This window comes from Streptomyces sp. NPDC023723, from assembly GCF_040639815.1.
Lineage (GTDB): Bacteria > Actinomycetota > Actinomycetes > Streptomycetales > Streptomycetaceae > Streptomyces.
The window spans coordinates 1-47,908 of sequence record NZ_JBFAAP010000056.1 but is presented as its reverse complement, the minus strand read 5'-3'; the positions used below and the strand labels follow the sequence as shown (position 1 = coordinate 47,908).

Annotated in this window: 46 protein-coding genes and 1 pseudogene; 27 read left to right on the top strand and 20 right to left on the bottom strand. The window is 74.6% G+C overall.

The features are described from left to right. The 4 genes from AB0G32_RS34200 to AB0G32_RS34185 form a co-directional block, all read left to right on the top strand. Positions 1-761 (top strand): alpha/beta hydrolase (locus tag AB0G32_RS34200; protein ID WP_361172541.1); only part of this gene is annotated, 761 nt, incomplete at its 5' end. A 133-nt stretch (positions 762-894) separates the two neighbouring features. Further along, positions 895-1,734, top strand: coding sequence for a helix-turn-helix transcriptional regulator (locus AB0G32_RS34195; protein WP_361172538.1), 840 nt, complete (start codon positions 895-897; stop codon positions 1,732-1,734). 251 nt (positions 1,735-1,985) lie between these two features. Beyond that, a complete protein-coding gene (locus AB0G32_RS34190) occupies positions 1,986-3,179 on the top strand; it encodes a polysaccharide pyruvyl transferase family protein (RefSeq protein WP_361172535.1) in 1,194 nt (397 codons plus the stop codon). Next, positions 3,179-4,618 carry an FAD-dependent oxidoreductase gene (locus tag AB0G32_RS34185; RefSeq protein ID WP_361172532.1) on the top strand — a complete coding sequence of 480 codons (1,440 nt, stop codon included), beginning with the start codon at positions 3,179-3,181 and terminating at the stop codon, positions 4,616-4,618. Before AB0G32_RS34190 ends, AB0G32_RS34185 begins: the two co-directional genes overlap by 1 nt. Positions 4,619-4,791: 173 nt before the next feature. Here the strand turns inward: AB0G32_RS34185 and AB0G32_RS34180 are convergent, their stop codons facing one another. Continuing rightward, entirely contained in the window at positions 4,792-5,568 is a 777-nt protein-coding gene (locus tag AB0G32_RS34180; RefSeq protein ID WP_361172529.1) for an IclR family transcriptional regulator, read from the bottom strand. A 92-nt stretch (positions 5,569-5,660) separates the two neighbouring features. Here AB0G32_RS34180 and AB0G32_RS34175 point away from each other — a divergent pair, with 92 nt between their 5' ends. The 4 genes from AB0G32_RS34175 to AB0G32_RS34160 all read left to right on the top strand — a co-directional run bounded on the left by AB0G32_RS34175 (position 5,661) and on the right by AB0G32_RS34160 (position 9,734). Continuing rightward, entirely contained in the window at positions 5,661-6,833 is a 1,173-nt protein-coding gene (locus AB0G32_RS34175; RefSeq protein ID WP_361172527.1) for a cupin domain-containing protein, read from the top strand. Continuing rightward, complete coding sequence (locus tag AB0G32_RS34170; protein WP_361172524.1) at positions 6,830-7,669, top strand: fumarylacetoacetate hydrolase family protein; 840 nt, start codon at positions 6,830-6,832, stop codon at positions 7,667-7,669. Before AB0G32_RS34175 ends, AB0G32_RS34170 begins: the two co-directional genes overlap by 4 nt. Further along, on the top strand, positions 7,669-8,379 hold the full coding sequence (locus tag AB0G32_RS34165; protein ID WP_361172521.1) for a maleylpyruvate isomerase family mycothiol-dependent enzyme: 711 nt from the start codon (positions 7,669-7,671) through the stop codon (positions 8,377-8,379). Before AB0G32_RS34170 ends, AB0G32_RS34165 begins: the two co-directional genes overlap by 1 nt. Before the next feature lie 68 nt (positions 8,380-8,447). Beyond that, positions 8,448-9,734 carry an FAD-dependent oxidoreductase gene (locus AB0G32_RS34160; protein WP_361172518.1) on the top strand — a complete coding sequence of 429 codons (1,287 nt, stop codon included), beginning with the start codon at positions 8,448-8,450 and terminating at the stop codon, positions 9,732-9,734. Here the strand turns inward: AB0G32_RS34160 and AB0G32_RS34155 are convergent. Continuing rightward, positions 9,724-11,685 (bottom strand): BTAD domain-containing putative transcriptional regulator, encoded by a 1,962-nt coding sequence (locus tag AB0G32_RS34155; RefSeq protein ID WP_361172515.1) that lies wholly within the window; start codon positions 11,683-11,685, stop codon positions 9,724-9,726. The genes AB0G32_RS34160 and AB0G32_RS34155 overlap by 11 nt on opposite strands. Before the next feature lie 115 nt (positions 11,686-11,800). Between AB0G32_RS34155 and AB0G32_RS34150 the strand changes: the two genes are divergently transcribed. Next, positions 11,801-12,679 carry an alpha/beta hydrolase gene (locus AB0G32_RS34150; protein WP_361172512.1) on the top strand — a complete coding sequence of 293 codons (879 nt, stop codon included), beginning with the start codon at positions 11,801-11,803 and terminating at the stop codon, positions 12,677-12,679. 61 nt (positions 12,680-12,740) lie between these two features. On the opposite strand, the gene AB0G32_RS34145 is transcribed toward AB0G32_RS34150, so the two are convergent. From AB0G32_RS34145 to AB0G32_RS34130, 4 genes are all read right to left on the bottom strand, one after another. Then, a complete protein-coding gene (locus AB0G32_RS34145; RefSeq protein WP_361172509.1) occupies positions 12,741-13,652 on the bottom strand; it encodes a hypothetical protein in 912 nt (303 codons plus the stop codon). A 5-nt stretch (positions 13,653-13,657) separates the two neighbouring features. Further along, on the bottom strand, positions 13,658-14,758 hold the full coding sequence (locus tag AB0G32_RS34140; RefSeq protein ID WP_361172506.1) for an NlpC/P60 family protein: 1,101 nt from the start codon (positions 14,756-14,758) through the stop codon (positions 13,658-13,660). A gap of 174 nt (positions 14,759-14,932) precedes the next feature. Continuing rightward, on the bottom strand, positions 14,933-15,358 hold the full coding sequence (locus tag AB0G32_RS34135) for a PPOX class F420-dependent oxidoreductase (protein WP_361172503.1): 426 nt from the start codon (positions 15,356-15,358) through the stop codon (positions 14,933-14,935). A gap of 85 nt (positions 15,359-15,443) precedes the next feature. After that, on the bottom strand, positions 15,444-16,322 hold the full coding sequence (locus AB0G32_RS34130) for an NAD(P)-dependent oxidoreductase (RefSeq protein WP_361172500.1): 879 nt from the start codon (positions 16,320-16,322) through the stop codon (positions 15,444-15,446). A gap of 291 nt (positions 16,323-16,613) precedes the next feature. Between AB0G32_RS34130 and AB0G32_RS34125 the strand changes: the two genes are divergently transcribed. Further along, positions 16,614-17,087 (top strand): type II toxin-antitoxin system PemK/MazF family toxin, encoded by a 474-nt coding sequence (locus tag AB0G32_RS34125; protein WP_361172497.1) that lies wholly within the window; start codon positions 16,614-16,616, stop codon positions 17,085-17,087. Here AB0G32_RS34125 and AB0G32_RS34120 read toward each other — a convergent pair. Next, positions 17,072-17,896, bottom strand: coding sequence for a TIGR02452 family protein (locus AB0G32_RS34120; protein ID WP_361172494.1), 825 nt, complete (start codon positions 17,894-17,896; stop codon positions 17,072-17,074). The two genes, AB0G32_RS34125 and AB0G32_RS34120, sit on opposite strands and share 16 nt — an antisense overlap. A 212-nt stretch (positions 17,897-18,108) precedes the next feature. On the opposite strand from AB0G32_RS34120, the gene egtA reads away from it, so the two are divergent. From egtA to egtD, 4 genes are read left to right on the top strand one after another with little or no spacing between them, the layout of a single operon-like run. Continuing rightward, on the top strand, positions 18,109-19,386 hold the full coding sequence (gene egtA / locus AB0G32_RS34115) for an ergothioneine biosynthesis glutamate--cysteine ligase EgtA (protein WP_361172491.1): 1,278 nt from the start codon (positions 18,109-18,111) through the stop codon (positions 19,384-19,386). Further along, a complete protein-coding gene (gene egtB / locus AB0G32_RS34110) occupies positions 19,383-20,702 on the top strand; it encodes an ergothioneine biosynthesis protein EgtB (RefSeq protein WP_361172488.1) in 1,320 nt (439 codons plus the stop codon). The genes egtA and egtB overlap by 4 nt, the downstream gene beginning before the upstream one ends. Continuing rightward, positions 20,702-21,481, top strand: coding sequence for an ergothioneine biosynthesis protein EgtC (gene egtC / locus AB0G32_RS34105; protein ID WP_361172485.1), 780 nt, complete (start codon positions 20,702-20,704; stop codon positions 21,479-21,481). The genes egtB and egtC overlap by 1 nt, the downstream gene beginning before the upstream one ends. Beyond that, positions 21,478-22,440 (top strand): L-histidine N(alpha)-methyltransferase, encoded by a 963-nt coding sequence (gene egtD / locus AB0G32_RS34100; RefSeq protein WP_361172482.1) that lies wholly within the window; start codon positions 21,478-21,480, stop codon positions 22,438-22,440. The genes egtC and egtD overlap by 4 nt, the downstream gene beginning before the upstream one ends. 12 nt (positions 22,441-22,452) lie before the next feature. Here egtD and AB0G32_RS34095 read toward each other — a convergent pair whose 3' ends face one another. Then, on the bottom strand, positions 22,453-23,718 hold the full coding sequence (locus AB0G32_RS34095; protein WP_361172480.1) for an extracellular solute-binding protein: 1,266 nt from the start codon (positions 23,716-23,718) through the stop codon (positions 22,453-22,455). Positions 23,719-23,885: 167 nt separating this feature from the next. Here AB0G32_RS34095 and AB0G32_RS34090 point away from each other — a divergent pair, with 167 nt between their 5' ends. From AB0G32_RS34090 to AB0G32_RS34075, 4 genes are all read left to right on the top strand, one after another. Continuing rightward, complete coding sequence (locus AB0G32_RS34090) at positions 23,886-24,095, top strand: dodecin (protein WP_361172477.1); 210 nt, start codon at positions 23,886-23,888, stop codon at positions 24,093-24,095. 77 nt (positions 24,096-24,172) lie between these two features. Beyond that, the gene (gene rpmF / locus AB0G32_RS34085; RefSeq protein WP_361172474.1) at positions 24,173-24,343 is read left to right on the top strand and encodes a 50S ribosomal protein L32; all 171 of its coding nucleotides are present in this window, start codon (positions 24,173-24,175) and stop codon (positions 24,341-24,343) included. A gap of 42 nt (positions 24,344-24,385) precedes the next feature. Next, on the top strand, positions 24,386-25,393 hold the full coding sequence (locus AB0G32_RS34080; RefSeq protein ID WP_361172471.1) for an LLM class flavin-dependent oxidoreductase: 1,008 nt from the start codon (positions 24,386-24,388) through the stop codon (positions 25,391-25,393). A gap of 42 nt (positions 25,394-25,435) precedes the next feature. Beyond that, positions 25,436-27,781, top strand: a complete 2,346-nt coding sequence (locus AB0G32_RS34075; RefSeq protein ID WP_361172468.1) for an excinuclease ABC subunit UvrA — start codon at positions 25,436-25,438, stop codon at positions 27,779-27,781. Between the two features lie 24 nt (positions 27,782-27,805). Here the strand turns inward: AB0G32_RS34075 and AB0G32_RS34070 are convergent, their stop codons facing one another. From AB0G32_RS34070 to AB0G32_RS34045, 6 genes are all read right to left on the bottom strand, one after another. Beyond that, on the bottom strand, positions 27,806-28,675 hold the full coding sequence (locus tag AB0G32_RS34070) for a PRC and DUF2382 domain-containing protein (RefSeq protein ID WP_361172465.1): 870 nt from the start codon (positions 28,673-28,675) through the stop codon (positions 27,806-27,808). Between the two features lie 72 nt (positions 28,676-28,747). Continuing rightward, the gene (locus tag AB0G32_RS34065) at positions 28,748-29,575 is read right to left on the bottom strand and encodes a lysophospholipid acyltransferase family protein (RefSeq protein ID WP_361172462.1); all 828 of its coding nucleotides are present in this window, start codon (positions 29,573-29,575) and stop codon (positions 28,748-28,750) included. Then, positions 29,572-30,348: a GNAT family N-acyltransferase gene (locus tag AB0G32_RS34060; RefSeq protein WP_361172459.1), complete on the bottom strand. Its 777-nt coding sequence runs from the start codon at positions 30,346-30,348 to the stop codon at positions 29,572-29,574. The genes AB0G32_RS34065 and AB0G32_RS34060 overlap by 4 nt, the downstream gene beginning before the upstream one ends. Before the next feature lie 188 nt (positions 30,349-30,536). Further along, positions 30,537-31,286 carry a succinate dehydrogenase/fumarate reductase iron-sulfur subunit gene (locus tag AB0G32_RS34055; protein WP_361172456.1) on the bottom strand — a complete coding sequence of 250 codons (750 nt, stop codon included), beginning with the start codon at positions 31,284-31,286 and terminating at the stop codon, positions 30,537-30,539. Next, positions 31,283-33,232 carry a fumarate reductase/succinate dehydrogenase flavoprotein subunit gene (locus AB0G32_RS34050; RefSeq protein ID WP_361172453.1) on the bottom strand — a complete coding sequence of 650 codons (1,950 nt, stop codon included), beginning with the start codon at positions 33,230-33,232 and terminating at the stop codon, positions 31,283-31,285. The genes AB0G32_RS34055 and AB0G32_RS34050 overlap by 4 nt, the downstream gene beginning before the upstream one ends. Positions 33,233-33,234: 2 nt before the next feature. After that, a complete protein-coding gene (locus tag AB0G32_RS34045; RefSeq protein WP_361172450.1) occupies positions 33,235-33,906 on the bottom strand; it encodes a succinate dehydrogenase in 672 nt (223 codons plus the stop codon). Between the two features lie 78 nt (positions 33,907-33,984). Between AB0G32_RS34045 and AB0G32_RS34040 the strand changes: the two are divergent. Continuing rightward, a pseudogene (locus AB0G32_RS34040) lies at positions 33,985-34,922 on the top strand (LysR substrate-binding domain-containing protein). A gap of 169 nt (positions 34,923-35,091) precedes the next feature. On the opposite strand, the gene AB0G32_RS34035 reads toward AB0G32_RS34040, so the two are convergent. The 3 genes from AB0G32_RS34035 to AB0G32_RS34025 all read right to left on the bottom strand — a co-directional run bounded on the left by AB0G32_RS34035 (position 35,092) and on the right by AB0G32_RS34025 (position 39,149). Continuing rightward, entirely contained in the window at positions 35,092-37,233 is a 2,142-nt protein-coding gene (locus AB0G32_RS34035; protein WP_361172447.1) for an EAL domain-containing protein, read from the bottom strand. Next, positions 37,230-38,042 (bottom strand): SAM-dependent methyltransferase, encoded by an 813-nt coding sequence (locus AB0G32_RS34030; protein ID WP_361172445.1) that lies wholly within the window; start codon positions 38,040-38,042, stop codon positions 37,230-37,232. The genes AB0G32_RS34035 and AB0G32_RS34030 overlap by 4 nt, the downstream gene beginning before the upstream one ends. A 189-nt stretch (positions 38,043-38,231) precedes the next feature. Further along, on the bottom strand, positions 38,232-39,149 hold the full coding sequence (locus AB0G32_RS34025; protein WP_361172442.1) for an SCO0930 family lipoprotein: 918 nt from the start codon (positions 39,147-39,149) through the stop codon (positions 38,232-38,234). Between the two features lie 702 nt (positions 39,150-39,851). On the opposite strand from AB0G32_RS34025, the gene AB0G32_RS34020 reads away from it, so the two are divergent. From AB0G32_RS34020 to AB0G32_RS34010, 3 genes are all read left to right on the top strand, one after another. After that, the gene (locus AB0G32_RS34020) at positions 39,852-39,983 is read left to right on the top strand and encodes a hypothetical protein (RefSeq protein ID WP_361172439.1); all 132 of its coding nucleotides are present in this window, start codon (positions 39,852-39,854) and stop codon (positions 39,981-39,983) included. 16 nt (positions 39,984-39,999) lie between these two features. Beyond that, positions 40,000-40,764, top strand: coding sequence for a hypothetical protein (locus AB0G32_RS34015; RefSeq protein WP_361172436.1), 765 nt, complete (start codon positions 40,000-40,002; stop codon positions 40,762-40,764). 202 nt (positions 40,765-40,966) lie between these two features. Beyond that, positions 40,967-41,569, top strand: coding sequence for a hypothetical protein (locus AB0G32_RS34010; protein ID WP_361172433.1), 603 nt, complete (start codon positions 40,967-40,969; stop codon positions 41,567-41,569). Positions 41,570-41,719: 150 nt separating this feature from the next. Here AB0G32_RS34010 and AB0G32_RS34005 read toward each other — a convergent pair whose 3' ends face one another. Then, a complete protein-coding gene (locus AB0G32_RS34005) occupies positions 41,720-42,214 on the bottom strand; it encodes a hypothetical protein (RefSeq protein ID WP_361172430.1) in 495 nt (164 codons plus the stop codon). Between the two features lie 333 nt (positions 42,215-42,547). Between AB0G32_RS34005 and AB0G32_RS34000 the strand changes: the two genes are divergently transcribed. Then, complete coding sequence (locus AB0G32_RS34000) at positions 42,548-43,213, top strand: class F sortase (RefSeq protein WP_361172427.1); 666 nt, start codon at positions 42,548-42,550, stop codon at positions 43,211-43,213. Positions 43,214-43,240: 27 nt separating this feature from the next. On the opposite strand, the gene AB0G32_RS33995 is transcribed toward AB0G32_RS34000, so the two are convergent. Further along, on the bottom strand, positions 43,241-44,083 hold the full coding sequence (locus AB0G32_RS33995) for a polysaccharide deacetylase family protein (RefSeq protein WP_361172424.1): 843 nt from the start codon (positions 44,081-44,083) through the stop codon (positions 43,241-43,243). A gap of 105 nt (positions 44,084-44,188) precedes the next feature. Here AB0G32_RS33995 and AB0G32_RS33990 point away from each other — a divergent pair, with 105 nt between their 5' ends. Next, a complete protein-coding gene (locus AB0G32_RS33990) occupies positions 44,189-44,659 on the top strand; it encodes a universal stress protein (protein WP_361172421.1) in 471 nt (156 codons plus the stop codon). Positions 44,660-44,761: 102 nt separating this feature from the next. Here AB0G32_RS33990 and AB0G32_RS33985 read toward each other — a convergent pair whose 3' ends face one another. Then, complete coding sequence (locus tag AB0G32_RS33985; RefSeq protein ID WP_361172417.1) at positions 44,762-45,832, bottom strand: CapA family protein; 1,071 nt, start codon at positions 45,830-45,832, stop codon at positions 44,762-44,764. Positions 45,833-46,061: 229 nt separating this feature from the next. Between AB0G32_RS33985 and AB0G32_RS33980 the strand changes: the two genes are divergently transcribed. The 3 genes from AB0G32_RS33980 to AB0G32_RS33970 all read left to right on the top strand — a co-directional run. Next, positions 46,062-46,610 carry a sigma-70 family RNA polymerase sigma factor gene (locus tag AB0G32_RS33980; RefSeq protein ID WP_361172414.1) on the top strand — a complete coding sequence of 183 codons (549 nt, stop codon included), beginning with the start codon at positions 46,062-46,064 and terminating at the stop codon, positions 46,608-46,610. Positions 46,611-46,756: 146 nt separating this feature from the next. Further along, entirely contained in the window at positions 46,757-47,263 is a 507-nt protein-coding gene (locus tag AB0G32_RS33975; protein ID WP_361172411.1) for a hypothetical protein, read from the top strand. 370 nt (positions 47,264-47,633) lie between these two features. After that, a partial coding sequence (locus AB0G32_RS33970; protein ID WP_361172408.1) for a zf-HC2 domain-containing protein occupies positions 47,634-47,908 on the top strand: 275 nt, incomplete at its 3' end.

The window sequence follows — 47,908 nt, the reverse complement described above, 5'->3', positions numbered from 1 at the left end:
TGCTGGTCTGCCGCCCGGCCGGACCGGCCGCGGCGCCGCGGCCGGTCCTCTACCACGTGCACGGCGGCGGCATGGTCCTCGGCACCAACCGGGCCGGCCTGGCGGAACCCCTGAGCTGGGCGGCGGAGCTGGGCGCGGTGGTGGTCTCGGTGGAGTACCGGCTGGCGCCGGAGCATCCGCACCCGGCCCCGGTGCGGGACGCGTACGCCGGGCTGCGCTGGACCGCCGGGCAGGCGGCGGAGCTGGGCGCCGATCCGGAGCGGATCGTGCTGGTCGGCGCGAGCGCGGGCGGCGGGCTGTGCGCCGCGCTGGCCCTGCTCGCCCGGGACCGCGGCGGGCCGCGGCCGGCCGGCCAGCTGCTGATGTCGCCGATGCTCGACGACCGGGGCGACTCGCCCTCCGCCCGGCAGATGGCGGGCCTCGGCACCTGGGACCGCTCGGCCAACGAGACCGCCTGGACCGCGCTGCTGGGCGCGGCGCGGGGCGGCCCGGACGTGTCCCCGTACGCGGCGCCCGCCCGGGCCCGGGACCTGTCGGGGCTGCCGCCGGCCTTCCTGGACGTCGGTTCGGCGGAGACCTTCCGGGACGAGACGGTCGCCTACGCGGGCCGCCTGTGGCAGGCCGGCGGGGCCGCCGAACTGCACGTGTGGCCCGGCGGCTGCCACGGCTTCGACGCCCTCGTCCCGAACGCGGCCCTCTCCCACGCCGCCCGCACGACCCGCCCGGCCTGGCTGCGCCGCCTCCTGCGAACCGCGCCCTGAGCACCGCGCCCCGGCACCAGACCACCATCCGCCCGGCCCGGCCGCGCCGCCTCCTGGGCCTGTGTCCCGGGCGCCGTGTCCTGGGACCAGCGGTACCAGGTACGCGGGCGCCGGACGGTGTTCACTGGCAACCATGACGACGACCGAGTTCGGACGGACCGTACGCCGGTGGCGCGATCGCGTCTCCCCCGAGTCGGCCGGGCTGCCGGCCCGCGGTCCGCGGCGCGCGGCCGGACTACGCCGGGAGGAACTGGCCCTGCTGGCCGGCATCTCGGTCGACTACGTCACGCGGCTGGAACAGGGCCGGGCGTCCAACCCGTCGCCGGGGATCGTCGAGGCGCTGGCCCGGGCGCTGCGGCTGCCGCTCCAGGAGCGGGCCTATCTGTACCGGCAGGCCGGACTGGTGCCGCCGGGCCCGGACACCGTGCCGTCGTACATCCCGCCGAGCGTGCACCGACTGCTCGACCGGCTGGCCGGCACCCCGGTCGCCGTGTTCGACGCGGCGTGGACGCTGCTGCTGGCCAACCAGCCGTACACGGCGCTGATGGGCGACCCCTCCGGGTGGCGCGGCCACGAGCGCAACAGCGTGTGGCGCAACTTCGTCGGCCCGCGCGGCCGGGCCCGGCAGGACCCGCCGCGGCGGCGGGCGTTCGAGGAGGCGCTCGCCGCCGATCTGCGCGACACGGTCAGCCGGTATCCGGCCGACCGGCGGCTGCGGCAGCTCGTCGAGGACCTGCGCGCGCACAGCGAGCGGTTCGCCGAGCTGTGGGAGTCGGGGATCGTCGGCCGGCACGAGGTGGCCCGCAAGACCATCGAGCACCCGGCGGTGGGCCCGCTGGACCTGGACTGCGACGTACTCGCCGTGGCGGGCGCCGACCTGCGGGTCATGGTGTACTCCGCCGAGCCGGGCACCGCGGACGCCGAGCGGCTGGCCCTGGTCGCCGTGCTGGGCACCCAGGCGCTGGTCGACTAGTCGCCGCGGGCGGCGCGCGGGCCGGGACGGCGCGGCCGGCCGACGCCGAGCGGCGCTCGACGGTCCGCGGCAGCCGGTCCCGGCCCTCCCCGGCCTCCCCTGCCTCCCTGCCGACACGTCGTGCGGCTCGCGGCCGATGAGGGGTTTCCGGGTGGGCGCCGCAGGCAACCCGGGTCCCTGCGCAGGCACCGCCCGCCTGAGCACGACCCTGGCCGGCGGTCCGGCCGACCCGACGTGACGGGAGCACCCGGATGACCATCGCAGCTTCGCATCCGCCCTCCGCCCGGTCCGGTCCGCGCATCGGCGTGCTCGGCTCCTACGGCGGTTTCAACACCGGTGACGAGGCGATCCTGACCTGCGTCCTCGGCTGTCTGCGGGCCCACCGGCCGGACGCCCACCTGGTCGTCTTCAGCCGGAACGCCGAGCACACCCGCACCCACCACCACGAGGCCGACGAGGTGGTCGACTGGGAGGGTGTCCGGCGCAACCACGTGATCGACGTGCTGCCCGGCCTGGACCTGCTGGTGCTGGGCGGCGGCGGCCTCCTCTTCGACGGCGAGGCCCGGCGCTATCTGCGGCTGGTGCGCGCCGCCCAGGACCGGGACGTGCCGACCTTCGCCTACGCCGTCGGCGCCGGGCCGCTGCGGGAGGCCGAGGACCGGGAGATGGTGCGCACGGTGCTGGCCGACATGGACGACGTGGTGGTGCGGGACGAGGAGTCCCGGCTGGTCCTGGAGGAGGTCGGGCTGGAACGCGAGGTCACCGTGACCGCCGACCCGGCGCTGCTGCTGCGCCCGGAGCCCTTCACCCACGCCATGATGCGCGACGAGGGCGTGCCCATCGGCGCCCGGCTGGTGGGGATGTCGGTGCGGGAGCCGGGCCGGGCGGCCGAGGCGCTGGACGAGAGCGACTACCACGCGCTGCTCGCCACCGTCGCGGACTTCCTGGTGCGGCGGCTGGACGCGCACGTGGTGTTCCTGCCGATGGAGCGGCACGACGTACGGCACGCGCACGCGGTGCTGTCCCACATGACCGCGCCGGACAAGGGCCGCATCCTGCACGGTGACTACAGCCCGGGGCAGGTGCTCGGGCTGATGCGCCACCTGGACCTGGCGGTCGGCATGCGGCTGCACTTCGTGATCTTCGCGGCGCTGACCGGCGTACCGGTGCTGCCGCTGCCCTACTCGGGCAAGGTGTTCGACTTCGCGCGCCGGCTCGGCGCGCCCGCGCTGGTGGGGGTGGCCCGGGAGCAGGCCGGGCTGCTGCTGGCCGAGGTGGACCGGCTGTGGGACGAGTACCCGCGGCGCGAGGAGGACCTGCGGGCCCGGATGGCGGAGCTGACGGCGGCGGCCCGGGAGACCTGTGTGCGCTGCGGTTCGCTGCTGGCCGCGGTGGAGGGCGCGCGGGTGGCGGACGCGGCCGAGGCACGGCCCCTGGAGGTGTGATGCCGGTCCTGCGAGAACCCGGTGAGCCGCGCACGGTGACCCTGCCGCCGCGGGACGCCCGGCACGGGGGCCGCTGCGACGTGCTGGTGGTGGGCGGCGGCCCGGCCGGGTTCGCCGCCGCGCTGGCCGCCGCCGACGCCGGGGCCGACGTGGTGCTGGTGGAGCGGTACGGGTTCCTCGGCGGCAACGCGACGGCGGCGCTGGTGATGCCGCTGATGTCGTTCCACAACGAACACAAGCAGGCGGCGTTCACCGAGGCCGGGGACGCCTCCCGGCTGCTGCCCACCGATCACGGCGAGGGCGAGCCGGTGGTCGCGGGCGTGCTGTGGCGGCTGCTGGAGCGGCTGATGGAACGCGGCGGCTGTCTGCGGCCGTCCACGAAGACCGGGTACACCGTCCCCTTCGACCCCGAGCTGTTCAAACTGACCCTGCTGGAGATGATGGACGAGTCGGGCGTGCGGATGCTGTTCCACGCCTTCGCGTCGACCGCGATCGGGCTGGACGACGGCTGGCGGGTGGTGTTCGAGACCAAGTCGGGGCCGGTGGTGCTGGACGCCGGGGTGGTGGTGGACGGCACCGGGGACGGGGACGTGGCGGCGGCCTGCGGGGCGCCGTACGAGATCGGCCGGCCGGAGGACGGGCTGACCCAGCCGATGACGCTGATGTTCCGGGTGGCGGACTTCTCCCGGCCGGACTTCGCGGCGTACGTGCGCGACCACCCCGACCAGTGGCGCGGCGTGTACGGGCTGTGGGACCTGGTGGAGCAGGCGCGGGCCGACGGGGACCTGCGGCTGCCGCGCGAGGACATCCTGTTCTTCGCCACCCCGCACCCGAACGAGCTGAGCGTCAACTGCACCCGGGTCACCCGGGTGCTCGGCACCAGCGTGTGGGACCTGACCCGGGCCGAGCACACCGCGCGCCGGCAGCTCGCCCAGATCGACCGGTTCCTGCGCACCCGGGTCCCCGGGTTCGAGGCGGCGTACGTGGTGCAGAGCGGCACCCACGTCGGCGTCCGCGAGACCCGCCGGGTGCTCGGCGACTACCAGCTCACCGGACACGACATCCTGGCCGCGCGCCCCTTCCCGGACGTGATCGCGCACGGCGCGTACCCGGTCGACATCCACAACCCGCGCGGCACCGGCACGGTCCTGAAGCGGGTGCCCGCCGGCAGCTTCTACGACATTCCGCTGCGCTGTCTGCTGCCGCGCGGCACCGACCGGCTGCTGGTCGCCGGGCGCTGCATCTCCGGTACGCATGTGGCGCACTCCTCGTACCGGGTGATGCCGATCGCGATGGCCACCGGCCAGGCGGCCGGGGTGTGCGCCGCGCTGACCGTCCGGCACCGGCACGGGCCGCGCGGGCTGCCGTACCGGCTGGTCCAGCAGGAGCTGCTGCGGCAGGGGGCGCGGCTGCGGATCGGTCAGGCCGGGGAGGTCTGACCCGGCGCCCCGCCGACGCCGGCCGGGTCGCCGCCGCGGGTGGCGACCGGGACGCGGCACACGGCGTACCGGCGCGTCAGCCCGGCCGTCCGGGCGTTGGTGTCCTGCGGGGTGGGGGTGGTGACGGGCGCCGGTCGAACCGGTCGGCCGGGGCGCCCGGCGGCGGCCCCGGATCAGCGGTCGGCGGCCAGGTCCGCCTCCAGGGCGCGGGCCGCCGCCTCCAGGGCGGCGACCAGGGACCGCAGCCGGCGCGGCTCGTAGCGGACGCGCGGCATCGACACCGACAGGCCCGCCACGGCGCCGCCGCCCGGGTCGCGGACCGGCACGCCCACCGCGACCAGGCCCCGCTCCGACCGCTCCCGGTTGACGGCGAAGCCGCTGCGCCGGGCCCGGGCCAGCTCGGGGCGGAGCCGGTCCAGGTCGGGCCGGTCGTCGGGCCGGTCGCGGTAGCGCTCGGGGGCGTACACGTCGTCCAGTTCCGCCGGGTCCAGTTCGGCGAGCAGGAGCAGGCCGGCCGTGGTGCGGTGGGCCGGGAAGACCATGCCCTCGCGGGAGCCGACCCGCAGCGCCCGGGCGCACTCGACGCTGGCGATGAAGCGGGCGGTGTCGCGGGTGCGGATGGTCAGGTTGGCGGTCTCGTCCAGCAGGTCGACGAGCCGGTGCAGCGGGGGCAGGGCGGCGGCACGCAGCCGGGAGACCTGGGAGCGGGAGTGCGCGGCCAGTTCCAGCACCGGGCCCGCGTGGTAGACGCGCTGGTCGTCCTGGACGGCGAAGTCCCGGTAGACCAGCATCGCCAGCAGCCGGTGCGCGGTGGAGCGGGCGACGCCGAGGCGGTCGGCGAGCTGCGAGACGGTCAGCCCGCCCTCCAGCTGGAGCACGGTCGCGGCCCGCAGCGCGTGGTCGACGCTGGCGATCGCGTACGGCGGCGGTGTCTTCAGCGGTTTGTCCACGGGCCTCTCCCCGGCTGTTCCCGATTCTGCAACCGATTCTGCAACACAGAATTTACACGTCCGCCCTGCGGACCCGGGAGGACGCTGAGCGCGTGACTTCCTCCACTGCTTCAGACACTGTCGCGGGCTCCCCCGTCCGGCTCCGGGCCGTCGCGGCGCCGGACCAGCCCGAGGTCACCCCGGCGCTCGAAGAGCTGTACCGGGGCTTCGAGAAGGAGCTGCTCGTCCCGCTGTGGACCGAGATCGGCGACCTGATGCCCGCCCACCCGCGCTCGCGCGCCGTACCGCACGTGTGGCGCTGGCAGCGGCTGCGCGAACTGGCCGACCGGGCCGGGCGCATCGTGCCGGTCGGCCGGGGCGGCGAGCGGCGCGCCATCGCGCTGGCCAACCCGTCGCTGGGCGGGCGGCCGTTCGCCACGCCGACACTGTGGGCGGCGATCCAGTACCTGATGCCGGGCGAGGACGCGCCCGAGCACCGGCACACCCAGCACGCGTTCCGGTTCGTCGTCGAGGGCGAGGGCGTGTGGACGGTGGTCGGCCGGGACCCGGTGGCCATGCGGCGCGGCGACTTCCTGCCGCAGGCGGGCTGGAACATGCACGCCCACCACAACGCCACCGCCGAGCCGATGGCCTGGATCGACGGTCTGGACATCCCGTTCCAGTACACCTCCGAGGCGCAGTTCTTCGAGTTCGGCCGGGACCGGATCAGCGACGCGGAACGGATCACTCCGCAGCGGTCGCGGGCCGAGCGGCTGTGGGGCCACCCGGGGCTGCGGCCGGTCTCCGCCGCGCCCGGCTCCACCGGTCCCGGCTCCCCGCTGCTGGCCTACCGCTGGGAGCACACCGACCGGGCGCTGGCCGACCAGCTCGCGCTGGCGGCCGAGGGCTTCGCGGGCGCCGTCGAGCCCGGTCACGCCGCCGTCCGGTTCAGCGACCCGGCGACCGGCGGCGACGTGCTGCCGACCATCCGCGCCGAGATGCACCGGGTGACCCGCGGCACCGAGACCGCGCCGGTCAGGGAGACGGGTTCGTCCGTCTACCAGGTCTTCGACGGGGCCGGCACGGTCACCGTCGGTGACCGGTCCTGGTCGGTGACGCGCGGCGACCTGTTCGTGGTGCCGTCCTGGCAGCCGTTCTCGGTGCGCTCCGAGGCGGGCGCCGCCGACTCCGACTCCGGTGCGCTGGACCTGTTCCGGTTCAGCGACTCCCCGATCTTCGAGGCGCTGCGTCTCGACCGTACCCATGTGGAAGGAACCACCCGATGAAGCTCGCGACCCTCCGCGCCGACGGCGCCACCCGTGCCGTGCGGCTGGACGGCGACGTCCTGGTCGATCTCGGCGCCGCCGACCTCGGCGCCCTGCTGGCCGAGCCGGGCTGGGCCGGGCGGGCCGCCGCCGCGACCGGGGCCACGTACCCGGTGCGGGGCGCGGACTTCGCGCCGGTCGTGCCGCGGCCCTCCAAGGTGGTGTGCGTCGGCCTCAACTACCGCAACCACATCCAGGAGATGGGCCGGGACCTGCCTGAGCACCCCACCCTGTTCGCGAAGTTCGCCGACTCGCTGATCGGCGCGCACGACGACATCGCGCGGCCCGAGGAGACCGAGAAGTTCGACTGGGAGGTCGAGCTGGCCGTGGTCGTCGGCGCGCCGGTGCGCCGCGCGAAGGGCGCCGAGGCCGAGCGGGCGATCGCGGGCTTCACGGTGCTCAACGACATCACCTGCCGCGACTGGCAGTTCCGCACCCGGGAGTGGCTCCAGGGCAAGATGTGGGACTCCTCCACGCCGGTCGGCCCCTACCTGGTCACCCCGGACGAGCTGCCCGGCGGTGTCCGCCCCGCGCTCGACGTGACGCTGACGGTGGACGGCGAGGTCATGCAGTCCGACTCCACCGGCGACCTGCTGTTCGACCCGGTGGCCCTGGTGGAGTACGTCTCCACGGTGGTGCGGCTGAACCCCGGCGACATCATCGCCACCGGCACCCCCGGCGGCGTCGGCCACGCCCGCCGGCCGGAGCGCTACCTGCTCGGCGGCGAGACCGTCGTGACCGAGATCGCGGGCATCGGCCGCCTGGAGAACAAGGTCGTCAAGGAGAAGTCCGTCTGATGACCCGCACGTTCGAGGAGGCGCGCGACTGGGTGCGGCTCGGTACCGCCCTGCTGACCGGGGCGGCCGACGCCGGTGACGCGGTGCTGGACGCGCCCAGTGTGCTGCCCGGCTGGAGCCGCAAGCACGTGGTCGCGCACGTCGCGGCCAACGCGGACGCGCTCGGCAACCTGGTGCACTGGGCCGCCACCGGCGAGCAGACCCCGATGTACGCCTCCGCCGAGGAGCGCGCCGAGGGGATCGCGAAGGGCGCGGCGCTGCCCGCCGCCGAGCTGACCGGGTGGCTGCGCGGCTCGGCGGCGGAGCTGGAGACGGCGACGGCCGCGCTCGGCGCGGAGCAGTGGCGGGCCGAGGTCGTCACCGCCCAGGGCCGGACCGTGCCGGCCACCGAACTGCCCTGGATGCGCGCCCGCGAGGTGTGCGTGCACGCGGTGGACCTGGGCCGGGGCGTCACCTTCGCCGACCTGCCGGCCGGTTTCCTCAGCGCGCTCTGCGACGACGTGGTGGCCAAGCGCGCCGCCGCCCGGACCGGACCGGCCGTGCGGCTGGTCCCGACGGACGCCGACGCCCGCTGGGAGCTGCCCGGCACCGGCGCTCCGGCCGAGGTCACCGGCCCGCTGCACGAGCTGACCGCGTACCTGACCGGCCGGCCCGCCACCCCGACCACCCGGCACGGCGGCCCGGTTCCGCGGCTCGGCCCCTGGCTCTAGCCCCCGCTCACCCCGCCCGCCCCCGCCCGCCCCCGCCGCCCTCCGCCGGCCGACTCAAGGAAGAGACGATGAACCCTGCACAGCCCCCCACCTCAGACACCCCCGACGTGATCGTCGTCGGTGGCGGCATCGGTGGTCTCAGCACCGCGTTCGCCCTGACCCGGGAGGGCCTGCGGGTACGCGTCCTGGAGCGCGCCAAGGAGTTCGGCGAGGTCGGCGCCGGCATCCAGATCGCCCCCAACTGCACCCGCATCCTGCACGAGTACGGCCTGCTGGACGAGGCCAAGAGCCTCGGTGTGCTCCCCGCGAACATGGTGATGCGGGACGCGCTCGACGCCCGCGAGCTGACCCGCCTCGACCTCGCGGACCTGGAGCGGCACTACGGCTTCCCGTACATGGTCATCCACCGCAGCGACCTGCACGGACTCTTCCTGCGGGCCTGCCGCGCGGCCGGCGTGGAGCTGCTGACCGACCGCACGGTCACCGGGTACGAGCAGACGGCGGGCGGTGCCCTGGTCCGCCTCGCGGACGGGTCGGCCGAGCGGGCGCCGCTGGTGATCGCCGCCGACGGGCTGCGCTCGGTGGCCCGGCGCGATCTGGTCGGCGACGACGTGGTCAGCTCCGACTACGTCGCCTACCGGGCGGCCGTCCCGATCGACGCGGTGCGCGCCAACGGCGTCGCGGAGCAGGACGTCACCGTCTACGTCGGCCCGCACTGCCACTTCGTGCAGTACGCGCTGCGCGGCGGCGACATGTTCAACCAGGTCGCGGTCTTCCGCTCGCCGGCGGCGCTGGCCGGCCGGGACGACTGGGGCACGCCGGACGAGCTGGACGAGCTGGACGCCGCGTTCGAGGCGACCTGCGACCCGGTGCGCAAGGGGATTCCGCTGATGTGGCGGGACCGCTGGTGGCAGATGCTGGACCGGGACCCGGTCGAGACGTGGGTGCACGGCCGGATCGCCCTGCTCGGCGACGCCGCCCATCCCCCGCTCCAGTACATGGCGCAGGGCGCGGTGATGGCGATCGAGGACGGCTGGGTGCTGGCGAAGCACGCCGCCCGGCTGCCCGGTGCGGGCGGCCCGGACTGGGACGCGGTGCTGGCCGCGTACCAGGCGGTCCGGGTCGAGCACTGCCGCCGGGTGCAGCGCACCGCCCGCGCCTGGGGCGAGCTGTGGCACCTGGACGGCGAGCGGCGGCTGCGGCGCAACGCGGTGCTGCGGGAGGTGGACCCGTACGGCTACGCCTTCACCGACTGGGTCTACGGCCCGACCGCGCTCTTCCCGGACGAGGAACCGGCCATGTTCGAGCCGGTCCCGCTGGCCTCCGCCCGGCCGGCGGAGCAGGTCACGGGCTGACCGCTGCGGCCAGCCAGTCGTCGACCGGCCCGAAGGTGAGCACCCCGCTGCCCGCGCCCGCGAGTTCGCCGGACGCGGGCAGCAGCCGGTCCTGGGCACGGCGCAGCGCCGGCCGGTCGCCGAGCGCGCGGGCCAGCGCCGCCTCGGCGCAGCACAGGGCCTCGTAGAGCAGGTCGGGCGGGGGTTCGGGCAGCCGGTGCAGGGCTGCGCGGGCCGCGTCCCGGCCGCCCTCGGCCAGCAGCGCGAAGGGCTCGGCCCAGGGGCGGTACGGGCCCCAGTCCGCCCGTCGGTCCACCTCGGGCGGCAGGCCCCGGGACAGCCGCAGACCGAGCAGGGCGAGCGGCAGCAGGCCGCGTTCCAGGCCCGGCATGCCGGCGTCCTCCAGGCGGGCGGCGGCGGCCCGGTAGCCGGCCTCGGCCCGGTCGTACGGGGCACCGGTGGCGGCCCGGCGCAGGGCGCGGTACCAGGTGGTGAAGACGGCCACCAGGGGCCGTTCGTGCCGGGCGGCCAGGGCGTCCGCGGCGGCGGCGTGCCGGTCCGCGCCCGTGAAGTCGGCCGCCGCGCTCCGGGCCTGGAGGCGGATCAGATGGCCGAGGATCTCGTAGGTGGCCAGACCGTGCCGGGCGGCGAGCTCGACGAGCTCGGCGCCGATCGCGGCGCGGCGCGGGGACCCGCCGGCGGTGGCGCAGGACTGCATGTAGGTGCCGTTGAGGGCGAACGCGAGCAGCGCGGGGTCGGCCAGGCGGCGGGCGATCTCCTCGGCCCGCCGGGCCGCCTCCGGGCCGCGCGGGGACCGTACGCCGCGGCTCTCCAGGGCGACGGTGGCGAGCAGCCGGGCCCGGGCGGGGTCGGCCGCCGGGGTGTCCGGGAGGGCGGCGAGGGTGCGTTCGGCGGCCGCCACGATGCGGCGGGCGGCCTCGGGGTCGTCGCTGCGGGTCCAGTTGGCGGGGACGTCGTAGGCGCCGATCACCCGGGCGGTCAGCTCCGCGTCGCCGGTCTCCTCGGCGGCGGCCACGGCGGCCGGGCGCTGCTGCCGGGCCACCTCCAGACCGCCGCCGCCGGTGACCGCGAGGGTGCGCAGCAGGCCGACGGTGGTTTCCAGGCGGGCGGCCGATCCGGCGGCGACCGCGCGGTCGTACGCCTCGGTGGCGCGGGTCCACAGCCGGGCCGCCGCCTCGGCCGGTTCGGCGGGCGGGTCCAGGACCGGGTCCTGGGCGAGGACACCGGCCTCCAGGCGGCGCAGCCGGGGTCCCGGATCGATGCCCAGTTCGTCGGCGAGCAGCGCGCGGGCCCGGCGCAGTACCGCGAGGGCGTCCGCCTGCCGGCCGGTGCGGTACAGGGCGAGCGCGAGCAGCCGCCAGGCCTCCTCGCGCCAGGGGTGGCCGTCCAGGTGGGCGTCGAGGTCGGGGACCGCCTCCGCCGCCCGGCCCGACTCCAGCAAGAGTTCCGCCCGGCGTTCGACGGCGCGCAGCCGCAGTTCGGTCAGCCGGAGCCGCTCGCCGCGCGCCCACGGTGCCTCGGCGAACTCGGCGTACGCCGGTCCCCGCCACTGGCCCAGCGCCGCCGCGAGCCGGTCCGGTGCCTGCCCCGCGGGCAGCCGGCCGGCCGCCGCGACGGCCGCCTCGAACCGCCAGGCGTCCACCGCGTCCGGCGCGGCGCGCAGCGCGTATCCGGGGCCCTCGGTGACCAGCAGCCGGGCCGGGGCGCGGCGTGGGCGGTCCGGTTCCAGGGCGCGGCGCAGATCGCCGACGAAGGTGCGCACCGCGCCCACGGCCCGCGCGGGCGGTACCTCCCACAGGTCCGCGACCAGCCGGTCCACCGGCACCATCCGCCGCCGGGCCAGCACCAGGCGGGCCAGCACGGCGCGGTGCCGGGGCCCCTTCAGGGCGAGTGCCTGGCCGGCGCGCTCGGCCGTGACCGGCCCGAGCACGCCGAAGGTGACCGCTTCCATGATCCGCCCTGTTCCGCCGTGTTGCCCGGCCCCCACGGTACGCGCGCTGATCGGTTGCTGATTCACGCCCGGCAGGCTCATGGGCACACAGCACCGCCGAGAGGAACGAATCAGCATGAACCCGACCATTCCCGGCTTCTCCTACGACCGGGTTCCCGTCGCCGAGGGGGTGGCGCTGCACGTCGCCGTCGGCGGCTCCGGCAGCCCCGTCGTCCTGCTGCACGGCTTCCCGCAGACCCACCTGATGTGGCGGCACGTCGCCGCCGACCTGGCCGCCGAGCACACCGTGATCTGCCCCGACCTGCGCGGCTACGGCGACAGCGACAAGCCGGCCGACCCGGACGGCACCGCGTACGCCAAGCGGACGATGGCCGCCGACGTGGTCGCCCTCGCCCGGACGCTGGGGCACGAGCGGTTCGCGCTCGCCGGGCACGACCGGGGGGCGCTGGTGGCGGTCCGGGCCGGGCTCGACCATCCGGCGGCGGTGACGCACCTGGCGGCGCTGGACGTGCTGCCGACCCTGGACATGTGGGACGTACTGCACGGCGCCACGGCCGCCGTCGCCTTCCACCTGTACCTGATGGCCCAGCCGCCCGGTCTGCCGGAGCGGCTGATCGCCGCGACGCCGGACGCGTTCTTCGGCCACTTCCTCGACCTGTGGGCCCGCGACCCGGACGCCCTGCCCGCCGGCGTACGGGCCGCCTATCTGAAGGCGTCCCGGGCGGCGGTGCCGTCCATCGTGGCCGACTACCGGGCCTCGGCCGGCGTCGACGTCGACCACGACCGGGCCGACCGGGAGCAGGGCAACCGGCTGCGGATGCCGGTCACCGTGCTCCAGCAGGACTGGGGCGCGGCCCTCGGCTACGACGCCGCCGCGCTGTGGCGGGCCTGGGCCGCGGAGCTGCGCCATGTCACCGTGGACTGCGGGCACTTCATGGCGGAGGAGGCACCGGCTCAGGTCGCGGCGGCGCTGCGCGAGCTGCTGACGCGGTGACCGCGGCGCGGCCGCCCGGCGGGCGAGCGGCCCCGGCGTGCCCCGGCGCCCCTCCTCGGTGCTAGGAGCCGGCGGGGGAACCGGGCCGTCGGGTGAACCGTCGCAGTCCCCGTCGGGCCGGCTTGAGGGGCTTGTCCTCGGGGGCCGCCGGCGATGGGCCCGCGGTCACCGCCGGCGGTGCGGCCGGGGGCGCCGGGACGGGTCCGCTGCCGCGCCTGAGCCGGTTCCGGACCGACTCGACCACGGCCAGCTGGGCCGGTTCGCGCAGCAGGCCCGCCTCGGACAGCCGGTCCCACATGTGCAGCAGTTCCTGGCCGCGGACGGCCCCCTGCCCCTCGTCCATCAGCCGCTGCCAGGCGGCGGTGGCGCGGGCCACGTCGGGCGCCGCCCGCTCCAGGTCGGTGCGGCAGCGGATCCGCGCGACGGTCAGCGCGAGGGTGGTGGCGACCATGTAGTCGGCGCGCTGGAACGCGATGTACGCCTCGATCGCCCGGGCCTCCATGGCGAGCTGGTCATCCGCTCCCCGGCGCAGCGTCAGGTGCTCCCGCAACGCGCCGGCCAGCACGAACGCGGCGTGCAGCTCCCCGCGCCGGGCGTGCTGGATGATCCGCTCGACGCGGGAGAGCGGCGGGAACGCCGCCTCCTCGGCAGCGGTGCGCTCGGGCCCGGGCGGCAGGTCGTCCTCTTCGGCGATGGTCAGGCTGGAGCCGTCGGGGTACACCCGCAGCCGGGCCACCTGCTGGGCGGGACGGTCGATGACGGTGGCGGCCACCGGGGCGCCGATGGTACGGGCGAACATGGCGACGGCGTCGAGCAGTGCCTCGTTGGCCGGCCGGGTGCCGCTCATCTCCAGCAGATGGCCGTTGACCACCGTCGATCCGTCCTCGGCCACGTAGGCGTCGAGCCGGATCAGCGGCTGTGCGGGGAGCGCGGGCAGGTTGCTGTCGTCGCGGGGCGTCAGCGAGTGGGACATGGGACTCAGACTCCGGGACGCACGACACCGAGGACGGGCATGGAGGCCACTGGCGCGGTCGTGACCGTGCGCCCGGGCCGGGGGGCGTGGACCATCTGGCCGCCTCCGATGTACATGCCCACGTGGGTGGCGTCGCTGTAGTAGATGATCAGGTCTCCGGGCTGCGCGGACGCCAGGGTGACCCGGGTCAGTCCCTGCCACTGCGCCTGCGAGGTACGGGGTATGGGGTGTCCGGCCGCCGCCCACGCGGCGGAGGTGAGCCCCGAGCAGTCGTACGAGGAAGGGCCGGTGGCGCCCCACACGTACGGTTTGCCGATCTGCGCCATCGCGAAGTCGACGGCGCTCGCGGCCGCTCCGACGGCCGGTGTCCCGCCGCCCCCCGAGCCGTTGTCGGCCGAGTTGCCGCCGCCTGCGCCGGACGTTGTGCCGGAGCCCGTCCAACTGGCCTCGGCCTTCTTGGCGTCCTGCTTCTCCAGCCGGGCCAGCGCGCGGGTCTGTGCCGCCTCCAGGCCGGCTTCGATCCCCTCGGCCTCGGTGATCTTCCCCTCGATCTTCTTCTTCGCCTCGGCCTTGTCCGCCCGGCTGCTCTCCAGCTTCCGCAGTTCCTTCGCGGCGGCGTCGGTCCGCCGGCTCAGCTCCGCGCGGGCCGTCTGCTGGGCATCGGCGACGTTGACCAGGTTCCGCATGGCCTGGCGGGCCTGGGAGGCCTCGTTCAGGGCCTGGTCGGGATGGTCCCCGAGCAGCAACTGGAGACCGGTGGCGGCGAGATCGCCGCCCCGGTACTGGGTGCGGGCGGCCGCGCCCGCGAGGTCGTGCAGGTCGTTCACCCGGTCCTCGGTGCGCGCCAGGTCCCCGCGCAGCGACGTCAGCCGCTTCTCCTGCCGGCCGGCCTTCACGTCGGCCGCGTTGTACGCCTCGGTGGCCTGTTCCGCCTCGCGGTACAGTCCGTCCAGTTCGGCGCGGATGTCCTCGATCGACGTGCCGTCCTGCGGACCGGGATCGTTCGGGGCGGCGTATCCCGGGACGGGCAGCAGGGCGAGCACGCAGAGGAGGGCTGCCACGGTGGCCCGGCCCCCCGCGGGTCTGCCACTGGTCGGCACGGTCATCGGGCTTCTCCATCGTGGAGGGGAGAGTTGTTCGAGCGCTGATCACACTACCGCCACTCGAACGGCCTACCCCTGCCTCCCCACCCGTGTCGCCCTGCCCGTCCGCCAATCGTCCACCGGAGTTCACCGCGGTTCCCCCGGGGCGGCCCCGACTCGCCCCGGTCACCGGAGGGTTCAGGTGGCCGCCTGGTCGCTGTCCCGGTGGGCGCCCCAGCCGTGCCAGCGCTCCACCTCGATCAGGGCGCTGACCCGGGGCCGGACCCGGTCCGGGTAGGCGTTGCCGGTGTAGTGCGTGGAGATGCGGTCGATGTCCGCCAGGCCCTCGTCGGCGCGGAACTCCACCACCCGACCGATCAGGGTGACATGGGTGTACCAGTCCTCGCCGTCCAGGACGCTGAGGGTGACCCGCGGGTCGCGGCGCAGGTGCTTCAGCCGGACCCGGCCCTCGTCGAGGCTGATCAGGACCTTGCCGTCGTCCTCCCAGACGTACCAGGTCGGGGTGGAGACGGGGGCGCCGTCGGAGCGGAGGGTGGCCATGACGCAGGGGTTGGCGCGGCGCAGCAGTTCGACGGCGTCGGCGGGCAGCGGTGGCTTGGACATGCGAACTCCTCGGGTGTTTACGGCTCTTGACAGCTGCTTGGGCCCGGTGGCTACTTGCGCCCGGTGGCTTACTTGTACTTGGAGGCTACTTGGCGAAGCTGGCGTAGTACGCGGCGGCCATGTCCTCGTCGCCGTGGCCCTGCGCGGCGGCCCGGGCCAGCCGCTCGGCGCCCGCGGCGGCCACGTCCAGCCGGACGCCGCCCAGTTCACCGGCCTCGACGATCAGCCGGGCGTCCTTGGCGGCGGTGGTCACGGCGAACTGCGCCGGGGTCAGCCTGCCCTCGCGGATCAGCGCGGCCTTGGCCCGCAGATAGCCCATGTCGAGCCCGCCGCCGGCGATGGCGTCGAAGAAGTGGTCGGGGTCGACGCCGAGCGCCCCGGCCAGCGCGAGCACCTCGCCCGCCGCGTTGGTGGCGGCGATCACCCAGCTGTTGGCGACCAGCTTGAGCCGGGTGGCGCTGCCGGCGGCGCCGTCCTCGCCGGTCCACACGGTGCGGTTGCCGACCGCGTCGAACACGGGCGTCACCGCGGCCCGGGCGTCGGCCGGTCCGGCGGCCAGCACCAGCAACTGGCCGGCCTCGGCGGGCTGGCGGGTGCCCAGCACGGGCGCGTCGAAGAAGACCAGGCCGTGCTCGCGGGCGAAGCCGGCCAGGTCGCCGACGGCCTCGACGCCCGCGGTGGTCGACTGCGCCCAGGCGACGCCGGGACGCAGCCCGGGCGCGGCCTCGCGCATGACGTCGAGGGCGGCGGGGCCGTCGTAGAGCATGGTCAGGACGACGTCCGCGCCCCGGACCGCCTCCTCGGGGGTGCCGGCGATGTGCGCGCCGTCGGCGGCGAGCGGTTCGGCCTTGGCGCGGGTGCGGTTCCAGGCGCGGACGGTGTGTCCGGCGCGGGCCAGGTTGCGGGCCATCGCGGCGCCCATGATGCCGGTGCCCAGGACGGCCACGGTGAGCTGATCGGTCATGAGGTCGGCTTCCTCCTGCGGACGGTGACGGGTGGGGAGATCAGCCTGCCACTTCGGCCGCGGTGACGCCCTTGGCCATCACCTCGTTCGAGACGGAGCCGTCGCCGGTGCCGGGCAGGCGGGCGGCGGGCCGGTCGCGTTCCGGGTGCTCATGGTGGTCTGTCTTTCCCGCCGTTCCAGGGGTCTGGGTGCATGCTGTCCGCTCGGGCGGCGGGCCGCCACCCGGCGACACCGTCGGCCGCCCGATGCCCCAGCTCCGCCGGCCCGCGACCCGTCCCGTACCGTACGGCCGTGACTGCCTTCACTCATGATCCCGACGAGACCGCCGGGACCGCCGGGCACTCCCCCGGCCGGCCCGGCCCGCACGCCACCACCGAGGCCGACGCCCGCTCGGTGGGCCGGGTGCGCACCGAGTACTCCCCCGCCCACGACGGCGACCCGGACCCGGGCGAGATCGTGTGGACCTGGGTGCCCTACGAGGAGAACGACGGCCGGGGCAAGGACCGCCCGGTGCTGGTGGTGGCACGGGAGACGGCCGGAACCGTGCTGGCCGTGCAGCTGTCCAGCAAGCGGCACGACGCCGACCGGGACTGGGTGCCGATCGGCAGCGGCCCGTGGGACCGTTCGGGCCGGGACTCGTGGGTGGACACCGACCGGGTGCTGCGGCTGCACGAGGCGGGCATGCGCCGGGAGGCGTGCGCGCTGGACCGGATGCGGTTCAACCTCGTACGGCACCGGCTGCGGGAGCGCTACGGCTGGAACTGAACCCCGTCGAACGCCCGCTCGAAAGCGGCGCGGACCGTGCCGCCCTCGGTGCGGTCCAGGACGCCGAAAACCACGTGCGTGAACGTGGCCGCGAACCGGCCACCGGGCCCGAGCAGCGCCCGGAAGGCGCCCGCGACCTCGGCCGGGTCGTTGCGGAAGACACCGCAGCCCCAGGCGCCGAGGACGAGCCGGCGGTGGCCGTGGTGCGCGGCCGTCTCCAGGACCCGTTCGGCGCGCACGGCCAGGGCGTGCGGCAGGTCGGCGGCGCGCTCCGGCGCCGTGCGCAGCACCACGCCCGCGTTGGGCGCGGCGGCGGTGAGGAAGGCGGCGGTGAACGGCTCGTCCAGCAGCCGGCCGCGGTCGTCCCGGAAGACCGGGACGGCGGGCGAGTGGATCACCCGGTCGGTGTAGAACGGGTCGCGGTGGGCGCGGTGGTGGTCGTAGAAGGCGGGGGCCCGCAGCAGGCAGGTGTAGAGCGCGGAGCCCCGGCACAGGGCCTCTTCCTGAGCCTGGGCGCCGTTGAGGTAGCCGCCGCCCGGATTGCGGGCCGAGGCGAAGTTGAGGACCGCCACGTCACCGCCGAGGCGGCGCGCGGCCGCCAGGCTGCCCTCGCCGGTGACCTCGACGGACGTCCGGACCGGCGGGGTGTCCGGGACCGGGACGGGCCCGGGTCCGTGCAGCCGGGTGCCCGACCGGGCCGCCGCCACCGCCGCCGCGATCCCCACCTCGCGTCCGTCCGGGGCGCGGTACGTCCCGGCCGCGACGATCTGTTCCGTGCGCTGCGCGATCTCCCGCAGGCGCGCGCTCACGGCGCCACCCCCGTGGGCGCCGTGACCGCGTGCCGTGCGGCCTCCCCCGTCGTGCTCATGAACGCATCGTGAGCGATGCTGGTCGTGCGGCGCAACGGAGTTTCGCACTCTTGTGCGCTGCCGCTCGAAGGTCTTGGGTGGGACGAGTGTGCCGTCCCGGCCGCTGAGGGCCGGAGTTCGGCGACATGGTGGAATCTCAGGAGGATCCCGACATGTCAGAATCGGTCAGTGGCTGTCACAGGCCACGCACCGCCGTCAGTGAGGCCGAGGTCGAGGCGCTGGTCCGCGGCATCGCCTTCAAGACCGGACCGCCCCGGCTGCTCGGGGTGGAACTGGAATGGCTCGTCCACGAGCTGCGCGACCCGCGGCTCCCCGTGACCACCGGACGGCTCGACGCGGTCTACGCCGCGCTGCGGTCCGTCCCCCTGAAGTCGGCGCTCACCGTCGAGCCCGGCGGTCAGCTGGAGCTCAGCTCGCCGCCCGCCGGCTCTCTGACGGACGTCGTCGACACCGTCTCCGCCGATCTGGCCGCCGTCCGCGCGGTGCTGCGCGAGGACGGTCTGGCCCTGGTCGGCCTCGGCCACGAACCGTGGCATCTCCCCCAGCGCTTCCTGCGGCAGCCCCGCTACGACGCGATGGAGGCGTGCCTGGACCGCGCCGGCCCGGCCGGCCGCCGCATGATGCGGGCCACGGCCTCCGTGCAGGTGTGCGTGGACGCCGGGCACGCGGAGCCGGGTCCGCTCGGCCAGGTGCGGCGCTGGTGGCTGGCCCACCAGCTGGGTCCGGTGCTGGTGGCGGCGTTCGCCAACTCGCCGCTGGCCGGGCGGCGGCCCACCGGCTGGCGGTCCACCCGGCAGCTGTGCTGGACGGAGATCGGCCCGGGCCGGGCGGGCGGTCCCGCGCTGGACACCGACCCGGCCGGCGCCTGGGCCCGGCACGTGCTGGACGCCCCGGTTATGTGCGTGCGGCGGGACACCGGCCCCTGGGAGGTCCCGGACGGGCTCAGCTTCCGGGACTGGACCCGCGCCCGCTCGCCCCGGCCGCCCACCGCGGAGGACCTCGACTACCACCTCACCACGCTGTTCCCGCCGGTCAGACCGCGCGGCCATCTGGAGCTGCGCATGATCGACGCGCAGCGCGGGGAGGACGGCTGGATCGTGCCGCTGGCCGTGACGGCGGCGCTGTTCGACGACCCGGAGGCATCCGAGACCGCCTACCGGGCGGTGAAGCGGCTGGCCGAGCGCACCGGCGGCCGGCCCGCCCCGCACAACCCGCTGTGGCGGGACGCGGCCCGGCTCGGCCTCACCGACCCGGAGCTGCGCGAGGCGGCCGCCGGGTGCTTCGCGGCGGCCCTCGGGGCGCTGCCCCGGCTGGGCGCCGACGCCCGGGTGACGGCCGCCGTCACGGCGTACCTGGAGCGCTATGTCGCGCGGGGCAGGTGCCCCGCCGACGATCTGCTGGACGAGTACGGGAAGGACTCTGGCTCATGACCCACCCCGCCCACGACGCCGAGACACTGCGCGAGCGGGCACTGACCACGCTGCTGGCCGCCCGCGACCGCACCACGCTGCTGACCAGCTGTGTGGCGGAACCGGACCTGACCGCGCAGCACTCGCCGCTGATGTCGCCGCTGGTGTGGGACCTCGCCCACATCGGCAGCCAGGAGGAGCTGTGGCTGCTGCGGGCGGTCGCCGGGCAGGAGGCGATACGGCCCGAGATAGACAGCCTCTACGACGCCTTCGAGCATCCGCGCGCCGAGCGCCCCAGGCTGCCGCTGCTGTCGCCGGAGGAGGCCCGCCGGTACGCGGCCGAGGTGCGCGGCCGGGCCCTGGACGTGCTGGAGGGGGCCGCGTTCCGCGGCACGCGGCTGACCGAGGCGGGGTTCGCCTTCGGGATGATCGCGCAGCACGAACAGCAGCACGACGAGACCATGCTGATCACCCATCAGCTGCGCCGGGGGCCGCAGGCGCTCACCGCGCCGGACCCGGACCCGGTGCCGCTGTTCACCGGGCCCGCCGAAGTCCTCGTTCCCGGCGGCCCGTTCACGATGGGCACCTCCAGCGAGCCGTGGGCCCTGGACAACGAACGGCCCGCGCACCGGCGCGAGGTGGCCGCGTTCCACATCGACACCACGCCGGTCACCAACGCGGCGTACCAGGCGTTCATCGACGACGGCGGCTACCGCGACCCGCGCTGGTGGACCGCCGACGGCTGGGACCATGTCCGCCGCGCTTCCCTGACCGCCCCGCTGTTCTGGCACCGGGACGGCGGGCAGTGGCTGCGCCGCCGGTTCGGGGCGGTGGAGGTGGTGCCGCCCGACGAGCCGGTGCTGCACGTGTGCTGGTACGAGGCCGACGCCTACGCCCGCTGGGCCGGGCGGCGGCTGCCCACCGAGGCCGAGTGGGAGAAGGCCGCCCGGCACGACCCGGCCACCGGCGGCTCGGCCCGCTACCCGTGGGGCGACGCCGACCCGGGCCCCGAGCACGCCAACCTCGGCCAGCGCCACCTGCGCCCGGCCCCGGCCGGCAGCTACCCGGAGGGCGAGTCCCCGCTGGGGGTACGTCAGTTGATCGGTGACGTGTGGGAGTGGACGGCGAGCGACTTCCTGCCGTACCCCGGGTTCCGGGCGTTCCCGTACAAGGAGTACTCGGAGGTGTTCTTCGGCCCCGGGCACAAGGTGCTGCGCGGCGGTTCGTTCGCGGTGGACGCGGTGGCCTGCCGGGGCACGTTCCGCAACTGGGACCTGCCCGTCCGGCGGCAGATCTTCGCCGGGTTCCGCACCGCCCGGTCCGCGGCGGCCGGCTGATGTGCCGCCACCTGGCGTACGTGGGGCCCGCGCTGCCGCTCGGCGGGCTCCTCGTACAGCCCCCGCACGCCCTGTACCGCCAGTCGTGGGCGCCGCGCCGGCAGCGGTACGGGACGGTCAACGCCGACGGGTTCGGCGTCGGCTGGTACGCCGCCGAGGACCCGGTGCCGGCCCGGTACCGGCGGGCCGGGCCGATCTGGGCCGATCGGTCCTTCGCCGACCTGGCCCGCGTCGTACGCGGCACTGCGCTGCTCGGCGCGGTCCGGGACGCCACCCTGTCCGGGGCCGACGCGGAGGCCGCGGCGGCACCGTTCGCCGCGGGCAGCTGGCTGTTCAGCCACAACGGGGCGGTGCCCGGCTGGCCCGGCTCGCTCGCCCCGCTGGTGCCGACGCTGCCGGCCGAGGACCTGCTGTCGCTCGAGGCCCGCAACGACTCGGCGTTCGTGTGGGCGCTGGTCCTGCACCGGCTGCGGGCCGGCCTGCCGCAGTCCCGGGCGCTGGCCGACACCGTCCGGGAGGTCGCCGAGGCGGCCCCCGGCGCCCGCCTCAACCTGCTGCTCACCGACGGGGCGACGATCGCCGCCACCGCCTGGGGCGACACCCTGTGGTACCTGGCCCGGCCCGGCGGCGGCACCGTCGTGGCCTCCGAACCCTACGACGACGACCCGCACTGGCAGGAGGTGCCCGACCGCACCCTGCTGGCGGCGAGCCGCACGGACGTGCGGCTCACCCCGCTGAAGGAATCCGCGCCCGTGATCCCGGAGGAGTCCCGTACGTGAGCACGTTCCGCATCACCCGCATCCTGCCCGCGGACGCCACCGACGCCGCCCTGCGCGCCGACGTCCTGTCCGGCCTGACGGGCAGCCCCCGCACCCTGCCGCCGAAGTGGTTCTACGACGCGCGCGGCAGCGAACTGTTCGAGGAGATCACCGCACTGCCCGAGTACTACCCGACGCGCGCCGAGCGCGAGATCCTCGCCGCCCGGTCCGGTGAGATCGCGGCGGCGGCCGGCGCCCGCACCCTGGTCGAGCTGGGCTCCGGCTCCTCCGAGAAGACCCGGTACCTGCTCGACGCGCTGACCGGGCTCGACGCCTACGTCCCGGTCGACGTCAGCGAGAGCGCCCTGGAGGCGGCCGGGCGGGCGATCGCCGCCGAGCGGCCGGGCCTGCACGTGCACGCGCTGATCGCCGACTTCACCGCCGCGCTGGAGCTGCCGGACACGCCGGGACCCCGGCTGCTGGCGTTCCTCGGCGGCACCGTCGGCAATCTGCTGCCCGCCGAACGGTCCGCGTTCCTCGCCTCGGTGCGCGCCGCGCTGGCCCCCGGCGACACGCTGCTGCTCGGCACCGACCTGGTCAAGGACGAGGCGGTGCTGGTGCGGGCGTACGACGACGCGGCCGGGGTGACGGCCGCGTTCGACAAGAACGTACTGGCCGTGATCAACCGCGAACTGGACGCCGACTTCGACCTCGCCGCCTTCGACCACGTGGCGCGCTGGGACGCGGAACGGGAGTGGATCGAGATGCGGCTGCGCTCGCGCACCGCGCAGACGGTGAAGGTGCAGGCCCTCGACCTGGCCGTGGACTTCGCGGCCGGCGAGGAACTGCGCACCGAGGTGTCGGCCAAGTTCCGCGAACAGGGCGTACGCGCCGAACTGGCGGCGGCGGGCCTGGACCTGGTCCACTGGTGGACGGACCCGGAGGGCCGCTTCGCGCTGTCGCTGAGCACCGTGCGCTGACGGCGCCGGACCTCACCGCGCCTCGGGGTCCAGCAGTTCGGTGATCCGGTCCGCGGCCCGGCGGGCCTCGGTGGCCGGGTCGGCGCCGGTGAGCACGTTCGTCATGTACTCCTTGATCGGGTTGTCCGCCTCGACCGCGCCCCACTCGGGCGTGGTCGGGGTGGCCCGCCCGTGCGCGGCCCCGGCCGCCATCGCGGCCACTCCCGCCTCGCCCGCGACGGCGCCGGCCAGCGACTTCTTGTTCGGTACGTAGTTCATGGCGCGGGCCAGTTCGGTGTTCCACTTCTTGCCGGTCAGCGCCTCGACCACGGCGACGGCGGCGTCCCGGTCGCCGGTGTCGCGCGCCACGACCAGGTCGGAGCCGCCGGTGAACACGGCCCCGGGCGTGCCCGCCTTCCTGCCCGGTACGGGGAAGAAGCCCAGTTCGTCCTTGAGCCCGGGGTTCTCCTGGAGGATGGCCTGGGCCAGTCCCGGCACCGCCACGAGCTGCGCCACCTCGCCCCGGGCGAACACGCCGGCCTGCGGCGGGTGTTCCTCGTCGGCGTCGACCGGACCGTCGCCGAGCGCCTGGAGCCGGCGGTAGAACTCCATGCCGCGCAGGGCGGCCGCGCTGTCCAGGGTGCCCTCCCAGGAGCCGCCGCCGCGCTGCCGGGCCAGTTCGCCGCCCTCCTCCCAGATGAAGCCGGAGAGCGTGTACCAGTCCTGTCCGGCCAGGTAGATGCCCTGCCGGCCGTCCGCGTTCAGCCGCTCGGTGGCGTCGAGCCACTCGTCCTGGGTGCGTGGCGGCCGGCTGATGCCCGCCTGCTCGAAGAGGTCCTTGCGGTAGATGACGACGCGGTTGGCGGCGTACCAGGGGATGCCGTACTGCTGGGACTGCCACGCGCCGGGTTCGGCCAGGCCGGGCAGCCAGTCCTTGATGCCCCAGTCCCGCATCGACTCCAGCGTCAGGTCGAGCAGCCCGCCGCCCTCGGCGTAGGTGGGGACCTGGGTGTTGCCGACCTCGATGACGTCGGGCCGGTCCGCGCCGTCCGCCGCCAGCGCCGACTGCACCTTCTCGACGATGCCGGTCCACTCCTGGATGCGCAGGTCCAGGGTGATGCCGGGGTTGGTGCGGGCGAAGTCCTCGGTGAAGCGGTCCAGGTACTCCGCGGAGGCGCTGCCCTTCATCAGCCACACGGTGACGGTGGGCCCGCCGGAGGAGTCGTCCCCGACCAGGCCACAGCCGCCGAGCAGCAGGGCGGCGGCGGGGACGAGGGCGAGCAGGCGACGACGTCTCACGAGGGGTCCTGTTCCGGAACACGGCGAAGGGAGACCCGACATGGGGGGACGAGCCCGTGGCTCGTACGGGTGACTGGATTTTGGTATGCACCAATGCGGAGGTCAAGGGTCACCGGCGGATCGCCCGCCGTCTCGCGCGCCGGCCCGGCGTGCGGCACCGTGGAGGGATGACGAACCACACCTATCGCGTCACGGAAATCGTCGGCACCTCGCCGGACGGGGTCGACCAGGCCGTCCGCAACGGCATCGCCCGCGCCTCGGAGACCCTGCGCAACCTGGACTGGTTCGAGATCACCCAGGTCCGCGGCCAGATCGAGGACGGCCAGGTCGCCCACTGGCAGGTCGGCCTGAAGGTGGGCTTCCGGCTGGACGAGTGACCGTTTTGTAAATGGCATCCATTTTCATATAGCGTCCTCGGTGACCACGCAGGCCCGTCACCGAGGAGCACTCCCCCATGGCCGTCCCCAAGCGGAAGATGTCCCGCAGCAACACCCGGCACCGCCGCGCCCAGTGGAAGGCGGCCGCCCCGGCCCTGGTCCCGGTCACCGTCGACGGCGTCCGCCGGCTCGTCCCGCAGCACCTGCGCCGGGCCTACGAGCGCGGTCTGCTGCGCCCCGAGGACTGACCGCGCGGGGAATGCCCGGGCCCGCGGGGCGTTGAACCACCTGTGAGCCCGCTGACCGCCCGGACCCGTTTCGCCGTCCTCGACCGTTCCCGCACCCGTGAGGGGCGCCCGCCCGGCGAGGCGCTGCGCGACACCGTGCGGCTGGCCCAGGAGGCCGAGCGGCTCGGTTACCACCGGTTCTGGGTGGCGGAGCACCACGGGGTGCCGGGGGTGGCCGGGTCGGCGCCGACCGTGCTGGCCGCCGCCGCGGCCGCCGCGACCCGGACCATCCGGGTCGGGACCGGCGGCGTGATGCTGCCCAACCACCGGCCCTTCGTGGTCGCCGAGCAGTTCGGCGTGCTGGAGTCGCTCTTCCCGGGCCGGATCGACATGGGGCTGGGCCGCTCGGTGGGCTTCACCGACGGGGTGCGCCGGGCGCTGGGCCGCGGCAAGGACGACGCCGACCGGTTCGCCGGGCAACTGGCCGAACTGCTCGGCTGGTTCGCGGGCACCTCCGCCACCGGCGCGCACGCCCGCCCCGCCGAGGGCCTGACCGTGCCGCCGTTCGTGCTGGCGATGGGCGAGGGCGCGGCCGTCGCCGCCCGCGCGGGCCTGCCGATGGTCATCGGCGACCTGCGCGACCGGGACCGGATGCGGCGCGGCATCGACCGCTACCGCGAGACGTTCCGCCCCTCGCCCTGGGCGCCGGAGCCGTACGTCGTCGTCTCCGGCACGGTCGCCGTGGCCGCCACCCCCGAGGCGGCGCGCCGGCTGCTGCTCCCGGAGGCGTGGTCGATGGCGTACGCCCGCACCCGCGGCACGTTCCCGCCGCTGCCGCCCGCCGAGGCGGTCGAGGCCCGGCCGATGACCGCCAAGGAGCGCGACTTCTACGAGGCCGGTCTCGCCGGCCACATCACCGGGACCGAGGAGCAGGTCGCCGACGCGCTGGAGACCCTGCTGAAGGAGACCGACGCCCAGGAGGTGCTGGTCACCACCAGTACGTACGACCGCGCGGCGCTGACCGACTCCTACCGGCGGCTGGCGCGGGTGGTCACGGGGGCGGGCGCATAGAATCGCGGGGTTTGTCCCCCCCCTGCGGTACGGAGCCCTGCCATGCACCACCCCCACGACCCGTACGTCCGGGTCCGCGGCGCCCGCGAGCACAATCTGAAGGGGGTGGACGTCGACATCCCCCGGGACGTGGTGGTGGCGTTCACCGGCGTCTCGGGGTCCGGGAAGTCCTCGCTGGCGTTCGGCACGGTCTACGCCGAGGCGCAGCGGCGCTACTTCGAGTCGGTCGCGCCGTACGCCCGCCGGCTCATCCACCAGGTCGGCGCGCCGAAGGTCGGGGAGATCACCGGACTGCCGCCCGCCGTCGCGCTCCAGCAGCGCCGGGCCACGCCGGGCTCGCGGTCCTCGGTCGGCACGGTCACGAACCTGTCGAACTCGCTGCGGATGCTGTTCTCCCGGGCCGGCGACTACCCGCCGGGCGCCGGGCGGCTCGACTCCGACGCCTTCTCGCCCAATACGGCGGCGGGCGCCTGCCCCGAGTGCCACGGGCTCGGCCGGGTGCACCGGACCACCGAGGAACTGCTGGTCCCCGACCCGTCGCGGTCGATCCGGGACGGCGCGATCGCCGCGTGGCCGGGCGCCTGGCAGGGCAAGAACCTGCGCGACGTGCTGGACGCCCTCGGCTACGACGTCGACCGGCCCTGGCGCGAGCTGCCCGCCGGGCAGCGCGAGTGGATCCTGTTCACGGACGAGCAGCCGGTGGTCACCGTGCACCCGGTGCGCGCGGCCGGGCGCATCCAGCGGCCGTACCAGGGGACGTATCTGAGCGCCCGGCGGTACGTGCTGAAGACCTTCGCCGATTCCAAGAGCCCGGCGCTGCGGGCGAAGGCGGAGGCCTTTCTCACCAGCGCGCCGTGTCCGGTCTGCGGCGGCGGGCGGCTGCGGCCCGAGGCGCTCGCCGTGACCGTCGGCGGCCGCAGCGTCGCGGAGCTGGCCGCGCTGCCGCTGACCGAACTGGCCGCCGTCCTGCCCGAGGGGGGCGGGACGGCCCGGGTCCTCACCGCGGACCTGCGGGCCCGCATCGCCCCCGTCGTCGAACTGGGCCTCGGCTACCTCAGCCTGGACCGGGCCACCCCCACCCTCTCGGCCGGCGAACTGCAGCGGCTGCGGCTCGCCACCCAGCTGCGCTCCGGCCTGTTCGGCGTGGTCTACGTCCTCGACGAGCCGTCGGCCGGGCTGCACCCGGCGGACACCGAGGCGCTGCGGGCGGTGCTCCAGCGGCTGAAGGCGGCCGGCAACTCGGTGTTCGTGGTCGAGCACCACCTGGACGTGGTGCGCGGCGCCGACTGGATCGTGGACGTCGGACCGGGCGCCGGCGAGCACGGCGGGCGGGTGCTGCACAGCGGACCGGTGGCGGAGCTGGCCGGGGCGGCCCGGTCGGCGACCGCCCGGTACCTCTTCGGCCGCGCCGCCGCCCCGGCCCGTACTCCGCGCACCCCGCGCGGCACGCTGAAGGTCGGCCCGGTCACCCGGCACAACCTGCGCGGCGTGACCGCCGAGTTCCCGCTCGGTGTCCTCACCGCGGTCACCGGGGTGTCCGGCTCCGGCAAGTCCACGCTGGTCGGCGAGATCGGCCCGGAACTGCCCGGGGTGGACCGGCTGGTCTCCGTCGACCAGCGGCCCATCGGCCGCACCCCGCGTTCCAACCTGGCCACCTACACCGGCCTGTTCGACGTGGTCCGCAAGGTCTTCGCGGCCACCGACGGCGCCCGGCAGCGGGGGTTCGGGGTGGGCCGCTTCTCCTTCAACGTCGCCGGGGGTGCCCCCTCTGGGGGAGGGCGCTGCGAGACCTGCCAGGGCGAGGGATTCGTCAGCGTGGAGCTGCTGTTCCTGCCGAGCACCTACGCGCCGTGCCCGGACTGCGGCGGGGCCCGCTACCGGCCCGGCACGCTCGAAGTGACCTACCGGGGACGGAACATCGCCGAGGTGCTGGACCTGACGGTGGAGGCCGCGGCGGAGTTCTTCGCGGACGTCCCGGCGGTGGCGCGCAGCCTCGGGGCGCTGCTCGACGTGGGCCTCGGCTATCTACGGCTCGGCCAGCCCGCCACCGAGCTGTCCGGCGGCGAGGCGCAGCGCATCAAGCTGGCGAGCGAGTTGCAGCGCGGCCGGCGCGGGCACACGCTCTACCTCCTCGACGAGCCGACGACCGGTCTGCATCCGGCCGATGTGGAGGTGCTGGCGCGGCAGCTGCACGGCCTGGTGGACGCCGGCCACACGGTGGTGGTCGTCGAGCACGACATGTCCGTCGCCGCCGGCGCGGACTGGGTGATCGACCTCGGGCCCGGCGGCGGGGACGCGGGCGGCCGGATCGTGGCGGCCGGTCCGCCCGCGGCGGTGGCCCGCGTTCAGGGCAGTGCCACCGCCCCCTACCTGGCGCGGGCCCGGTAGGGGGCGGGGCGGGAGGGGTCCGGGTCAGATGTCGCGGCCCGGCCGCCGGACGTCGTCGACCGTGCCCTCGGTCTCGATCCGCTCCTTGCGGACCTGACCCCGCACGGTCTCGTCCTCGACGTGCTCCTCGGTGGTCAGCCGCACGCGTTCCACCGGGACCGTCTCGGTGTCCACCACGGCGTGTTCCTCGTAGAGGGTGACCTCGTGCTCGGCCTCGCTGATCTCCGGGCCGGAGAGCGCGTCGCCGCGGTTGGCCTCCGTGATCGGCTCGCGCTCCAGGCGCACCTCCTCGTGCCGCACCGGGACGGTCTGCTGCACCTCCTCGGTGACGACGTACTTGCGCAGCCGGGCCCGGCCGGTCTCGCGCCGCTCGACCCCGACCCGCAGCCGCTCCTCGGAGAGCGTCATGGCGTCGTCGTCGGGCGTGCCGGTGCGGTCCGTGCGGCCGCGCCCGGCGGTGCCCGCCAGGCCCGCTGTCCCGGCCGTGCCGGCCAGACCCGCGGGGCCGGCCGCCGCGGCGGTGCCGGTGCCGGTGCTCGTGTCCGCGCGCGGGTCGTCGTCGGACAGCACGCTGTCCCAGTTGACGTCGTAGTACTCGTAGAGGCGGTGTTCCTCGCTCGCCGACAGGTGCCCGCCCGCGTCGATGTCCACGCTGGGCGCGCCCTTGACCTTGTCCTTGTCGTAGGGCACCTCGAGGTGGTCCTCGACCAGGGAGGCGTCGTGGATGGGGATGAACGACTCCTTGGAGCCGAGCATGCCCGTCTTGACGCTGACCCACTCGGGGCGCCCGGTCATGTCGTCGAAGAAGACGTGCTTGGCGTCGCCGATCTTGTTGCCGTCGCCGTCGTAGACGGGATGGTCCAACAGCATCGTGATCTCTTCGCGGGTGATCATCTGGCCTCACCCTCCTTCCGGAGTGACACTTGTACGGTTTTCCGCATCAAGAGCGGGAAAACGGCACATCAGTCACAAATGGCACGCACTTTTCGAGTGTGCTTTCCCGTGGTGACCGGCGGGGGCGCCGGCGTCCGCCTCCTCGGCGGCCCGGGCCAGTTCGCGACGGTCGGGGCGGGCACCGGCCGCGAGGACCGGCAGCACCCGCGCCTCGGCCACCAGGCCGCGCGCGCAGGCCACCCGCCACAGCGAGGCGAGCAGGGTGTCCTCGCCGACGAAGGCGGGCGTCGTGCTCACCGCGCGTCCGCCCGCCAGGTAGCGGATGCGCACCGGCTGGACCGGTACGTCCGCGTCCAGCGCGGCCTGGAAGACGGCCCGCCGGTACCGCCCCCGGGCCCGGCCGCACCAGGTGCTGCCCTCGGGGAAGACGGCGACCGCGGCGCCGCCGCGCAGTTCGGCGGCGATCCGGGCGACGGTCCCGGGCAGCGCCCGCAGCCGGTCGCGGTCGATGAACAGCACGCCGCCGCGGGCGGCCAGCCACCCGGCCACCGGCCAGCGCCGGATCTCGGCCTTGGCCACCATCCGGGCCGGCCGGACGGCGGCCAGCAGCGGGACGTCCAGCCAGGAGACGTGGTGCGCGACGAGCAGCAGCCCGCCGGCCGGCGGCGCGCCGCCGACGATCCGGACCCGGACCCCCGCCGCCCGTACGATCCACCGGGACCACGCCCGCACCAGGGCGGCGGGCATCCGGTGTCCGACCGGCGTCAGCGCGATCCCGGCCAGCAGCAGGGCGGCGACCGCCGTCAGCCGCAGCACGGCCCGGGGCAGGGCCGCCGCGGTCCGCGCCCGTTCCACGCAGCCCTCGGGGGTGCAGGGCGCGCCGGGCAGCCAGACGCTCACCGGGCGGCGGGCACGAGCGAGAGGAAGTGCCGCAGGTAGCGCGGGTTGACCCGGCTCATCGGCAGCAGCACGTACAGGTCGGCGACGCCGAAGTCGGGGTCGTGCGCGGGCGCTCCGCACACCCAGGCACCGAGCCGCAGGTAGCCGCGCAGCAGAGCCGGTACCTCGGCGGGCCCGGCCGGCGCCCCGGGGCGCGGGACCCACGGCAGCAGCGGCCGTACCCGGTACTCCTCGGGGGACAGGTTCCGTTCCCGCACCCGGTCCCAGGTGGCCGACGCGAGGGCGCCGCCGTCGGCGAGCGGGACGGAGCAGCAGCCGGCCAGCCACTCGTGGCCGCGGTCGGTCATGTAGCGGGCGATGCCGGCCCAGATGAGGCCGATGACGGCACCGTCGCGGTGGTCGGGGTGGACGCAGGAGCGGCCGACCTCGACCAGGTCCGGGCGGATCGGGTCCAGCGCGGACAGTTCGAACTCGCTCTCCGCGTACAGCCGGCCGGCGACCGCGGCCCGCTCCGGCGGCAGCAGCCGGTAGGTGCCGACCACCTCGCCGCTGGTCTCCTCGCGGACCAGCAGGTGGTCGCAGTGGGCGTCGAAGGCGTCGGTGTCGAGGCCGGGCCGCGGACCGGACAGCAGCGCGCCCAGCTCCCCGGCGAACACCTCGTGCCGCAGCCGCTGGGCGGCCCGGACCTCGTCCTCGTCGCGGGCGAGGGAGACGGTATAACGGACGGGGGTCGCGGGCTGCGGGGGACGGTCGACGGTCAGTACACCGCTCATGGCTGCTCTCCTGGTCAGGGGCCGGGCTCGCCACAGTTCTCCCGACCCCGGCTGTCCTGCACATGACCGCCGCCGGGAGAACGGATGTGCGCTCGCTGAATCCCCGGGGCGCGACATGCGAGACGGGGCCGGAAGGAGCACCTCTCCCGGCCCCGCCCGTCCGCACATGTCGGCGAACGTTCAGACGACTACCGCTTCCCGGCCTTGCGGGCAGCCCGCAGCCACTCCTTGTTCATGCTTGTGATGGACATCAGCGGAATCCCCTTGGGGCAGGCGGTGGCGCACTCGCCGGCCAGCGTGCACCCGCCGAACCCCTCCGCGTCCATCTGCCCCACCATGTCCAGCACCCGGGACTCCCGCTCGGGCGCCCCCTGCGGCAGCACGTTGAGATGGTTCACCTTCGCGGACGTGAACAGCATCGCCGCCCCGTTGGGACACGCGGCGACACACGCCCCGCAGCCGATGCACTCCGCGTGCTCGAACGCGAAGTCCGCGTCGGCCTTCGGCACCGGCGTCGCGTGCGCCTCCGGCGCCGCCCCGGTGGGCGCGGTGACGTACCCGCCGGCCTGGATGATCCGGTCGAACGCCGACCGGTCCACCACCAGGTCCTTCACGACCGGGAACGCGGACGCCCGCCACGGCTCGATGTCGATGGTGTCGCCGTCCCGGAACGACCGCATGTGCAGCTGACAGGTGGTCGTCCGCTCCGGACCGTGCGCGTCGCCGTTGATGACGAGCGAGCAGGCGCCGCAGATGCCCTCGCGGCAGTCGTGGTCGAAGGCGACCGGGTCGTCGCCCTTGAGGATCAGCTCCTCGTTGAGGGTGTCGAGCATCTCCAGGAACGACATGTCCTGCGAGATCCCGTCCACCTGGTACGTGGACATGGCGCCTTCGGCGTCGGCGTTCTTCTGGCGCCAGACGCGCAGGGTGAGCCTCATGCGTAGCTCCGCTGGGTGGGGTGGACGTACTCGAAGACCAGGTCTTCCTTGTGCAGGACGGGCGCCTCGCCGGTGCCGGCGAACTGCCAGGCGGCGGCGTAGGAGAACTCCTCGTCGACCCGGGCGGCCTCGCCGTCCGGGGTCTGGGACTCCTCGCGGAAGTGGCCGCCGCAGGACTCGGCGCGGTGCAGCGCGTCGAGGCACATCAGCTCGGCCAGCTCCAGATAGTCGACGACCCGGTTGGCCTTCTCCAGCGACTGGTTGAACTCCTCGCCGGTGCCCGGCACCTTGATCCGGCGCCAGAACTCCTCCCGGATCTGCGGGATCCGCTCCAGGGCCTTGCGCAGGCCGGCGTCGGTGCGGGCCATGCCGCAGAACTCCCACATCAGCTCGCCGAGTTCGCGGTGGAAGGAGTCGGGGGTGCGGTCGCCGTCGACGGACAGCAGCAGGTTCAGCCGGTCCTGGGTCTCGGCCAGCACCTCCTGCACCACCGGGTGGTCGTCGCCGACCTGGTCCCGGTGCGGGTGCCGGGCGAGGTAGTCGTTGATGGTGGCCGGCAGCACGAAGTAGCCGTCGGCCAGGCCCTGCATCAGCGCGGAGGCGCCGAGCCGGTTGGCGCCGTGGTCGGAGAAGTTGGCCTCGCCGACCGCGAACAGGCCCGGGACGGTGGTCTGGAGGTCGTAGTCGACCCACAGGCCGCCCATCGTGTAGTGCACGGCGGGGTAGATCCGCATCGGCACCTGGTACGGATCTTCGTCGGTGATCCGCTGGTACATGTCGAAGAGGTTGCCGTACTTGGCCTCGACCGCCCCCCGCCCCATCCGCTCGATGGCGTCCGCGAAGTCCAGGTACACGCCCTGCCCGCCGGGGCCCACGCCCCGCCCCTCGTCGCAGACGTTCTTCGCGGCGCGGGAGGCGATGTCCCGGGGGACGAGGTTGCCGAAGGACGGGTAGATGCGCTCCAGGTAGTAGTCGCGCTCGTCCTCGGGGATCTTGTTGGCCGGGCGGTCGTCGCCCTTGGCCTTCGGCACCCAGATCCGGCCGTCGTTGCGCAGCGACTCGCTCATCAGGGTCAGCTTGGACTGGTGGTCGCCGGTGCGCGGGATGCAGGTGGGGTGGATCTGGGTGAAGCAGGGGTTGGCGAAGTAGGCGCCGCGCCGGTGCGCCCGCCAGACGGCGGTCGCGTTGGAGTTCATGGCGTTGGTCGACAGGTAGAAGACGTTGCCGTAACCGCCGCTGGCCAGCACCACCGCGTCCGCGTAGTACGTGTCGATCTTCCCGGTGATCAGGTCCCGGGCGACGATCCCCCGGGCCCGCCCGTCGACGACGATCACGTCGAGCATCTCGGTACGGGGGTGCAGCTCGATGTTCCCGGCCGCCACCTGCCGGCTGAGCGCCTGGTAGGCGCCGAGCAGCAGTTGCTGGCCGGTCTGGCCGCGGGCGTAGAACGTCCGGGAGACCTGGACGCCGCCGAAGGAGCGGGTGTCGAGCAGACCGCCGTACTCGCGGGCGAAGGGCACGCCCTGCGCCACGCACTGGTCGATGATCTCCACCGAGATCTGGGCGAGCCGGTGGACGTTGGACTCCCTCGCCCGGAAGTCGCCGCCCTTGACCGTGTCGTAGAAGAGGCGGTGCACGGAGTCGCCGTCGTTGCGGTAGTTCTTCGCCGCGTTGATGCCGCCCTGGGCGGCGATGGAGTGCGCCCGGCGCGGGGAGTCCTGGTAGCAGAACTGGACGACGTGGTAGCCCTGTTCGGCGAGGGTCGCCCCGGCGGAACCGCCCGCGAGGCCGGTGCCCACCACGATCACCGTGTGCTTGCGCCGGTTGGCGGGGTTGACCAGCTTGGCCTCGAAGCGGCGCTTGTCCCAGCGCTCGCTGACCGGGCCGGCCGGGGCCTTGGTGTCGGCGACCGGCTCACCGGTCGTGTAGTCGGCGTAGGAAGTCATGGTCAGCCCACCAATCCGGTCATGACGCCCACGGGGACGGCGACGAAGCCGGCCGTGAGCAGCAGCGCGAGGACGTTGCCGGCGGTCTTCAGGACGCGGTCGCGGCTGCGGCGGCCGGCGCCGAGGGTCTGGGCGGCGCTCCAGAAGCCGTGCTGGATGTGCAGGCCGAGGGCGAGCATGGCGACGATGTAGATGACGTTGCCGTACCAGGTGGAGAAGGTGTCCACGACGTTCTGGTAGGGCTTGCCCGACTGGAAGCCGCCGGAGTGCACGGTGCCGGTGGTCAGGTCCAGGATGTGCCAGACGATGAACAGGGCCAGGATGATCCCGCCGTACCGCATGGTGTTCGTGGCGTAACTGGCCCGCTTGCGCTTGTGCACGTACTTGGTGGGCCGGGCCCTGAGGTCGCGGCGGCTGAGCTGGTACGCGGAGACGGCGTGCGCGACGACGGCGACCACCAGCACGATCCGGACCAGCCACAGCGTCCACTCGTAGTGCATGAACGGCTCACCGACCGTGCGCAGCCAGTGGGCGTAGTGGTTGAACTCCGCCGTGCCGAAGAAGATCTTCAGGTTGCCGATCATGTGGACGACCAGGTACAGCAGCATGATCAGTCCGCTGACCGCCATCACGGTCTTCTTGCCGACGGTGGAGTCCCACACGGTGCGTGCCATGGACGGCCGTCGGTCCGTCCGCGTTGCCAGAGCCATGTCACAAGACGCTAGGGCCGAAGGGCCCCATCGGTCCAAGACATGGTCCGGCTCGTTTCGATAGGCGTCGCCTATCGAGGACCTATGCTGGCGAGGTGCACTTCCAGCAGCTCCAGTACTTCGTGGCGGTGGCCGAGACCCGGCACTTCACCCGGGCCGCCGATCTCGTCCATGTCTCCCAGCCGTCGCTGTCCCAGCAGATCAAGGCGCTGGAGCGGGAGCTGGGCGCCGATCTGTTCCAGCGGGCCCGGGGCAACATCACGCTGACCGACGCCGGGGAGGCGCTGCTGCCGCTGGCCCGGCGCATCCTCGCCGACGCGGACACCGCCCGGCACGAGGTGCGGGAACTGGTGGAGCTGCGTGGCGGCCGGGTCCGGCTCGGCGCCACGCCGAGCCTGTGCACCGGTCTGCTCCCCGACGTGCTGCGCGCCTTCCACGACCGCTATCCCGGCATCCGGCTGCTGATCGAGGAGGGCGGCAGCCACGACCTGGTACGGGAGCTGGCGCGCGGTGCGCTGGATCTGGCGCTGGTCGTGCTGCCGCTGCCCACGCCGTCGCCGGCGCTGACCACGGTGGAGCTGCTGCGCGAGGACCTGGTGGTGGTGTCGTCGCCGGAGGAGCCGAAGCCCGGGGGCGGGCGGCGGGCGGTGGACATCGGGGACCTGGAGGGCGAGCGGCTGGTGATGTTCCGGCACGGCTACGACCTGCGGGAGCTGACCGTGGCGGCGTGCCGCTCCGCCGGGTTCGAGCCGAGTTTCGCCGTCGAGGGCGGTGAGATGGACGCGGTCCTCGGCTTTGTGCGGGCGGGGCTGGGGATCGCGGTGGTGCCCCGGATGGTGGCGGCGCGGTCGGGGCGGGGCCTGCGGGTCACTCCGCTGACCCGGCCCGGACTGCACCGCACGATCGCGCTGGCCCACCGCAGCGACGTGGCTCCGCCGCGGGCGGCCCGGGAACTCCAGCGGATGCTGCTGGAACGGTGACTTTCCGACACCGGGTGCGGACATGCCCCTGGGGGCGCGGGGCTGTGTCGATATGCGGCTCCGCCGCGTGGGCGCGAGCAACCACGACGAAAGCCGCACGTCCCGTCGTCGAGTGCGGGTCCGTTGTGGCTGGTCGCGCAGTTCCCCGCGCCCCTTTCGGGGCGTTCAGTCACCCCGTGGCATCCACCAGCGCCAGCTCGTGCAACCGTTCCGGCGGGCCGGGGCGGGCGTAGTACCAGCCCTGGGCCGTGTCGCAGCCCAGTATGCGGAGCTGTTCCGCCTGCGCGCCCGTCTCCACGCCCTCCACGGTGACCGTCAGATCGAGGCCGTGGGCGAGGGAGACGATGCCCTCGACGATCCGGAGGTCGACCGGGTCGGCCGGGAACTGCTGCATGCTCTGGGTGAAGGAGCGGTCCAGTTTCAGCACGCTCACCGGCAGCCGGCGCAGGTTGGCCAGGTTGGAGTAGCCGGTGCCGAAGTCGTCCAGCGCGATGTCCACGCCCATCTCGGCAAGGCGCCGCAGCGGTTTGAGGAGATCGTCGTCCGCGCCGATCAGGGCCGACTCGGTCACCTCCAGGCACAGCGCGTCCGGCGCGACCCCGGCCCGTTCCAGGATGTCGACGGTGTCCTGGACCAGCCCGGGGTGGGTGAGCTGGCAGGGGGACAGGTTGACGTTGATCCGCAGCGGGTCCGCGCCGCCGTCGCCGTACAGTTCCCGCCAGGCGCGGGCCTGCCGCACCGACTGCTCCAGGACCCAGCGGCCCAGCGGCACGATCAGGCCGGTGTGCTCGGCGAGCGGAATGAAGCGGTCCGGGCCGAGCACGCCGTGCTGCGGGTGCAGCCAGCGCACCAGCGCCTCCGCGCCGCGCACACTGCCGTCGCCGAGGTGGACCAGCGGCTGGTACTCGATGAAGAACTCGCCGCGCTCGAGGGCCGCGGGCAGCGCCGTGGTCAGTCCGTGCCGGGTGATGGCGCGGGCGTCGGCCTCCGGGTCGGCCAGTTCGTAGCGGTTGCCGCCCGCCGACTTGGCCCGGTACATGGTGATGTCGGCGCTGCGCAGCACCTCGGCCGCGCTGCGCTCCCCCGCCGGTCCCTCGACGATGCCGACGGAGCCGCGCACGGTGATCTCCCGGCCGTCGATGCTGATCGGCGCGAGCAGCGCGTTCATGATCCGGCCGGCCAGCTCGTCCACCTCGTGCACGGTGTCCGGGCCGGTGGTCAGCGCCACGAACTCGTCGCCGCCGAGCCGGGCCACCATCTCGCCGGGCGCGGTGGCGCAGCCCTGGAGCCGGTCGGCGACCTCCACCAGGAGCCGGTCGCCGGCCGCGTGGCCGAGGCTGTCGTTGACGGTCTTGAAGCCGTCCAGGTCGAGGTAGCACAGGCCGAAGCGCTGGCCCGGGCCGGCGTTCAGCGCCTTCTCCAGGCGTTCGAAGAAGAAGCTGCGGTTGGGCAGGCCGGTGAGCGCGTCGTGGGTGGCCTCGTAGCGCAGCCGCAGGTTGAGCAGGCGGCGCTCGGTGGTGTCCTCCATCAGCGCGAGCTGGTACTGCGGGACGCCGTCGGCGTCGCGCAGCAGGGAGACGGTCAGGTTGGTCCACAGCACGGTGCCGTCGGGCCGGTAGAACGCCTTCTCCACGTGGTAGTGCTCGCGCTCGCCGCGCACCAGCTCGTCGTAGAGCCGCCAGGTCTGCGGGGCGTCGTCGGGGTGGGTCCAGTCCCGCACCCGGCCCTGGCGCAGCTTCTGGTCGGTGAGGCCGAACATGCGCGTCAGCGCCTCGTTGACCTGGAGGATGTTGCCGTCCAGGTCGGCGATGCCGATGCCTATGGCGGCGCCCTCGAAGACCGCGCGGAAGCGGGCCTCGCTGGCGTGCAGCGCGGCGGCCACCACGCCCTGTGCCTTCAGCGCGGCCTGTGCGATGGCCTCCTGCTCGGCCAGGGTGCGGGCGCGCAGCGCCGCGGCGAACCCGGCGGCCATCGCGTGCTGCATCCGCGCGGAGCGGGCCCGCAGGTCCTCCTGGTCGCCGCCCTCGCCGCAGTAGAGCACCAGGTAGGCGTCGACGCAGTCCAGGGTGCGGCTGAGCGCCTCGGGATCGGTGCAGTGCGCGTCGACGAGGGCGGCGCCGACCGCCTTGGCCGCCTCCCCCTCGAAGGCCCGGGCGCGCAGCACCTCGCTCAGCCGCCGGGCCAGCGGCAGCAGTTCGGCCTCGAACTCCGGCCGGGTCGACGACGTCGTGGTGACGGGGAACACCGCCCGGCTCCAGATCGTGGCGAACCGGCGCAGTCTGTCCTCGGGCCCGTCCGGCTGCGCCATCACGCGGTACGCCCCACGCCGGCGAAACCGGAGAAGGCGTAGGGGTCCTCGCCCTCCGGTGCCTCCTCGGGGCGCCAGCGCGCCATCGGCACCAGTCCGGGTTCCACCATGTCGTACCCCTCGAAGAACCGCGCGATCTCCTCGCGCGTGCGCATGATCAGCGGGTTGCGGATGTCCTTGTACACGTCCACCGCGCCCGAGGCCCGCTCGGGCGGCAGCGGGATGTGCTCGTACGCGGCGTGCGTGAGGACGAGCATGCTGCCGGGAGCGAGCGCGGAGCTCAACTCGGCCACCGCCGCGTACGGGTCGTCCTCGTCATCCACGAAGTGCAGTATGGCAACGAGCAGCAGGGCCACCGGCCGATTCAGGTCGATCAGCCGCTCCACCTGCTCGGCGGCGAGGATCTCGCGCGGCTTGCGCAGGTCGGCGGCGACCACGTCCGCGGCCGCGTCGCCGGCCAGCACCGCCTGGCTGTGCGCGACCGCCACCGGGTCGTGGTCGACGTAGACCACCCGGGCGCCGGGACAGGCCCGCCGGGCCACCTCGTGGACGTTGCCGAAGGTCGGGATGCCGGAGCCGACGTCCAGGAACTGGGTGATGCCCTCGGCGGCGGCGAAGCGCACGGCGCGGCGCATGAAGGCCCGGTTGGCCTGCATGACCTTGGGCAGTCCCGGCATGAACTCCATGGCCCGGCGGGCCGCTTCCCGGTCGACCTCGAAATTGTGCGAACCGCCCAGGTAGAAGTCGTAGATGCGGGACACGCTGGGCACCGTGATGTCAATGCTCCGCGGGGCCCAGGCGGGACGCTCCATCTGGTTCTCCAAGGCTCAAGGCGATCCGGTGTTCGAGCAGAGGCTACTGATCGCCCGCCAAAGGAGCGAGCGGAAACGGAAATTGACCATCCGTTCCCGGTCACTGCCCGTGGCACGTGCCGGGTGCGGGCAGCGCGCAGCGGGCCGCCCCTCCGCGCCGAGGCGGAGGGGCGGCCCACTGCTCCCGTGCTACTTCTTGACCGGCTTTCCGTCGGGTGCGACGGCGTACCAGGTGCCGCCGACGCCCTGGCCGTTGATGTCGCCGGCCTCCGCGTCGCCGGCGAAGGTGTACAGCGGCCAGCAGTCAAGGGTCTGCTGGGCCGCGCCGTCCGGGCGGGTGAAGCTCATCAGGCCCTTCTTCTCCACGTCCTCCGTGTCGGCGGCCTCGACGGGGGCGACGACCGGCCATTTCTTCAGGCACTCGCCGGTGCAGGCGGACACCGGGTCCGGCCAGGCCTCGTCCTTCAGGAAGCGGTAGACCGTCATCCCGTCCTTGTCGACGACGATCTCGCCGAGGTCGGGGTCCTCGCGGGTGGACAGGCTGGGCCGGGCCGCCTTCTTGCCGTCGGCGGCGAGCGCGAACCACTTGCCGTTCACGCCCTGGCCCTTGACGTCCCCGGCCGCCGTGTCCTTGGCGTAGCGGTACGCCGGCCAGCCGCCGATGGTCAGCTGTTTGGTGCCGTCGGCGCGGGTGACCTCGCCGAGCAGGGACTCGTCGATGCCCTCGCCGGCGATGGCGTCGTCGGCGGCCACCGGCGGCCAGGCCGTGGCGCAGTCCGCCTCGCAGGTCGTCTTCGGCGGCTTCGCGGTGTCGGCGTCGAACCGGTACAGGGTGCGGCCGGCGCCGTCGGTCACCAGCTCGCCGATCTCGTCGTCGGCGGCGACGGACAGCTTGCCCGCGGCGGCCGGGCTTGCCGACCGCGCGTCCCCGGCGTCCGCGCCGAGCCCCTGGCCCGCGCCGACGGTGCCGATCTCGCCGGGCTGGGCCGAGGCGCCCACGTTCTGGCTGCCGCCCGCGGCGCCGCCGTCCTGACCGCACGCCGTCGTCAGCGCCAGCACCACCGCGGCGCTCGCCACGAGTGAGGCGCTTCGCCACGAGGTCCTCATCGTCAACTCCCCCTTCTTGGATGGGTGGTGCGGAGAACTGCCGTTCTCCGCACGGCATGGGGTACGGACGGGCGGCCCGGTGGTGTTCAACGGCGGCGGGGATTTCTTCAACGGCGCTTACCACATCCACGAGTTGGCCATACGTACGTACGAGCCGGGGTCCCTCCTTCGGGGCAATCCGGTGCCATCCCGGCGTGCCCCGTCGCGGCACGCTCCATGATTCGCCACGTGCATGCACCCGAACCGATCCGATCCGCCCCCGCCGGACGGACGTTGGCCCTGGTGACGCTGGCGTTCGCACTCGCCGGCGCCCCCGCGGCCCCCGCGGCGGCGGACGCGTGCGCGTACGTGTCGAACGGCCCCGGGGACACCAGGGCCGCGGCGGTCGCCGGCCGCGGCGGCACCTGGCCCACGTTCCCGCCGTGCCCGCCGCCGACGCCGACTCCTACGCCCACGCCCACGCCGCCCGAGCCGCCGAAGCCGACGCCCCCGAAGCCGCCGTCGCCCAAACCCCCGGCCCCGCCCCCGCGGACGCCGTCCGCGCCGGTCCGTCCCACGTCCGAGCCGCCCGCGCCACCGCGGCCGGCTCCCCCGCCGCCCGCCCGGTCACCGGCCCCGGCGCCGAGCGCCACCCCGGCGCCCGAGCCGCCGCGCCGGCCGGCTCCGTCGGCCTCGCCCACGCCCCGGCCGTCCCTGACGCCGGTGCACTACCCGCGCTACCGCTCCGCGCCGCAGCGCCCCCGCTCCCCGCGCGGCGCCATGCGTCCGCTCGTCTTCGTCCTGCTCATCCTGATCCCCGCGCTGGCCGCCGTCGTCGCCCTGCGCCCGCGCTGATCCCTGGAGGCTTCTCTTGCCGGAATGGCTTGTTCTCACCCTCGCGATGCTGGCCGCCTGTGCCGTCGTGGTCGTCATCACCCTCGTCCGGCACCGCAGGGCCGCCGAGGACGAGGACATCACCGAGACCCCTGACGTCATCGAGTACATGACCATGTGGATCGGCGTGGTGTACGCCATCGTCCTGGGCCTGGCCATCGCAGGCGTCTGGGAGGCGCGCAGCGCCGCCCAGGACCACGTCCAGGCGGAGGCGGTGGCACTGCACGAGGTCTCGGAGCGGGTCCGGGTCTATCCGCCCGACGTCCGCGACCGGATTCGGGACGATGTCAATGCCTATGTCGGACACGTCGTCCGGGTCGAGTGGCCGGCCATGGCCGAGACCGGGGACGTCACGGAGCGCGGCACCGTGCTGCTCGACCGGCTCCGCGCGGACGTGACCGACTACGAGCCGAAGTCGGACTTCGAGGCCCAGGCCTACCAGCCGCTCCTGGACCAGGTGAGCGCCGCCGACCAGGCCCGCACCTCGCGGGCCGAGTCGACCGGGTCGACCATGCCGGGGGTGGTGTGGTTCGGGCTCATCATCGGCGGTGCCGTCACCATCGGCATGGTCTTCGCCCTGCAGATCCGGCGCACCGCGCGCGAACTGGTGCTGGCCGGGCTGTTCTCGGCGCTGATCGCGTTCCTGCTCTTCCTCATCTGGGACTTCGACGACCCGTACGGACGGGGCTTCGGCGCGTCGACCGACCCGTACCTGGGGCTCTTCCCCGGCCTCATGAGCTGAGGGCGTCCGGCCCCCGGGCGGCGGGCACCGGGGCGGCGCGCCCCATGCCCGTCGTCCCCTGGGCGGCCCACACCCTTGCCCCATTCGCGCGACTGCGATCGCGCCCACCCGCGCGCCTTCCTAGCGTTTCGGACATCGAGGTGCAGGCCCGTCGCGAGCGGAACAGGTCCGCAGCTGCTCCTCGGAACCCGGAGGATGCCTCATGCGCGCGATACCCGCCGCCATACCCGTCGCTTCGGCCGCACTGCTGGGCGCCTGTGCCCTCACCTCCTGCGTCCCGGCCGCCGGCGCGGCCGGCGAGGGCACCGTCACGCCGTTCGGTTTCCGCGTCCAGCCCTCCACCATCGCGCCGGGCGGCGAGGTCACGCTGCTCGTCGACCGCGCCGACGGCCGCTGCAAGGGCCCGGCGACGGTCTCCGCCCCGGTGTTCGACCCGGTGACCATTCCGCCCCGGCACACGCACGCGCGGGCCGTGGTCGACCTGGACGCCAAACCCGGTGCGGTCTACCAGGTGGCGTTCCGGTGCGACGGGGCGGCCGGGACGACCGGCCTGACCATCACCCGCCAGGGACCGAGTCCCTCGCCGCCGCCGCAGCCCCCGCCCACCCTGGTGCCGCCGCCCCCGGACCAGCCCGGGCACGGGCAGCACCACGAGCACCCCGACAAGGGTGTGCACGCCGGCGCGGGCGGCACCGTGGCGGGCTTCGACCTCAGGACCCTCGGGCTCGGCGCGGTCCTGGTGGCCGGCTCGGTGGGAGCGGCGTACCACTTCTCCCGCCGCCGCACCGGCGAGGACGGCGGCTGACGAAGCGGCCCCCGTGCCACAGCACTTCGCCCCGGCTCCCCTCCCAGGGGAGCCGGGGCGAAGTGCTGTGGCGTACTGTCGCGCGGCCCGTACGGCGCCCGTGGGCCCGCCCCCCGAAGGCGGGGCCCGGCCGGGCGCCGGGCACACCGGTCAGGCGCGCCGCTCGGCCCGGCGGCGCATCCAGAACAGGCCACCGCCCGCCACCGCCGCGGCGACCAGCCCGCCGCCGATCGCGATGTCGGTCGGCGTGGCGCCGCTGGAGTTGCTGCCGCCGACACCGCCCCGGACACCGCCGATGACGGTGAAGGCGGCCGGCCGGGTCAGCGTCCGGCCCGAGCAGTTGACGGTGATGTCGTACGAGCCGGGGCGGGCGTCGCTGTTGATGGTGGCGACGCCCTTCGAGGTCTCGTTGGCGCCCCGGACCGGCGTCAGGTGGGTGGTCGGGAAGGCGCGCGAGGTCATCGTGCCGCCGTCCCGGCAGCCGTCGACGGTGACGGTCATCTGGCCGCCGCGGGCGATGACGCTGGGCAGGGCCACGATGTTGCTCGGCGTGTCCCACGCGACGGCCGTGGGAGCGGCGAGCCCGAGCACCCCGGTAACAACGACGGCGGCGCCTGTGGCCGCCAGGGCACGGGAGTTACGCATGTGATCCTCCGCGGAAGACGCCCCGGGACCCGTCCCCGGTCGATCGGCGAGAAAGCGCCTCCCGGAAAAACCCTCAGTTGGTGCGGCGATGGCCGCATTTCGGCGCTGGTCCGTCCTGGTGAGCCCGGTCGCCGTGACGGAACCGCGGCAGCGGATATCACCGCAGGTCACGGACTGTCAGAAATTTCCCGTACCCCGCGCCCCGGATGGCTCACCGGCCGAATGCGGGGCCACCCGTTCGCATCCGCCCCGTCGCCGCTGGGCCGGGCGGCACTTAGCGTTTTCCGTATGCGCGACTGACACGGCGACGGCTGTGTCGAGAGGGGATGTCGAATGGCTGCGTCCGAGCTGGCCGAAGAGGAGGAGCGGCACAGGAAGCGCGCTCCGTGGGGAGTCATAGCGCTTGTTCTGCTGACCGGCCTGGCACTCATCCGCAACGGTTCGGGGGAATTCGACGTGGGCCCGCCCCAGCCGGCGTCGGCCGCCGCGTCCCGGGCCCGGCCCGCGGAGGGCACCGCCCTGCCGCAGGCCGTCGCGCCGCTGCCGTACGCGGTGCCCGACCGGGTGCGGATCCCGGCGATCCAGGTCGACGCGCCGATGATGCCGGTGGGCCTGGACGCGGACGGCTGGGTCGGCGCGCCGCCGCCCGAGGACCCGAATCTGGCCGGCTGGTTCACCGGCGCGGTCTCGCCGGGCGAGAAGGGCACCGCGGTCGTGGTCGGCCATGTCGACAACAAACAGGGCCCGGCGGTCTTCTACGGGCTCGGCGCCCTGAAGCAGGGAAACGAGGTGGAGGTCGCCCGCGCGGACGGAAAGACGGCCGAGTTCGAGATCTACGGCATCGAGGTCTTCGAGAAGGACGATTTCCCCGGCGACCGGGTGTACGCCTCCAAGGGAAGTCCGGAATTGCGGGTCATCACCTGCGGCGGCGGATTCTCCAAGCAGAACGGTTACGCGGGGAACGTGGTCGCTTTCGCCCGCCTGACCGGTGTTCGCTGAGCGGAATTCCGGCCGGGCGGGCGGGCGTCACAGGTGCTGCCGCCGGGGGACGGTGAGGTGGTATCCGGAGTCCAGCAGGTTCGGGAGGTAGGAGCGCAGGGCGCGCACGCTCTGCGAACGGTCGCCCCCGGCGTCGTGCGAGAGCACCACGACACCGGGGGCGGCGCCGTCCTCGACCCGGTCGACGATGGTGCGGGTGCCGGGGGCGGTCCAGTCCAGGGTGTCGACGGTCCAGGCGAGCGGTTCCATGCCGAGTTCGGCGCCGAGCTGGAAGGCGGCGCGGTTCCACGCCCCGTACGGCGCCCGGAACCAGCGGGGCGGCTCGCCACAGGCGTCGTCGACGACCTCGGTGGTGCGCTCCATCTCGGCGCGGATCCGCTTGCGGGTGAGGCTGGTGAGCAGGGGGTGGGACCAGGTGTGGTTGCCGACCACGTGGCCGTCGTCGGCCATCCGGGCCAGCAGGTCCTTGTTGTCCACGGCCATCTCGCCGCACACGAAGAACATCGCGCGGACCTCGTACTCGGCCAGGGTGTCGAGGATGTCGGGGGTGTAGCGGGGGTCGGGGCCGTCGTCGAAGGTCAGCACCATGGTGCGGCCGCGTCCGGAGATGTTCAGGAGCGGCTCGCGCCGGACCGGGGTGGGGGCGTGCGGGGCGCGCGGCGGGCCGTATCCGGTCAGGGGCCGCAGGCGGTAGGCGGCGGGCTTAAGCGCGCGGCGGGCCTCGGGGCCGGGGACGGGGGCGGCGGGCCGGGCCGGGACCGGCGCCTTGCCCGCGAGGGCTCCGAGGACGCCGGCGGTGCCGGCCGCCCCCACCGCGGCGGCGCCGGCGAGCAACGCGCCGCGCCGCGTGAGCAACTGATCCGTCTTCATGACTCATCAGTCGCCCGGCCGCGGGCCGACGCACCAGTACGGCACCGGAGCGGCGGCACGAATCCACCCGCCCGGACCAGCGGTGCCTTCCGATAACCTCGCCGCGTGACGGAACCGGAACAGCAGCATTCGCATCAGTTCGAGCGGGGCACGGACGGGCCCAAGGTCATTCTCGTCGGCGTGGACGGGTCGGACTCCTCGCTCCGCGCGGCGGCCTACGCCGGTGGCCTGGCCCGGCGGCAGCACGCGCTGCTCGCCGTGGTGTACGTGCAGCCGATGCTGGCGGGCGGGGTGTCGCTGGGGGCGCCGGTCGCGGAGACGACCGACGAGATCGCGGAGGACCTGGTCGCCCACATCCGGGAGGCGACCGAGCGGGTGAAGGGGATATTCGAGGTCCGCTGGGAGTTCCACACGTTCCGCGGCGACCCGTTCAACGGGCTCCGCACGGCGGCCGACGACCTGAAGGCGGACGCCGTGGTGGTGGGCGCCTCCGAACAGGCCGGCCACCGCCTGGTCGGCTCCGTCGCCATCCGCCTGGTGAAGACGGGCCACTGGCCGGTGACGGTGGTGCCCTGACGTGAGGGTGGTGCCCTGACGTGACGGGGCGCTCTGGCGTGAGGGTGGTGCCCTGACGCGAGAGGGGCCCGGGGCGATGCGTGCCCGGCCCGGCCGCCGGCCCTACTCGCCCATCGTCAGGCCGTCCTCGGCCGCGCCCCGGCCGAGGACCACGTCCCGGACGCGGTCGCGCACGGCGCGTACCTCGGCGCCCTGGGCGAGGGCCCGGTTGAGGTTCACCACCCGGCCCGCGTCCACGTCGAAGAGCTGCGGCACGAACTCGGCCCGGGTGACCTTCCAGCGGCCGCCGGGCCGGGCGGGCGGGGCGAAGGTGAAGCGGCCGAGGGTGGACTGGTTGCCGCGCGGATCGGGCACCCCCGCGTCGTTGATCATCTCGCCGGCGACTTGGTCGCCCGTCCCGTAGACCACCCAGGTGCCGTTGACCTTCTCGTACGCCTGCGGGACGTGCGCGTGGCCGCCGACGATCAGGTCGACCGCGGGCCGCCCGGCGGTCCGGGCCGCGGTGAGCGCGCGGGCCAGCGACCGCTGCCGCTCGTCGGGGGCCTCCTGCCACTCGGTGCCCCAGCGCAGCGAGACGACCACCACGTCGGCGCCGGCCTCGCGGGCGGCCGCGGCGTCGGCCGGCACCCGGGCCCGCAGGTCGGTGCCGTGGGCGTAGGCGAGATGGGCGATCTCGGCGCCGCCGGCCCGCAGGACGGTCACGGTGCGGGCCTCCCGCTCGTCGCGCGCGGCCCCGGCGTGCCGTACCCCGGCCCGGTCGAGGGCGTCGAGGGTGCGGCGCAGGCCGGCTCCGCCGTCGTCGGGGCCGTGGCCGGCGGCGGTGGAGCAGCCGTCGTAGCCGGTGGCCGCGAGGCCCGCCGCCGCCTCGGGCGGGAACTCGGCGGTCTCCAGGTGGCACAGGGCCAGGTCGGCCCGGGACACGACGGGAGCGATGCCGGCCAGCATCGGGCGGAAGTCGTATCCGGAGCCGCCGCCCGCGTCGAACCGGGCCCGCTCGATGACCGAGTCGTGCGGCAGGACGTCACCGGAGGCGACCAGGGTGAAGGCGCCGGCGTCCTTCGGCGGCGGGGCCGGGCGGCCCGGCGACGGCTCCCGGTCGTGGGCCTGGCAGGCCGCGCCCGCGGTGAGGACGGCGGTCAGGGCCAGTGCCACCTGTCGGCTGCGTGTGATCATCCGTTCACCCCGCTGTGGTCCCGCACGGATAAAAGTAGGATTTACACACAAATAGGTAAGGAGTTCCGGAGCCCCTCCCCCGGTTCCGACACGCCCTTTAGCCCGTCCGGCGTGCGCGGACGCCGGGCACCGACCGTTCGTCGAACCGTTCGCCGACGCGATCGACCGTCCGCCGCACACCCGTGCGCCCGCCCTGTCCCCCGGCCGCCCCCTGCGATGCCATACGGCCATGACGGCCGGAACCACCCTCACCCACGGGACGACGACCGCCGAGCACGAGCTCGCCGCCCTCCAGCGCGAGCACGGCCGGCCGCTGTTCGGGCTGCTGCTGCGGCTGTGCGACGGCGACCGGCAGCGCGCCGAGGACCTCCTCCAGGAGACCCTGGTGCGCGCCTGGCAGCACCCCGAAGCGCTGCGCGCGGGCGACTTCGCCTCCGCCCGGCCCTGGCTGCTCACCGTCGCCCGGCGGCTCGCGATCGACGCCCGGCGGGCCCGGCAGGCCCGGCCGCCCGAGGTCGGCGACGCCGCCCTGGCGAACGCGCCGGTCTGCGCGGACCACGCCGAACGCGCCGCCGCCGCCCTCGACGTACGCGAGGCTGTGAAGACTCTCACCCCGGAACACCGTGAAGTCCTGGTGCTCGTGTACTTCCAGGGGGCGAGCGTGGCGGAAGCGGCGGCGGCTCTGGGCATACCGGCGGGTACCGTGAAGTCCCGGGCGTTCTACGCGCTGCGTGCCCTGCGCCGGGTGCTACCGGGATACGCCACCGACCTGCGGTGAAACCGGACGCCGGGTCAAGCCTCCGTAAAGCGCCTTGCCGTGGACCCCCGTTGGGTAATCGGCTGTCCTCATCCGTGTTCCGGACGGGGTCCTCGACAGGGCCCGGGTGGGGCGACGCACACGCACCGGAGGAAGGGCTGCGAGGGATGCTGCACAGAGGTCACGAGAGCACGGACGGCAGCGGCGGCGACGAACTGGTCGTCCCCATGGCGTGGTTGTACGCCGAGTACGTCGCCGACGAACTGCTGCGCGGCGGGGATCTGATGCCGCCGACGTCCTTCGAGTTCCGCGCCGGGCGCTACGCGCTGGCGCTGACCATCTTCCTGTCCGACACCGACGGCGAGCTGTGCGGTGCCCAGGTGGTCTCCCGGCTGGAGACCTGGCTCTCCTTGACGGCGTACGACCAGCCGTGGCGGGAGTGGGTGCGCGAGCGGCTCGCCGAGACCACGGCCGGGGTCCGCCGCCCGGACGCGGACCTGGTGCTGGCCCGGGCGGCGTGGCGGTGGCTCCAGGACACCGAGCTGCTCGCCCCGGACCTGAACGCGGTACCGGGCGGCGCCCCGGCCACCGGCGAGGACGAGGGCCCGAAGGTGTGGACCCCGGCGTGGCAGCTGGGGCTGCCGCTGGGGCATCTCGCGATCCACCTGTTCTGAGCCACCACCGCGACCGCCACCACCGCGACCACCGCCGGCGGACCGCGCCGACGGAGGTGGGACGTGGCCGCCGCGGCCTCGCGAGTGCGCGGAAGGCCGTCGGCGCCGGAGACGATGCGGGAGCGCCCTCGTCCGCGGGGTGCGCGGGCGTAAGGCGGCGACGCGGCCGGACACCGTGTGCGCGGCGTACGCCGTGGGTTCCTCCGTCCACCCGCCGGAGCACCCGATCCGGGTGCTGACCGAGCAGTTGGCGTGCGACGGTACCGGCCGGGCGGCGTATTCGTCCGCGTCCGCGTGAGTGATTCGGCGCCGCGCCGCGTACCGGAGGGGGCACGGTACGCCACCCCCACCGACGGCACGAGGATGCGGCATGAGGTCCCTGGAGAGGCATCGCGACGCGGGCGCCTACGCGCTCGGCGTGCTCGACGAGCGGGACGCGTTCCGCTTCGAGGACCATCTCATGGGGTGCCCGCGCTGCACCGCGACGGTGACCGGGTTCCGCCCGGTGACCCGGCAGTTGCTGCTGTACCGCCGGGCGACCCCGGCCGCCGTCGCGGGCGGCGGGCTCAGCCGCGTCGACACCGGCTCCTTCACGGTGACCGCCACCGCCGAACTCCCCACCGACACCCTCTGGTTCGTCACCCC

Coding starts and splice junctions, on each gene's coding strand:
- AB0G32_RS34195 (WP_361172538.1), top strand. CDS start 895: ATGACGACGACCGAGTTCGGACGGACCGTACGCCGGTGGCGCGATCGC.
- AB0G32_RS34190 (WP_361172535.1), top strand. CDS start 1,986: ATGACCATCGCAGCTTCGCATCCGCCCTCCGCCCGGTCCGGTCCGCGC.
- AB0G32_RS34185 (WP_361172532.1), top strand. CDS start 3,179: ATGCCGGTCCTGCGAGAACCCGGTGAGCCGCGCACGGTGACCCTGCCG.
- AB0G32_RS34170 (WP_361172524.1), top strand. CDS start 6,830: ATGAAGCTCGCGACCCTCCGCGCCGACGGCGCCACCCGTGCCGTGCGG.
- AB0G32_RS34165 (WP_361172521.1), top strand. CDS start 7,669: ATGACCCGCACGTTCGAGGAGGCGCGCGACTGGGTGCGGCTCGGTACC.
- AB0G32_RS34160 (WP_361172518.1), top strand. CDS start 8,448: ATGAACCCTGCACAGCCCCCCACCTCAGACACCCCCGACGTGATCGTC.
- AB0G32_RS34155 (WP_361172515.1), bottom strand. CDS start 11,685: ATGGAAGCGGTCACCTTCGGCGTGCTCGGGCCGGTCACGGCCGAGCGC.
- AB0G32_RS34150 (WP_361172512.1), top strand. CDS start 11,801: ATGAACCCGACCATTCCCGGCTTCTCCTACGACCGGGTTCCCGTCGCC.
- AB0G32_RS34145 (WP_361172509.1), bottom strand. CDS start 13,652: ATGTCCCACTCGCTGACGCCCCGCGACGACAGCAACCTGCCCGCGCTC.
- AB0G32_RS34140 (WP_361172506.1), bottom strand. CDS start 14,758: ATGACCGTGCCGACCAGTGGCAGACCCGCGGGGGGCCGGGCCACCGTG.
- AB0G32_RS34135 (WP_361172503.1), bottom strand. CDS start 15,358: ATGTCCAAGCCACCGCTGCCCGCCGACGCCGTCGAACTGCTGCGCCGC.
- AB0G32_RS34130 (WP_361172500.1), bottom strand. CDS start 16,322: ATGACCGATCAGCTCACCGTGGCCGTCCTGGGCACCGGCATCATGGGC.
- egtA (WP_361172491.1), top strand. CDS start 18,109: ATGTCAGAATCGGTCAGTGGCTGTCACAGGCCACGCACCGCCGTCAGT.
- egtB (WP_361172488.1), top strand. CDS start 19,383: ATGACCCACCCCGCCCACGACGCCGAGACACTGCGCGAGCGGGCACTG.
- egtC (WP_361172485.1), top strand. CDS start 20,702: ATGTGCCGCCACCTGGCGTACGTGGGGCCCGCGCTGCCGCTCGGCGGG.
- AB0G32_RS34090 (WP_361172477.1), top strand. CDS start 23,886: ATGACGAACCACACCTATCGCGTCACGGAAATCGTCGGCACCTCGCCG.
- rpmF (WP_361172474.1), top strand. CDS start 24,173: ATGGCCGTCCCCAAGCGGAAGATGTCCCGCAGCAACACCCGGCACCGC.
- AB0G32_RS34075 (WP_361172468.1), top strand. CDS start 25,436: ATGCACCACCCCCACGACCCGTACGTCCGGGTCCGCGGCGCCCGCGAG.
- AB0G32_RS34070 (WP_361172465.1), bottom strand. CDS start 28,675: ATGATCACCCGCGAAGAGATCACGATGCTGTTGGACCATCCCGTCTAC.
- AB0G32_RS34060 (WP_361172459.1), bottom strand. CDS start 30,348: ATGAGCGGTGTACTGACCGTCGACCGTCCCCCGCAGCCCGCGACCCCC.
- AB0G32_RS34055 (WP_361172456.1), bottom strand. CDS start 31,286: ATGAGGCTCACCCTGCGCGTCTGGCGCCAGAAGAACGCCGACGCCGAA.
- AB0G32_RS34050 (WP_361172453.1), bottom strand. CDS start 33,232: ATGACTTCCTACGCCGACTACACGACCGGTGAGCCGGTCGCCGACACC.
- AB0G32_RS34045 (WP_361172450.1), bottom strand. CDS start 33,906: ATGGCACGCACCGTGTGGGACTCCACCGTCGGCAAGAAGACCGTGATG.
- AB0G32_RS34030 (WP_361172445.1), bottom strand. CDS start 38,042: ATGGAGCGTCCCGCCTGGGCCCCGCGGAGCATTGACATCACGGTGCCC.
- AB0G32_RS34025 (WP_361172442.1), bottom strand. CDS start 39,149: ATGAGGACCTCGTGGCGAAGCGCCTCACTCGTGGCGAGCGCCGCGGTG.
- AB0G32_RS34010 (WP_361172433.1), top strand. CDS start 40,967: ATGCGCGCGATACCCGCCGCCATACCCGTCGCTTCGGCCGCACTGCTG.
- AB0G32_RS34005 (WP_361172430.1), bottom strand. CDS start 42,214: ATGCGTAACTCCCGTGCCCTGGCGGCCACAGGCGCCGCCGTCGTTGTT.
- AB0G32_RS34000 (WP_361172427.1), top strand. CDS start 42,548: ATGGCTGCGTCCGAGCTGGCCGAAGAGGAGGAGCGGCACAGGAAGCGC.
- AB0G32_RS33995 (WP_361172424.1), bottom strand. CDS start 44,083: ATGAAGACGGATCAGTTGCTCACGCGGCGCGGCGCGTTGCTCGCCGGC.
- AB0G32_RS33985 (WP_361172417.1), bottom strand. CDS start 45,832: ATGATCACACGCAGCCGACAGGTGGCACTGGCCCTGACCGCCGTCCTC.
- AB0G32_RS33980 (WP_361172414.1), top strand. CDS start 46,062: ATGACGGCCGGAACCACCCTCACCCACGGGACGACGACCGCCGAGCAC.
- AB0G32_RS33975 (WP_361172411.1), top strand. CDS start 46,757: ATGCTGCACAGAGGTCACGAGAGCACGGACGGCAGCGGCGGCGACGAA.